The 55,639-nt window shown below is 66.2% G+C and carries 55 protein-coding genes, 1 tRNA gene and 1 pseudogene (2 of these 57 running past the window's edge); 52 read left to right on the forward strand and 5 right to left on the reverse strand.

What is annotated here, in order from left to right; all coding sequences use genetic code 11:
* The 4 genes from CBM2586_RS04870 to CBM2586_RS04885 all read left to right on the forward strand — a co-directional run.
* Window positions 1-361, forward strand: partial view of a phosphatidylserine decarboxylase gene (locus CBM2586_RS04870; RefSeq protein WP_115662612.1) — the 3' portion only. 290 nt of this gene lie to the left of the window's left edge; the window shows 361 of its 651 coding nt (coding positions 291-651); its start codon lies beyond the left edge, outside the window; its stop codon occupies window positions 359-361.
* Between the two features lie 25 nt (window positions 362-386).
* Window positions 387-1,265 (forward strand): CDP-diacylglycerol--serine O-phosphatidyltransferase, encoded by an 879-nt coding sequence (pssA, locus tag CBM2586_RS04875; protein WP_115662611.1) that lies wholly within the window; start codon window positions 387-389, stop codon window positions 1,263-1,265.
* A 117-nt stretch (window positions 1,266-1,382) separates the two neighbouring features.
* Entirely contained in the window at window positions 1,383-1,886 is a 504-nt protein-coding gene (gene lysM / locus CBM2586_RS04880) for a peptidoglycan-binding protein LysM (protein WP_115662610.1), read from the forward strand.
* Between the two features lie 327 nt (window positions 1,887-2,213).
* A complete protein-coding gene (locus CBM2586_RS04885) occupies window positions 2,214-3,755 on the forward strand; it encodes a 2-isopropylmalate synthase (protein ID WP_115686950.1) in 1,542 nt (513 codons plus the stop codon).
* A gap of 135 nt (window positions 3,756-3,890) precedes the next feature.
* On the opposite strand, the gene CBM2586_RS04890 is transcribed toward CBM2586_RS04885, so the two are convergent.
* Window positions 3,891-4,421 (reverse strand): hypothetical protein, encoded by a 531-nt coding sequence (locus CBM2586_RS04890; protein ID WP_115662608.1) that lies wholly within the window; start codon window positions 4,419-4,421, stop codon window positions 3,891-3,893.
* 207 nt (window positions 4,422-4,628) lie between these two features.
* Here CBM2586_RS04890 and CBM2586_RS04895 point away from each other — a divergent pair, with 207 nt between their 5' ends.
* The 32 genes and pseudogenes from CBM2586_RS04895 (at window position 4,629) to cyoD (ending at window position 36,538) form a co-directional block, all read left to right on the forward strand.
* Window positions 4,629-5,885 (forward strand): branched-chain amino acid ABC transporter substrate-binding protein, encoded by a 1,257-nt coding sequence (locus CBM2586_RS04895; RefSeq protein WP_115662607.1) that lies wholly within the window; start codon window positions 4,629-4,631, stop codon window positions 5,883-5,885.
* Between the two features lie 161 nt (window positions 5,886-6,046).
* Entirely contained in the window at window positions 6,047-6,316 is a 270-nt protein-coding gene (gene rpsO / locus CBM2586_RS04900) for a 30S ribosomal protein S15 (RefSeq protein WP_010809136.1), read from the forward strand.
* Between the two features lie 439 nt (window positions 6,317-6,755).
* Window positions 6,756-8,927, forward strand: coding sequence for a polyribonucleotide nucleotidyltransferase (gene pnp / locus CBM2586_RS04905; protein WP_115662606.1), 2,172 nt, complete (start codon window positions 6,756-6,758; stop codon window positions 8,925-8,927).
* A 146-nt stretch (window positions 8,928-9,073) separates the two neighbouring features.
* Window positions 9,074-10,078 (forward strand): NAD(P)H-quinone oxidoreductase, encoded by a 1,005-nt coding sequence (locus CBM2586_RS04910; protein WP_115686951.1) that lies wholly within the window; start codon window positions 9,074-9,076, stop codon window positions 10,076-10,078.
* 69 nt (window positions 10,079-10,147) lie between these two features.
* Entirely contained in the window at window positions 10,148-10,891 is a 744-nt protein-coding gene (gene tpiA, locus CBM2586_RS04915; protein ID WP_115662604.1) for a triose-phosphate isomerase, read from the forward strand.
* 51 nt (window positions 10,892-10,942) lie between these two features.
* The gene (gene secG, locus CBM2586_RS04920) at window positions 10,943-11,317 is read left to right on the forward strand and encodes a preprotein translocase subunit SecG (RefSeq protein WP_010809132.1); all 375 of its coding nucleotides are present in this window, start codon (window positions 10,943-10,945) and stop codon (window positions 11,315-11,317) included.
* Window positions 11,318-11,504: 187 nt separating this feature from the next.
* Window positions 11,505-11,589 (forward strand) — tRNA-Leu (locus tag CBM2586_RS04925).
* A gap of 166 nt (window positions 11,590-11,755) precedes the next feature.
* On the forward strand, window positions 11,756-12,115 hold the full coding sequence (locus CBM2586_RS04930; RefSeq protein WP_012352330.1) for an NADH-quinone oxidoreductase subunit A: 360 nt from the start codon (window positions 11,756-11,758) through the stop codon (window positions 12,113-12,115).
* Window positions 12,116-12,121: 6 nt separating this feature from the next.
* Window positions 12,122-12,604 carry a NuoB/complex I 20 kDa subunit family protein gene (locus CBM2586_RS04935; protein ID WP_008643342.1) on the forward strand — a complete coding sequence of 161 codons (483 nt, stop codon included), beginning with the start codon at window positions 12,122-12,124 and terminating at the stop codon, window positions 12,602-12,604.
* A 1-nt stretch (window position 12,605) separates the two neighbouring features.
* Window positions 12,606-13,205, forward strand: coding sequence for an NADH-quinone oxidoreductase subunit C (locus CBM2586_RS04940; protein WP_115662603.1), 600 nt, complete (start codon window positions 12,606-12,608; stop codon window positions 13,203-13,205).
* Between the two features lie 9 nt (window positions 13,206-13,214).
* Window positions 13,215-14,468: an NADH-quinone oxidoreductase subunit D gene (locus CBM2586_RS04945; protein WP_115662602.1), complete on the forward strand. Its 1,254-nt coding sequence runs from the start codon at window positions 13,215-13,217 to the stop codon at window positions 14,466-14,468.
* Window positions 14,469-14,652: 184 nt separating this feature from the next.
* Window positions 14,653-15,111, forward strand: a pseudogene (gene nuoE, locus CBM2586_RS31955) (NADH-quinone oxidoreductase subunit NuoE); the annotation flags it as partial.
* Between the two features lie 39 nt (window positions 15,112-15,150).
* Window positions 15,151-16,446 carry an NADH-quinone oxidoreductase subunit NuoF gene (gene nuoF, locus CBM2586_RS04950; RefSeq protein ID WP_012352334.1) on the forward strand — a complete coding sequence of 432 codons (1,296 nt, stop codon included), beginning with the start codon at window positions 15,151-15,153 and terminating at the stop codon, window positions 16,444-16,446.
* A 12-nt stretch (window positions 16,447-16,458) separates the two neighbouring features.
* Window positions 16,459-18,822, forward strand: coding sequence for an NADH-quinone oxidoreductase subunit NuoG (gene nuoG, locus CBM2586_RS04955; protein ID WP_115662601.1), 2,364 nt, complete (start codon window positions 16,459-16,461; stop codon window positions 18,820-18,822).
* 21 nt (window positions 18,823-18,843) lie between these two features.
* Window positions 18,844-19,908 carry an NADH-quinone oxidoreductase subunit NuoH gene (gene nuoH / locus CBM2586_RS04960; protein ID WP_115662600.1) on the forward strand — a complete coding sequence of 355 codons (1,065 nt, stop codon included), beginning with the start codon at window positions 18,844-18,846 and terminating at the stop codon, window positions 19,906-19,908.
* Window positions 19,909-19,972: 64 nt separating this feature from the next.
* On the forward strand, window positions 19,973-20,464 hold the full coding sequence (gene nuoI / locus CBM2586_RS04965) for an NADH-quinone oxidoreductase subunit NuoI (protein WP_010809124.1): 492 nt from the start codon (window positions 19,973-19,975) through the stop codon (window positions 20,462-20,464).
* A 199-nt stretch (window positions 20,465-20,663) separates the two neighbouring features.
* Window positions 20,664-21,308 (forward strand): NADH-quinone oxidoreductase subunit J, encoded by a 645-nt coding sequence (locus CBM2586_RS04970; protein ID WP_115662599.1) that lies wholly within the window; start codon window positions 20,664-20,666, stop codon window positions 21,306-21,308.
* Window positions 21,309-21,325: 17 nt separating this feature from the next.
* The gene (nuoK, locus tag CBM2586_RS04975) at window positions 21,326-21,631 is read left to right on the forward strand and encodes an NADH-quinone oxidoreductase subunit NuoK (protein WP_029044763.1); all 306 of its coding nucleotides are present in this window, start codon (window positions 21,326-21,328) and stop codon (window positions 21,629-21,631) included.
* A gap of 58 nt (window positions 21,632-21,689) precedes the next feature.
* Window positions 21,690-23,777, forward strand: coding sequence for an NADH-quinone oxidoreductase subunit L (nuoL, locus tag CBM2586_RS04980; RefSeq protein ID WP_115686953.1), 2,088 nt, complete (start codon window positions 21,690-21,692; stop codon window positions 23,775-23,777).
* Window positions 23,778-23,804: 27 nt separating this feature from the next.
* A complete protein-coding gene (locus tag CBM2586_RS04985; protein ID WP_115662597.1) occupies window positions 23,805-25,271 on the forward strand; it encodes an NADH-quinone oxidoreductase subunit M in 1,467 nt (488 codons plus the stop codon).
* 18 nt (window positions 25,272-25,289) lie between these two features.
* The gene (gene nuoN, locus CBM2586_RS04990) at window positions 25,290-26,765 is read left to right on the forward strand and encodes an NADH-quinone oxidoreductase subunit NuoN (protein ID WP_115662596.1); all 1,476 of its coding nucleotides are present in this window, start codon (window positions 25,290-25,292) and stop codon (window positions 26,763-26,765) included.
* Window positions 26,766-26,778: 13 nt separating this feature from the next.
* A complete protein-coding gene (locus tag CBM2586_RS04995) occupies window positions 26,779-27,087 on the forward strand; it encodes a DUF2818 family protein (protein WP_115686954.1) in 309 nt (102 codons plus the stop codon).
* 44 nt (window positions 27,088-27,131) lie between these two features.
* A complete protein-coding gene (locus CBM2586_RS05000) occupies window positions 27,132-27,785 on the forward strand; it encodes an NUDIX domain-containing protein (protein WP_172583268.1) in 654 nt (217 codons plus the stop codon).
* Between the two features lie 117 nt (window positions 27,786-27,902).
* Window positions 27,903-28,349 carry a DUF1178 family protein gene (locus tag CBM2586_RS05005; protein ID WP_115662594.1) on the forward strand — a complete coding sequence of 149 codons (447 nt, stop codon included), beginning with the start codon at window positions 27,903-27,905 and terminating at the stop codon, window positions 28,347-28,349.
* Between the two features lie 93 nt (window positions 28,350-28,442).
* Window positions 28,443-29,645 carry an acyl-CoA dehydrogenase family protein gene (locus CBM2586_RS05010; RefSeq protein ID WP_115686955.1) on the forward strand — a complete coding sequence of 401 codons (1,203 nt, stop codon included), beginning with the start codon at window positions 28,443-28,445 and terminating at the stop codon, window positions 29,643-29,645.
* A 13-nt stretch (window positions 29,646-29,658) separates the two neighbouring features.
* Window positions 29,659-30,777 (forward strand): acyl-CoA dehydrogenase family protein, encoded by a 1,119-nt coding sequence (locus tag CBM2586_RS05015; protein ID WP_115686956.1) that lies wholly within the window; start codon window positions 29,659-29,661, stop codon window positions 30,775-30,777.
* A gap of 240 nt (window positions 30,778-31,017) precedes the next feature.
* The gene (locus CBM2586_RS05020; protein ID WP_115662591.1) at window positions 31,018-31,461 is read left to right on the forward strand and encodes a MaoC family dehydratase; all 444 of its coding nucleotides are present in this window, start codon (window positions 31,018-31,020) and stop codon (window positions 31,459-31,461) included.
* 32 nt (window positions 31,462-31,493) lie between these two features.
* A complete protein-coding gene (locus CBM2586_RS05025) occupies window positions 31,494-31,970 on the forward strand; it encodes a MaoC family dehydratase (protein WP_115662590.1) in 477 nt (158 codons plus the stop codon).
* A gap of 599 nt (window positions 31,971-32,569) precedes the next feature.
* Window positions 32,570-33,532 carry a ubiquinol oxidase subunit II gene (gene cyoA, locus CBM2586_RS05030; protein ID WP_115686957.1) on the forward strand — a complete coding sequence of 321 codons (963 nt, stop codon included), beginning with the start codon at window positions 32,570-32,572 and terminating at the stop codon, window positions 33,530-33,532.
* A 14-nt stretch (window positions 33,533-33,546) separates the two neighbouring features.
* Complete coding sequence (gene cyoB, locus CBM2586_RS05035) at window positions 33,547-35,520, forward strand: cytochrome o ubiquinol oxidase subunit I (protein ID WP_115688646.1); 1,974 nt, start codon at window positions 33,547-33,549, stop codon at window positions 35,518-35,520.
* 5 nt (window positions 35,521-35,525) lie between these two features.
* The gene (gene cyoC, locus CBM2586_RS05040) at window positions 35,526-36,170 is read left to right on the forward strand and encodes a cytochrome o ubiquinol oxidase subunit III (protein ID WP_115686958.1); all 645 of its coding nucleotides are present in this window, start codon (window positions 35,526-35,528) and stop codon (window positions 36,168-36,170) included.
* Window positions 36,170-36,538 carry a cytochrome o ubiquinol oxidase subunit IV gene (cyoD, locus tag CBM2586_RS05045; RefSeq protein ID WP_115662588.1) on the forward strand — a complete coding sequence of 123 codons (369 nt, stop codon included), beginning with the start codon at window positions 36,170-36,172 and terminating at the stop codon, window positions 36,536-36,538. Before cyoC ends, cyoD begins: the two co-directional genes overlap by 1 nt.
* Window positions 36,539-36,605: 67 nt before the next feature.
* Here cyoD and CBM2586_RS05050 read toward each other — a convergent pair whose 3' ends face one another.
* A complete protein-coding gene (locus CBM2586_RS05050) occupies window positions 36,606-38,657 on the reverse strand; it encodes a gamma-glutamyltransferase family protein (protein ID WP_115662587.1) in 2,052 nt (683 codons plus the stop codon).
* Window positions 38,658-39,110: 453 nt separating this feature from the next.
* Between CBM2586_RS05050 and urtA the strand changes: the two genes are divergently transcribed.
* The 14 genes from urtA (at window position 39,111) to ureG (ending at window position 51,342) form a co-directional block, all read left to right on the forward strand.
* The gene (gene urtA / locus CBM2586_RS05055; RefSeq protein ID WP_115686959.1) at window positions 39,111-40,367 is read left to right on the forward strand and encodes an urea ABC transporter substrate-binding protein; all 1,257 of its coding nucleotides are present in this window, start codon (window positions 39,111-39,113) and stop codon (window positions 40,365-40,367) included.
* 97 nt (window positions 40,368-40,464) lie between these two features.
* The gene (gene urtB, locus CBM2586_RS05060) at window positions 40,465-42,117 is read left to right on the forward strand and encodes an urea ABC transporter permease subunit UrtB (protein WP_115686960.1); all 1,653 of its coding nucleotides are present in this window, start codon (window positions 40,465-40,467) and stop codon (window positions 42,115-42,117) included.
* Entirely contained in the window at window positions 42,117-43,316 is a 1,200-nt protein-coding gene (urtC, locus tag CBM2586_RS05065) for an urea ABC transporter permease subunit UrtC (RefSeq protein ID WP_115686961.1), read from the forward strand. Before urtB ends, urtC begins: the two co-directional genes overlap by 1 nt.
* Complete coding sequence (urtD, locus tag CBM2586_RS05070; RefSeq protein ID WP_115662583.1) at window positions 43,313-44,161, forward strand: urea ABC transporter ATP-binding protein UrtD; 849 nt, start codon at window positions 43,313-43,315, stop codon at window positions 44,159-44,161. Before urtC ends, urtD begins: the two co-directional genes overlap by 4 nt.
* A 2-nt stretch (window positions 44,162-44,163) precedes the next feature.
* Window positions 44,164-44,856, forward strand: a complete 693-nt coding sequence (urtE, locus tag CBM2586_RS05075) for an urea ABC transporter ATP-binding subunit UrtE (RefSeq protein WP_115662582.1) — start codon at window positions 44,164-44,166, stop codon at window positions 44,854-44,856.
* Window positions 44,857-44,882: 26 nt separating this feature from the next.
* A complete protein-coding gene (locus CBM2586_RS05080; RefSeq protein WP_115662581.1) occupies window positions 44,883-45,752 on the forward strand; it encodes an urease accessory protein UreD in 870 nt (289 codons plus the stop codon).
* A 39-nt stretch (window positions 45,753-45,791) separates the two neighbouring features.
* Entirely contained in the window at window positions 45,792-46,094 is a 303-nt protein-coding gene (gene ureA, locus CBM2586_RS05085; protein ID WP_115662580.1) for an urease subunit gamma, read from the forward strand.
* A 48-nt stretch (window positions 46,095-46,142) separates the two neighbouring features.
* Entirely contained in the window at window positions 46,143-46,754 is a 612-nt protein-coding gene (locus CBM2586_RS05090; RefSeq protein WP_115688648.1) for a HupE/UreJ family protein, read from the forward strand.
* Between the two features lie 11 nt (window positions 46,755-46,765).
* The gene (locus CBM2586_RS05095; RefSeq protein ID WP_062797820.1) at window positions 46,766-47,071 is read left to right on the forward strand and encodes an urease subunit beta; all 306 of its coding nucleotides are present in this window, start codon (window positions 46,766-46,768) and stop codon (window positions 47,069-47,071) included.
* Entirely contained in the window at window positions 47,071-48,786 is a 1,716-nt protein-coding gene (ureC, locus tag CBM2586_RS05100) for an urease subunit alpha (RefSeq protein WP_115662579.1), read from the forward strand. The genes CBM2586_RS05095 and ureC overlap by 1 nt, the downstream gene beginning before the upstream one ends.
* Before the next feature lie 15 nt (window positions 48,787-48,801).
* A complete protein-coding gene (gene ureE, locus CBM2586_RS05105) occupies window positions 48,802-49,392 on the forward strand; it encodes an urease accessory protein UreE (protein WP_115688650.1) in 591 nt (196 codons plus the stop codon).
* 266 nt (window positions 49,393-49,658) lie between these two features.
* The gene (locus CBM2586_RS05110; RefSeq protein WP_115662578.1) at window positions 49,659-50,009 is read left to right on the forward strand and encodes an endonuclease domain-containing protein; all 351 of its coding nucleotides are present in this window, start codon (window positions 49,659-49,661) and stop codon (window positions 50,007-50,009) included.
* The gene (locus tag CBM2586_RS05115) at window positions 50,006-50,698 is read left to right on the forward strand and encodes an urease accessory protein UreF (protein WP_115662577.1); all 693 of its coding nucleotides are present in this window, start codon (window positions 50,006-50,008) and stop codon (window positions 50,696-50,698) included. The genes CBM2586_RS05110 and CBM2586_RS05115 overlap by 4 nt, the downstream gene beginning before the upstream one ends.
* Before the next feature lie 14 nt (window positions 50,699-50,712).
* Window positions 50,713-51,342: an urease accessory protein UreG gene (ureG, locus tag CBM2586_RS05120; protein WP_115662576.1), complete on the forward strand. Its 630-nt coding sequence runs from the start codon at window positions 50,713-50,715 to the stop codon at window positions 51,340-51,342.
* On the opposite strand, the gene CBM2586_RS05125 is transcribed toward ureG, so the two are convergent.
* On the reverse strand, window positions 51,339-51,758 hold the full coding sequence (locus tag CBM2586_RS05125) for a helix-turn-helix domain-containing protein (protein ID WP_231942503.1): 420 nt from the start codon (window positions 51,756-51,758) through the stop codon (window positions 51,339-51,341). The genes ureG and CBM2586_RS05125 overlap by 4 nt on opposite strands.
* A 296-nt stretch (window positions 51,759-52,054) precedes the next feature.
* Between CBM2586_RS05125 and CBM2586_RS05130 the strand changes: the two genes are divergently transcribed.
* Entirely contained in the window at window positions 52,055-52,900 is an 846-nt protein-coding gene (locus CBM2586_RS05130; RefSeq protein WP_115686962.1) for a hypothetical protein, read from the forward strand.
* A 67-nt stretch (window positions 52,901-52,967) separates the two neighbouring features.
* On the opposite strand, the gene CBM2586_RS05135 is transcribed toward CBM2586_RS05130, so the two are convergent.
* Both CBM2586_RS05135 and CBM2586_RS05140 read right to left on the reverse strand, forming a co-directional pair.
* On the reverse strand, window positions 52,968-53,660 hold the full coding sequence (locus CBM2586_RS05135; protein WP_115662573.1) for a glutathione binding-like protein: 693 nt from the start codon (window positions 53,658-53,660) through the stop codon (window positions 52,968-52,970).
* Between the two features lie 156 nt (window positions 53,661-53,816).
* Window positions 53,817-55,079, reverse strand: coding sequence for an acyl-CoA dehydrogenase family protein (locus tag CBM2586_RS05140; RefSeq protein ID WP_115662572.1), 1,263 nt, complete (start codon window positions 55,077-55,079; stop codon window positions 53,817-53,819).
* Between the two features lie 176 nt (window positions 55,080-55,255).
* On the opposite strand from CBM2586_RS05140, the gene CBM2586_RS05145 reads away from it, so the two are divergent.
* On the forward strand, window positions 55,256-55,639 hold the start of the coding sequence (locus CBM2586_RS05145) for a LysR family transcriptional regulator (protein WP_012352371.1). The gene runs 555 nt beyond the window's last position; only the first 384 of its 939 coding nucleotides appear in the window; the start codon lies at window positions 55,256-55,258; the stop codon falls past the right edge of the window.

The following is a 55,639-nucleotide window of genomic DNA, read 5'->3' on the forward strand; positions in this document are numbered from 1 at the left end:
CGTGCACTCGAACCGCGTCTCGGTCGACGGCGCGGTGGAGAAGGTCGAGTACTTTCCCGGCAAGTTCGTCAACGCTGACCTGGACAAGGCCTCGACCGAGAACGAGCGCAACGCCGTGCTGATCCGGCGCGCGGCCGACGGCCAGATGGTGACGCTGGTGCAGGTGGCCGGCCTGGTGGCCCGCCGCATCCTGTGCTACACCAAGGTCGGCGACAACCTCTCGCGCGGCCAGCGCTACGGTTTTATCCGCTTCGGCTCGCGCGTGGACGTCTACCTGCCGCTCGATGCGCGCCCGCGCGTGACCATCGGCGAGAAGGTATCGGCCTCGTCGACCATCCTCGCCGAACTCGACGTGAAGTGAGCGGCGGCCTGACCGGAGGACTGTGATGGTTGCCTTCCATCGACGTAACAAGCGCGGCAGCAGCGGCAACGTGACTCATCTGCGGCCGTTCCGCCATAACCAGCTGCGCGACGCCGGCGGCTTCGACGACGATGCCGCCGACGACCACGACATCGTCTACCAGCGCCCGCGCCGGCGCGGCATCTACCTGCTGCCCAACGCATTCACCACCGCGGCGCTGTTCGCCGGATTCTTTGCCATCGTGCAGGCGATGAACATGCGCTTCGATGCGGCCGCCATCGCCATCTTCGCGGCCATGGTGCTCGATGGCATGGATGGGCGCGTGGCGCGCATCACCAATACGCAAAGCGCTTTCGGCGAGCAGTATGACTCGCTCTCGGACATGACCTCGTTCGGCGTTGCGCCGGCGCTGGTGATGTACGAATGGATCCTGCACGACCTGGGCAAGTGGGGCTGGATTGCCGCGTTCGTCTACTGCACTTGTGCGGCACTGCGGCTGGCGCGCTTCAATGCCAATATCGGCGTCATCGACAAGCGCTTCTTCCAGGGCCTGCCCAGCCCGGCCGCGGCGGCGCTGGTGGCTGGCTTCGTCTGGCTGGTGATCGACAACAAGCTGCCGGTCAAGGAGCTGTGGATGCCGTGGGTGGCGTTCGGCATCACGCTGTACGCCGGGCTGTCGATGGTCTCGAATGCGCCGTTCTACAGCGGCAAGGCGCTCGACGTGCGCTACCGCGTACCGTTCGGCATGATGGTGCTGGTCCTGGTGCTGTTCGTGGTGGTCTCGACCGATCCGCCGGTGGCGCTGTTCGGGCTGTTCGTGGCCTACGCGATTTCGGGCTATGTGCTGTGGGCCTGGCGGGCCATGCATGGCAAGCCGGCGATCGAGAAGAAGCCGCGGGAATAGATCGCAGAAGGGCGCCCAGGCGCCCTTCATGCATTGCGGGATTCACCATTGTTTTCTGCCGCGGTCAGCGAGGCGTGGCACTCTGCAGTGTTTTCCACCCACCGTCAGGAGGATGTCATGGGCATGTTCGACTTCATCAAGGAAGCGGGAGAAAAGCTGTTCGGCACCGGCGAGGCCAAGGCCGCGCAGGCAGCGGCCGCGGCGGATGCATCGGCGGAAAAGGTCGATGCCGCCAATCGCGCCGCGGGCGATGCGATCGAGGCGTATATCAGGAAGATGGGGCTGGACGCGACCGGGCTGATGGTGCAGGTCGACGGCTCGCAGGGTCTCGTCACCGTGTTCGGCGTGGCGCCCGACCAGGCCACGCGCGAGAAGATCATCCTGTGTGCCGGCAATGTCGAGGGCGTCGACAAGGTCGAGGACAAGATGTCGGTCAACGTCGAGTCCGCGGAATCGGGCTGGCACACCGTGGTCAAGGGCGACACGCTGTGGGCGATTGCGCAGGCCGCCTACGGCAACGGCGCCGAGTACAACAAGATCTTCGAAGCCAACCAGCCGATGCTGAGCCACCCGGACAAGATCTATCCGGGCCAGAAGCTGCGCATCCCGCCGAAGGGCTGACGCCACTGCGGGCGGCGCGTGCGGCAAAACCCTGTGTTGCGCGTGCACGCCAAGTCGGCTATAGTCGCAGCCATGATTTCGCGCCAAGTCCTAATCGCCCGCACCAACCTAGGTGGCCTACTAGGCCATCAGGTCGGGACGCGCGCGCGCTAAGGACGGACTTACCCCTTAGCGCGGAATCCGCAAGGAATTTTCCAACGCCCCGGCCTGCTCCATGCACGCCGGGGCGTTTTGCATTCCACAGCCGTGGAGCGCGGAACAGGCGGTAAAGCCCCGGACGCAGCATGCCGGGGACAGCACACGACAAGTAATCAGGAGCTCCACACCATGTCTGACAAACTCATCATTTTCGACACCACCTTGCGTGACGGCGAGCAATCGCCCGGCGCCTCGATGACGCGCGAGGAAAAGATCCGCATCGCGCGCCAGCTGGAGCGCCTGAAGGTCGATGTGATCGAGGCCGGTTTCGCGGCGAGCTCCAACGGCGACTTCGAGGCGATCCGCGCGATCGCGCAGGTGGTCAGGGACTCCACCATTTGCTCGCTGGCCCGCGCCAACGACAAGGACATTGCCCGCGCCGCCGAGGCGCTCAAGCCGGCCAACTCGTTCCGCATCCACACCTTCATCGCCACCTCGGCGCTGCACATGGAGAAGAAGCTGCGCATGACGCCGGACGAGGTCTACCAGCAGGCGCGCCTGGCGGTGCGCTTCGCGCGCCAGTTCACCGACGATATCGAGTTCTCGCCGGAAGACGGCAGCCGCTCGGACATGGATTTCCTGTGCCGCGTGCTCGAAGGCGTGATCGCCGAGGGCGCGACCACCATCAACCTGCCCGATACCGTCGGTTACGCCGTGCCGGAAGGCTATGCCGAACTGATCCGCTCGGTGCGCGAGCGCATTCCCAACTCGGACAAGGCGGTCTGGTCGGTGCACTGCCATAACGACCTCGGCATGGCCGTGGCCAACTCGCTGGCGGCGGTCAAGATGGCCGGTGCGCGCCAGATCGAGTGCACCATCAACGGCCTCGGCGAGCGCGCCGGCAACACCAGCCTGGAAGAGGTGGTGATGGCGGTGAAGACGCGCCGCGACTACTTCAACCTGGACCTGGGCATCGACACCACGCAGATCGTGCCGGCATCCAAGCTGGTGTCGCAGATCACCGGCTTCGCGGTGCAGCCGAACAAGGCCGTGGTTGGCGCCAACGCCTTCGCGCACGCCTCCGGCATCCACCAGGATGGCGTGCTCAAGGCGCGCGACACCTACGAGATCATGCGCGCCGAAGACGTGGGCTGGACCGCCAACAAGATCGTGCTGGGCAAGCTGTCGGGCCGCAATGCCTTCAAGCAGCGCCTGCAGGAACTGGGCATCGAGCTCGACAGCGAGAGCGAGGTCAACGCCGCCTTCACGCGCTTCAAGGAGCTGGCTGACCAGAAGGCCGAGATCTTCGACGAGGACATCGTCGCCATCGTTTCGAACGAGGCCCGGCACGACGCCAACGAACACTTCCGCTTCATCTCGCTGTCGCAGCGCTCCGAGACCGGCGAGCGCCCGCATGCGCGCGTGGTGTTCAGCATGGATGGCCAGGAGCAGAGCGGCGAGGGCGAGGGCAACGGCCCGGTCGACGCCACCCTGCATGCGATCGAGTCGCGCGTGGCCAGCGGCGCCGAGATGGTGCTGTATTCGGTCAATGCCATCACTGGCGGCACCGAGGCCCAGGGTGAAGTGACCGTGCGACTGTCCAAGGCCGGCCGCATCGTCAACGGCGTGGGCACCGACCCGGATATCGTCGCGGCCTCGGCCAAGGCCTACCTGGCCGCGCTGAACAAGCTGCTCGACAAGGCCGTGCAGAAGATCAACCCGCAGATCTGATCCAGGCCCCCTGCGCAGACGGCGGCAGGCCTACCCGGCCCTAACGTACGGACCAGGCCCGCCATTCCCGACCCGGGGATGGCGGGCTTTTTCATGGCACAGTTCGAGCACATCGTGGGCCTGCGCGCGAGCGCGTCAGAAAAAGCGGCGCTCGTCGGGGTCGTAGAGCGGATCGGGCGTGATCTGGGTCCGGCGCAGCACGCCGGCATCGTCGAAATAGAAGTGGAACAGCGACGGCCAGACGTCTTCGTGGAGGAAGCGGTAAGACCAGACCTCGTTGCGCATGCGCGGGTAGTAGCTGACCGGCAGCCGCGTCACGCCGAAGTGCTCGGCCACGTCGCGCCTGGTCCAGGTGTTGACCTGCGCCTTGTACAGCTCGGGCGTCGACAGCATGTTGCGGAACACGGTCAGGTTGCCGTTGCGGTCGAAGTCGGCGCCATAGGCATACTGGCCCATCGGCTGCTTCGAGTAGATCCAGCGCGTGGTGCCGTCGCGCAGCGGGAATACATCGGTAGGCGGCCCGAACATCGCCTGCACCGCGGCCTGCGGCTGGCCCACCAGCCGGGTCCCCTCCTGCACCGGCATCAGCGTGGCGCAGGCGGACAGCATGGCGACGCCCAGCACCAGCACGAGACGGCGCGCGCCCTTGGCGATGACGGATTTCATGGCTGGACCTCGCTCGATGGATGGGGTGTCGATATCGCAAGTGTAGTGCGGCGGCGGGCGGTGTGTGCATCCAACGCTGCTTTTTGTGCGGATCTGCCGATAACCCGGGCGGTTCTCCCTGGAATTGGTCATGCGGGCGCGCTTCGCGCCGGCATTTGCCCGCAACCGCATGCTGCCTTACCATCCAGCGCTTTCCAGGAGAGACGAATGACGGTTGCGGCGCGGTGGCGGGGATGGCTGGGCGGGTTGTTGCTGGCGGCAGCGGCGGGCGCCTCGGCGCAGGAGCCGATCCGGCTGGGCATGATCGATGGCCTGTCCGGCCCCTTCGCCAATGCCGGCGAGGCGGTGGCGCGCAACCTGCGCCTGGCGATCGAGCGCATCAACGCGCGCGGCGGCGTGAAGACCGCCGAAGGTGCGCGGCCGCTCGAGCTGGTCACCTTCGACAGCAAGGGCAATGTCGACGAAAGCCTGATCCAGCTGCGCGCGCTGACCGACAAGCGCATTCCCTTTGTGCTGCAGGGCAACAGCTCGGCGGTGGCGGGGGCGCTGGTGTCGGCGATCAACCGCCATAACGCGCGCCAGCCGGATGCGCGCGTGCTGTTCCTGAACTATTCGGCGGTCGATCCGAGCCTGACCAACGAGAACTGCAGCTTCTGGCATTTCCGTTTCGATGCCAGCGCCGACATGCGCATGCAGGCGCTGACCGAGGTTATCCGCCAGGACCAGGCGGTGCGCCGCGTCTACCTGATCGATCAGGACTACAGCTTCGGCCACCAGGTGGCGCGCTCGGCGCGCGAGATGCTGGCGGCGCGCCGCCCCGATATCCAGATCGTCGGCGACGAATTCCATCCGATCGGCAAGATCAAGGACTTCGCGCCCTATATCGCCAAGATCAAGGCCAGCGGGGCGGATGCGGTCATCACCGGCAACTGGGGCAACGACCTGACGCTGATGGTCAAGGCCGCGCGCGAGGGCGGGCTGCGGGCCAAGTTCTATACCTTCTACGGCAATGGCCTGGGCGCGCCGGCGGCGATGGGCGATGCCGGGGTCGGCCGCGTGCTGGCCGTGGCCGAGTGGCATCCCAATGTGGGCGGGGCGGCGTCCGATGCGTTCTACCAGGAATTCCGCGCGCGCTATCCGGAGCCCCGGGACGACTACGTCCACCTGCGCATGCAGATGATGGTCGAGATGCTGGCGCGCGCGATCACGCAGGCCGGTTCCACCGACGCGGTCAAGGTGGCGCGCGCGCTCGAGCACATGCGCTACGTCAACGACTTCCACGAAGCCACGGTGCGGGCCGACGACCACCAGGTGCTGCAGCCGCTGTACGTGTCGGTGATGGAGCGCCAGGGCGGCGCGGTGCGCTTCGACAACGAGGGCTCGGGCTATGGCTTCCGCACCGTGCGCAAGCTCAAGGCCGCGCAAACCACGCTGCCGACCACCTGCAGGATGGAGCGACCGTGAGCGGCGGCGCGCCGGGTACTCCCGCAACGGCTTTTCGGCTATAATCCGCCGCTGTCGTTACCAGGCCCCCGGTCCGGTCGCGGCAACAGCCAGTCAATTGCATGGCACGACGCATGCGGCGCATCCCGCGCTGTGGCGTTCGCAAGTGAAAGGAAATCATCATGGCAGTCGCCGATATCAACAAGTCCGAAGTCATCAAGCAGTTCGCGCGTGGCGCCAACGACACTGGCAGCCCCGAAGTGCAAGTGGCCTTGCTGACCACCCGCATCAACGAACTGACCCCGCACTTCAAGGCCAACATGAAGGACCACCACAGCCGCCGCGGCCTGCTGCGCATGGTGAGCCGCCGTCGCCGCCTGCTGGACTACCTCAAGTCCAACGATGCCGACCGTTACCGCGCCCTGATCGAAAAGCTGGGTCTGCGCAAGTAAGGTTGCGTCCGATGGCAGCGCGATTCCAGGGTTTGCACGGTTTCGCGTGAGGCCTCGATGCCTGCTTCAGCATTGCTGGGCAGGCATTTTGCATTTCTGGCGGCGCGAATCGCGTCGCCGGGGTGCAGGTTGTGAATGGAGTGATTTTCGCTTCACGCCGCCCCGCCATGTCGATGGCGCGGGCGCCGTTGCGGCAAGCCTCGCAACGGAGTAAGTTGTTCTTTTTATCCAACACCCGGGCTCGGGCAAGGAAACAGGGCTTTGTGTCATTCCAGCACGGCATCGGCCATGCCGGTGCCGCGCTGGAATGGCATAGCACTTCCCTGCGACCGCGACCGGCAACCCGGCAGTTTGCCTGCGGCTGAGAACGCAGGCGTCGCCGGCCGCGCGCGTGTCATTGCGTAGATCGCGCGGCCAGCACGCAAGTCAAGGAATGCACATGTCCATGTTCAACAAGGTCGTCAAGGAATTCCAGTGGGGCCAGCACAAGGTCCGCATGGAAACCGGCGAAATCGCCCGCCAGGCCGGCGGTGCCGTGCTGGTCGATGTGGAAGACACCGTGGTGCTGGCGACCGTGGTCGCCGCCAAGAACCCGAAGCCGGGCCAGGACTTCTTCCCGCTGACCGTCGACTACATCGAGAAGACCTACGCGGCCGGCAAGATCCCCGGCGGCTTCTTCAAGCGTGAAGGCCGTCCGTCGGAAAACGAGACCCTGACCTCGCGCCTGATCGACCGTCCGCTGCGTCCGCTGTTCCCGGAAGGCTTCTACAACGAAGTGCAGGTGGTGGTGCACGTGGTATCGCTGAATCCGGAAGTGCCGGCCGACATCCCCGCGCTGATCGGCGCGTCGGCCGCGCTGGCCGTGTCCGGTATCCCGTTCAGCGGCCCGGTGGGCGCCGCGCGCGTGGGCTACAAGGACGGCCAGTACCTGCTCAACCCGACCCGCTCGCAGATCGCCACCTCGGACCTGGACCTGGTGGTCGCCGGCACCGAGCGCGCCGTGCTGATGGTCGAATCGGAAGCCAACCAGCTGTCGGAAGACGTGATGCTGGGCGCCGTGGTCTACGGCCACGAGCAGATGCAGACCGCCATCAACGCCATCCATGAACTGGTGCGCGAAGGCGGCAAGCCGGAGTGGGACTGGGCCCCGGCCGCCAAGAACGAGCCGCTGATCGCCAAGGTCACCGAAGTCGCGCTGCCGCTGCTGCAGGAAGCCTACCAGCTGCGCCAGAAGTCGGCGCGCAGCCAGAAGCTGAAGGAAGTGTCGGCCAACGTCGCCGCCGCGCTGGCCGAGGCCGGCGTCGAGGCCGACAAGGTCGAGGTCGGCAATATCATGTTCGACCTGGAAGCCAAGATCGTGCGCGGCCAGATCCTGAACGGCGAGCCGCGCATCGACGGCCGCGACACCCGCACCGTGCGCCCGATCGAGATCCGTTCGTCGGTGCTGCCGCGCGCGCACGGCTCGGCGCTGTTCACCCGCGGCGAGACCCAGGCGCTGGTGGTGGCCACGCTGGGCACCAAGAGCGACGAGCAGATCATCGACGCGCTGGCCGGCGAGTACCGCGACCGCTTCATGCTCCACTACAACATGCCCCCGTTCGCCACCGGCGAGACCGGCCGCGTGGGCAGCCCCAAGCGCCGCGAAATCGGCCACGGCCGCCTGGCCAAGCGCGCACTGATCCCGGTGCTGCCGAAGGACGATGAATTCGCCTACACCATCCGCCTGGTTTCGGAAATCACCGAGTCCAACGGCTCGTCGTCGATGGCTTCGGTCTGCGGCGGCTGCCTGGCGCTGATGGACGCCGGCGTTCCGGTCAAGGCGCACGTGGCCGGCGTGGCCATGGGCCTGATCCTGGAAGGCAACAAGTTCGCCGTGCTGACCGACATCCTGGGCGATGAAGACCACCTGGGCGACATGGACTTCAAGGTGGCCGGCACCGACAGCGGCATCACCGCGCTGCAGATGGACATCAAGGTCCAGGGCATCACCAAGGAGATCATGCAGGTCGCGCTGGCGCAGGCCAAGGAAGGCCGCCTGCACATCCTGTCGAACATGCAGGAAGCGATGGGCCATGCCCGCACCGAGCTGTCGGCGCACGCGCCGCGCATGATCACCATGAAGATCCATCCGGACAAGATCCGCGAAGTGATCGGCAAGGGCGGCTCGACCATCCAGGCGCTGACCAAGGAAACCGGCACCACCATCGACATCCAGGAAGACGGCACCATCACCATCGCCTCGACCTCGACCGAAGGCATGGCCGAAGCCAAGCGCCGTATCGAGGGCATCACCGCGGAAGCCGAAGTGGGCAAGATCTACGCCGGTACCGTGCTGAAGCTGCTGGACTTTGGTGCCATCGTCAACATCCTGCCTGGCAAGGATGGCCTGCTGCACATCTCGGAAATCGTCAACGAGCGCGTCAAGGACATCAAGGACTGGCTGAAGGAAGGCCAGCAGGTCCGCGTCAAGCTGATCCAGGCCGACGAGAAGGGCCGCCTGCGCCTGTCGCTGAAGGCCGCGCTGGCGGAAGAGGGCGGCAGCATCAGCCCGATCAACGCCGGCGAGAGCGCCGCCCCGGCAGCACCCGCCGGTGGCTCGGAACAGCAGTAAAGCGGGGCAGTGACTGTCCCGATGGTGCCGCCGCAAGGCGGTGCCGCGGAAAAACGGCCGGGCGATGCCCGGCCGTTTTTTTGTTTACACTGCGGCAACCCATCGAGCCACGGCTCACACCGAGCAAAGACAAGGAGCAAAGAAGCATGCAAGCCATCGAGATCCGCGAATACGGCGCCCCCGAAGTCCTCCAGCTGACCGAGCGGCCCGATCCGGTGCCCGCCGCGGGCGAGGTGCTGATCCGCGTGGCGGCCGCCGGCGTGAATCGCCCGGACGTATTCCAGCGCACCGGCAACTATCCGGTGCCGCCGGGTGCGTCGGAGCTGCCTGGCCTGGAAGTGGCGGGCGTGGTGGTCGGCGGCGACCTGTCGCATGCCGACAACCGCTTCGGCCTCAAGGTGGGCGACCGCGTTTGCGCGCTGGTGCAGGGCGGCGGCTACGCACAACTGTGCACCGCGCCGCTGGCGCAGGTCCTGCCCGCGCCGCAAGGCCTGAGCGATATTGAAGCCGCCGCGCTGCCGGAAACCTTCTTCACGGTGTGGAGCAATGTGTTCGATCGCGGCTACCTGGGCCAGGGCCCGCGCGGCAAGGACGAAACCCTGCTGATCCAGGGTGGCTCCAGCGGCATCGGCACCACCGCGATCCAGATCGCCAAGGCGCTGGGCTTCAAGGTGTTCGTCACCGCCGGCACCGATGAAAAATGCAAGGCCTGCGAAGACCTCGGCGCCGATCGCGCCATCAACTACAAGACCCAGGACTTCGTTGCCGAGGTGGCCGCGCTGACCGGCGGCAAGGGCGTCGACGTGATCCTCGACATGGTCGCCGGCCCGTACCTGGCGCGCGAGCTGAAGTGCATCGCCGACGATGGCCGCATCGTCATCATCGCGCTGCTGGGTGGCGCCAAGGCCGAGATTCCGCTGGGCGACATCCTGCGCCGGCGCATCACCGTGACCGGCTCGACCCTGCGCCCGCGCCCGGCATCGTTCAAGGGCAAGATCGCCGCGGCGCTGCACGAACAGGTGTGGCCGCTGCTGTCTGGCGGCAAGATCAAGCCGGTGATCCACCAGGTGTTCCCGGCCGCGCAGGCCGCCGAGGCGCATCGGCTGATGGAGTCGAGCGAGCATATCGGCAAGATCATGCTGACCTGGTAAATCGGCGGGCGTAGCGCCTTGCCCCTGCCACACGCTACAATAGCGGGTTTGATTTGGGAGGGGCACCTCGTGAGACAAAAGCTCGTCATCGGCAATTGGAAGATGCACGGCAGCCTGGCTGCCAACGCGGCACTGCTGGAAGCCATCCAGGCTGGCGCTGGTGTGACCGGCGCGACGCTGGCGGTCTGCGCGCCGTTCCCCTATCTTGCACAATGCCAGGCGCTGCTGAATGGCTCAAAAGTGGCCTGGGGTGCGCAAGACGTGTCGGCGGAGGCGCGCGGCGCCTTCACCGGCGAAGTGGCGGCCTCCATGCTGGGCGAGTTCGGCTGCACCTATGTGCTGGTCGGCCACTCCGAGCGCCGCACCTACCATGGCGAGACCGACCAGGCGGTCGCGGCCAAGGCGCTGCGGGCGCTCGAGTTCGGTATCGTCCCGGTGGTTTGCGTAGGCGAGACCCTGGCCCAGCGCGAGGCGGGCGAGACCGAGGCCGTGGTCGGCCGGCAGCTGCAAGCGGTGCTGGAAGCGCTGACGGTGGAGCAACTGGGCCGCGTGGTGCTGGCCTATGAGCCGGTGTGGGCCATCGGCACCGGCAAGACCGCCACCAGCGCGCAGGCGCAGGCGGTGCACGCGTTCCTGCGCGGCCAGGTTGCCGCGCGCGATGCGGGCGTGGCCGGGCGCATGGCAATCTTGTACGGTGGCAGCGTCAAGCCGGACAATGCGGCCGAACTGTTTTCGATGACCGATATCGACGGGGGCCTGATTGGCGGCGCCTCGCTCAAGTCGGAGGATTTTCTCGCGATCGGCAACGCCTGAATGCCGGCCGTTCCGATCGACCGATCAGGCAAGTAAGCTTATTTAAATCAAATGGCAATCTTCAAGACTTTGTTGGTGGTGCTGCAGGTGTTGTCGGCGCTGGGCGTAATCGGCCTGGTGCTGATCCAGCATGGCAAGGGCGCCGATGTGGGCGCGGCCTTCGGCTCGGGCGCCTCCGGCAGCCTGTTCGGCGCCACCGGCTCGGCAAACTTCCTGTCGCGCACCACCGCCGTGCTGGCCACGCTGTTCTTTGTCTGCACGCTGGCGCTGACGCTGCTGGGCAACTACAAGCCCGCTGCGTCGCTGGGCGTGATGGGCGCGGCGCCGGCATCGGCGCCCGCCGTGGCCGGTGCTTCGGCACCCGCTGCAGCGCCGGCCGCCGCCGCGGACGCCTCGGCGCCGGCAGCCCCTGCGGTACCGAAATAATCCGATTGCCTTGCGGCGGATTCCTGAGTTTTTTTGCAGTTGTGCGTTGAACAAAGCAGGAAATTTGGGTTAGAATGCAAGGCTTGAAACGATTCCCCAGCGATGGGTTCCACGCAAAGACGAAAGCCTTTGTAACGGACCTGAAGGGCCTGAAAACCCGGCGCCAGGCAATATTGTTTCTCCCCCAGCCGACGTGGTGAAATTGGTAGACACGCTATCTTGAGGGGGTAGTGGCGAAAGCTGTGCGAGTTCGAGTCTCGCCGTCGGCACCAAACAACTTGATCGGAGTCCCTGGCCGGGCAATGCACCCGCGCGTGGGGCTCCGGCAGTCCGCAAGGCGGCGCGCCATGATTCACGTGGCTTAGCGCCTGGGGTGGGCAACAGGACGCCGCTTCAGCTGGTGCTGTTGACAACATTCCAGATAAGGCTGGCCGTACCTTGAATCTCGAAGCCTACTTCCCCGTTCTCATCTTCATCATCTTCGGTGTCGTGCTTGGCGTGGCACTGATGTCGATCGGTCGGATCCTCGGTCCGAACAAGCCCGATCCCGCGAAGCTGTCGCCGTACGAGTGCGGCTTCGAAGCGTTCGAGGACGCGCGCATGAAGTTCGACGTGCGCTACTACCTCATCGCCATCCTGTTTATCCTGTTCGATCTCGAAACCGCCTTCCTGTTTCCGTGGGGTGTTGCCCTGAAGGACATCGGCTGGCCGGGGTTCATCGCCATGGGCGTGTTTCTGCTGGAATTCATCGTGGGCTTCGTCTACATCTGGAAAAAGGGCGCGCTCGATTGGGAGTGATGTGAAATGGCAATCGAAGGCGTTCTCAACGAAGGCTTTGTCACGACTACCGCTGACAAGCTGATCAACTGGACCCGCACCGGGTCGCTGTGGCCGATGACTTTCGGCCTGGCCTGCTGTGCCGTGGAAATGATGCATGCCGGCGCCGCGCGCTACGACATGGACCGCTTCGGCGTGATTTTCCGCCCGTCGCCGCGCCAGTCGGACGTGATGATCGTGGCCGGCACGCTGTGCAACAAGATGGCCCCCGCGCTGCGCAAGGTCTACGACCAGATGGCGGAACCGCGCTGGGTGATCTCGATGGGCTCGTGCGCCAACGGTGGCGGCTACTACCACTATTCGTATTCGGTGGTGCGCGGCTGCGACCGCATCGTGCCGGTGGATATCTACGTGCCGGGCTGCCCGCCGACGGCCGAGGCGCTGATCTACGGCGTGATCCAGCTGCAGAACAAGATCAAGCGTACCAACACCATCGCGCGCAAGGGCTGAAATGGCGAAGCTCGATACCCTGAAGGCCGCGCTCGAGAAAGCTCTCGGCAAGCGCGTGCAGAAACTGGTCGAGGCGACCGGTGAACTGACGCTGATCGTCAAGGCCGACGACTACCTCGAAGTGGCGCAGATCCTGCGCGACGATCCGTCGCTGCGCTTCGAGCAGCTGATCGACCTGTGCGGCGTCGACTATTCCGAGTATGCCGAGGGCGCCTGGGACGGCCTGCGCTTTGCCGCGGTGTCGCAGCTGCTGTCGGTCACGCACAACTGGCGCCTGCGCCTGCGCGCGTTCGCCAGCGACGATGACTTTCCGGTGCTGCCGTCGCTGATCAACGTGTGGAACTCGGTCAACTGGTTCGAGCGCGAAGCCTTCGATTTCTACGGCATCGTGTTCGACGGCCATCCGGACCTGCGCCGCATCCTGACCGACTACGGTTTCGTCGGCCATCCGTTCCGCAAGGACTTCCCGGTTTCCGGCTTTGTCGAGATGCGCTACGACCCCGATCAGAAGCGGGTCATCTACCAGCCGGTCACGATCGAGCCGCGCGAAATCACGCCGCGCGTGATCCGCGAGGACAAGTACGGCGGCGTGGAGTACTGAGAACGCGTCATGGCAGATATCAAGAATTACACCCTGAACTTCGGCCCGCAGCATCCGGCCGCGCACGGCGTGCTGCGCCTGGTGCTGGAGCTGGACGGCGAAGTCATCCAGCGCGCCGATCCGCATATCGGCCTGCTGCACCGTGCCACCGAGAAGCTGGCCGAGCAGAAGACCTGGATCCAGAGCGTGCCGTACATGGACCGCCTCGACTACGTGTCGATGATGGTCAACGAGCACGCCTACGTGATGGCGATCGAGCGGCTGCTGGGCCTCGAGGTGCCGGTGCGCGCGCAGTACATCCGCGTGATGTTCGACGAGATCACCCGCCTGCTGAACCACCTGATGTGGATCGGCTCGCACGCGCTCGACGTGGGCGCGATGGCGGTGTTCCTGTACGCCTTCCGCGAACGCGAGGACATGTTCGACATGTACGAGGCGGTGTCGGGCGCGCGCATGCACGCGGCCTACTACCGTCCGGGCGGCGTGTACCGCGACCTGCCTGACACGATGCCGCAATATCGTGCCTCGAAGATCCACAACGAGCGTGCCATCAAGGCCATGAACGAAGCGCGTTCGGGCTCGCTGCTGGACTTCATCGAGGACTTCACCAACCGCTTCCCGAAGTACGTCGACGAGTACGAGACCCTGCTGACCGACAACCGGATCTGGAAGCAGCGCCTGGTGGACATCGGCGTGGTCAGCCCGGAACGCGCGCTGCAGATGGGCTTTACCGGCCCGATGCTGCGCGGCTCCGGCATTGCCTGGGACCTGCGCAAGAAGCAGCCGTACGAGGTGTACGACAAGCTGGACTTCGACGTGCCGGTGGGCGTGGGCGGCGACTGCTACGCGCGCTACCTGGTGCGCGTGGAAGAGATGCGCCAGTCCAACCGCATCATCAAGCAGTGCGTGGAATGGCTGCGCCGCAACCCGGGCCCGGTGATCACCGAGAACCACAAGGTGGCGCCACCCTCGCGCGTGGACATGAAGTCCAACATGGAAGAACTGATCCACCACTTCAAGCTCTTCACCGAAGGCATGCACGTGCCCGAAGGCGAGGCGTACGCGGCGGTGGAACACCCCAAGGGCGAGTTCGGCATCTACGCGATCTCGGACGGCGCGAACAAGCCGTACCGCCTGAAGATCCGTGCGCCTGGCTTCCCGCACCTGGCCGCGCTGGACGAAATGGCCAAGGGACACATGATTGCTGACGCGGTAACGATCATCGGCACGCAAGACATCGTCTTCGGCGAGATCGACCGCTAATCACGGACCGCCGGCCCGGACGACGATCCGGGCGCTTTCCGAGGGGCTCCGCCGAGCGGAGCGGCCCGGAAGACCCGCGGCGGACCGGCACGGCCTCAGGCCCGCCGGCGGAACGGCAGCGACGGCTGCAAACCTGCGGAGAGACGCCCGGTGGCGCTGTCTCCGGCGTTTTACTGCAATGACCATGCTATCAGCAGAAGCTCTCAAGGAAATCGATCGCGCGATCGCGAAGTATCCGGCCGACCAGAAGCAGTCGGCCGTGATGGCGGCGCTTGCCGTGGCGCAGGGCGAGGTGGGCTGGGTTTCCCCCGAAGTCATGCAGTTCGTCGCCAACTACCTCGAGATGCCACCCGTGTGGGTGGAAGAGGTGGCGACCTTCTACAACATGTACGACACCAAGCCGGTGGGCAAGTACAAGCTCACCGTCTGCACCAACCTGCCGTGCGCCCTGTCGGGCGGCGAGCGGGCTGGCGATTACCTGAAGCGCAAGCTCGGCATCGACTACAACGAAACCACCGCGGACGGTTGCTTCACGCTGAAGGAAGGCGAGTGCATGGGCGCCTGCGGCGACGCCCCGGTGATGATCGTCAACAACACCCGCATGTGCAGCTGGATGAGCGACGACAAGCTCGACGCCCTGGTCGAAGAGCTCAAGGCCGAGGCTGCCAAGGGGGCAAGTAACATGACCTGTCTGCACGACCGCCATATCCAGCCGCTGATCCTGGCCGGCCTGGACGGCAACAACTGGCACCTGGAAGACTACGTCAAGCGCGGCGGCTACCAGCAACTGAAGCGCATCCTGACCGAGAAGATCCCGCCCGAGCAGGTGATCGCCGACGTCAAGGCCTCGGGCCTGCGCGGCCGTGGCGGTGCGGGCTTCCCGACCGGCCTGAAGTGGAGCTTCATGCCGCGCACCTTCCCGGGTCAGAAATACCTGGTCTGCAACACCGATGAAGGCGAGCCCGGCACGTTCAAGGACCGCGACATCATCCGCTACAACCCGCATGCGCTGATCGAGGGCATGGCCATCGGCGCGTATGCGATGGGCATCACCGTGGGCTACAACTACATCCACGGCGAGATCTGGAACGAATACAAGATCTTCGAGGAAGCACTCGAAGAGGCGCGCGCCGCCGGATTCCTGGGCGACAACATCCTGGGCTCGGGCTTCAGCTTCCAGTTGCACGCCCACCACGGCTACGGCGCCTATATCTGCGGCGAGGAAACCGCGCTGCTCGAATCGCTGGAAGGCAAGAAGGGCCAGCCGCGCTTCAAGCCGCCGTTCCCCGCCAGCTTCGGCCTGTACGGCAAGCCGACCACCATCAACAACACCGAGACCTTCGCCGCGGTGCCGTTCCTGCTGGCCGTCGGCCCCGAGAACTACCTGAAGATGGGCAAGCCGAACAACGGCGGCACCAAGATCTTCTCGATCTCGGGCGACGTCGAGCGCCCCGGCAACTACGAGATCCCGCTGGGCACGCCGTTCGCCAAGCTGCTGGAACTGGCTGGCGGCATGCGCGGCGGCAAGCGCATCAAGGCGGTGATCCCCGGTGGTTCGTCCGCGCCGGTGGTGCCGGGCGACCTGATGATGGCGTCCGACATGGACTACGACTCGATCGCCAAGGCCGGCTCGATGCTGGGCTCGGGCGCGGTGATCGTGATGGACGAGACGCGCTGCATGGTCCGCTCGCTGCTGCGCCTGTCGTACTTCTATTTTGAGGAATCGTGCGGCCAGTGCACGCCGTGCCGCGAAGGCACCGGCTGGCTGTATCGCATGGTCAATCGCATCGAACACGGAGAAGGGCGCCAGGAAGACCTGGACCTGCTCAACAACGTCGCGGAAAACATCATGGGCCGCACCATCTGCGCGCTCGGCGATGCCGCGGCGATGCCGGTCCGCGGCATGCTCAAGCACTACTGGAAAGAGTTCGAATATCACGTCGAACACAAGCAGTGCATGGTTCCGGCCTACATCTAAGCGTGGCAGAACATGGTTGAACTAGAGATCGACGGCAAGAAGGTTGAGGTTGCTGAGGGCAGCCTGGTGATGGAAGCGGCCCGCAAGCTGGGCACCTACATCCCGCACTTCTGCTACCACCGCAAACTGTCCATCGCGGCCAACTGCCGCATGTGCCTGGTCGAGGTCGAGAAGGCCCCGAAGGCGCTGCCTGCCTGCGCCACGCCGGTGACCCCCGGCATGAAGGTCTTCACCAACTCGGAGAAGGCGGTCAAGGCGCAGAAGTCGGTGATGGAATTCCTGCTGATCAACCACCCGCTGGATTGCCCGATCTGCGATCAGGGCGGCGAGTGCCAGCTGCAGGACCTGGCCGTGGGCTACGGTGCCTCGGAGTCGCGCTACAAGGAAGAGAAGCGCGTGGTGTTCCACAAGAACGTGGGCCCGCTGATCTCCATGGAGGAGATGACCCGCTGCATCCACTGCACCCGCTGCGTGCGCTTCGGCCAGGAAGTGGCCGGCGTGATGGAGCTGGGCATGCTCAACCGCGGCGAGCATTCCGAGATCACCACCTTCGTCGGCAAGACCGTCGACTCGGAACTGTCGGGCAACATGATCGACCTGTGCCCGGTCGGCGCGCTGACCAGCAAGCCGTTCCGCTACTCGGCCCGCACCTGGGAACTGGCGCGCCGCAAGTCGGTGTCGCCGCACGACGGCCTGGGCGCCAACCTGGTGGTGCAGACCAAGAACCAGCGCGTAATGCGCGTGCTGCCGCTGGAAAACGAAGACATCAACGAGTGCTGGATCTCCGACAAGGACCGCTTCTCGTATGAAGGCCTGAACAGCGCCGACCGCCTGACCCGCCCGCTGCTGAAGCAGGGCGGCGAATGGATGGAAACCGACTGGCAGACCGCGCTCGAATACGTCGCCAATGGCCTCGCCGGGATCAAGCGCGAGCACGGCGCCGACCAGATCGCCGCGCTGGCCAGCCCGCACAGCACGCTGGAAGAACTGTTCCTGCTGGGCAAGCTGATGCGCGGCCTGGGCAGCGACAACGTCGACTTCCGCCTGCGCCAGACCGATTTCTCGGCCGCGCTGAAGGGCGCGCCGTGGCTGGGCATGCCGGTGGCCGACGTGACCAACCTGCAGCGCGCGCTGGTGATCGGCTCGTCGCTGCGCAAGGATCATCCGCTGCTGGCCTCGCGTCTGCGCCAGGCGACCAAGAAGGGCGCCCGCGTGACCGTGCTGGGTGCCGGCGGTGAAGACCTGCTGATGCCCGCGACCCGCATCGACGTGGCCCCGTCGGGCTGGACCGCCGCGCTGGCCGGCGTGGCCCGTGCCGTCGCCGCCGCCAAGGGCGTGGCGGCTCCGGCCGGCACCGAAGGCTTCGACGGTGGCGATGCCGCTGCCAAGGCCGCCGAGGCACTGCTGTCGGGCGAGCGCCGCGCCGTGTTCCTCGGCAACGAGGCCGTGCGTCATCCGCAGTTCGCGGGGCTGCACGCGCTGGCGCAGTGGATCGCGACCGAAACCGGCGCCACGCTGGGCTTCCTGACCGAAGCGGCCAATACCGTCGGCGGCCATATCGCCGGCGCGCTGCCGAAGCAGGGCGGCGCCAATGCGCAGGCCATGCTGGCGACGCCGCGCAAGGCCTACATCCTGCTGAACACCGAACCCGAGTTCGACGCCGCCGACCCGCGCCAGGCGCTGGCCGCCCTGGCCCAGGCCGGCACGGTGGTGGTGCTGTCGCCGTTCCGCTCGGAAGCGGCGATGCAGTACGCCGACGTGATCCTGCCGGTGACGCCGTTCACCGAGACCGCGGGCACCTTCGTCAACTGCGAGGGCAAGCCGCAGAGCTTCAACGGCGTGGTGCGCGCGCTGGGCGAATCGCGTCCGGGCTGGAAGGTGCTGCGCGTGCTGGGCAACCTGCTGGACGTGGCCGGCTTCGACTACGACACCGCCGAGGCGGTGCGCGCCGAAGTGCTGTCGGCCCCGGTCGAAGCGCAGCTGGACAACGCCACCGACGCAGCGATCCGCGTCTCCGCCGCTGTCGCCAATGGCATCGAGCGCATCGCCGACGTGCCGATCTACCATGCCGACCCGATCGTGCGCCGCGCCGAATCGCTGCAGCTGAGCGCCGCCGCGCGCCGCGCCATGCAGATCGCGCTGCCGGCCGACCTGTTCGCCAGCCTGGGGATCCAGTCGGGCGATCCGGTGCGGGTCACGCAAGGGCAGGGCAGCGTGGTGCTGCCGGCCGTGCTCGAGGCGACGCTGCCGGCCAACACCGTGCGCGTGCCGGCGGCAACGCCGGCGGCGATGAGCCTGGGCGCGATGTTCGGCACCGTCACCGTAGAGAAGGCCATTGACCTGGCGCCGGCCACCGGCACCGTGGCCACGGCGTAAGAACAAGAGCGAGAACAAGACATGATTGACTGGATTACCTCGCAAGGGCAGGGCGTACTGGGCGCGTACTGGACGCCGCTGTGGATCCTGATCCGCGCCGTGATCATCGTGGTGCCGCTGCTGCTGTGCGTGGCGTACCTGATCCTGTGGGAGCGCAAGCTGATCGGCTGGATGCACGTCCGTATCGGCCCGAACCGCGTCGGTCCGCTGGGCCTGCTGCAGCCGATCGCCGACGTGCTGAAGCTGCTGCTCAAGGAAGTCATGATGCCCACGCAGGTCAGCCGGGGCATGTACCTGATCGCCCCGCTGATGGTGCTGATGCCGGCCGTGGCGGTCTGGGCCGTGATTCCGTTCCAGGCCGAGGTGGTGATGGCCGACGTCAGCGCCGGCCTGCTTTACGTGATGGCGATCAGCTCGGTCGGCGTCTACGGCGTGATCCTGGCCGGCTGGGCCTCCAACTCCAAGTACGCCTTCATCGGCGCGATGCGCGCCGCGGCGCAGATGGTGTCGTATGAAATCGCCATGGGCTTTGCCCTGGTGACGGTGCTGATGGTTGCCGGCAGCCTGAACCTGTCGGCCATCGTCAACGGCCAGAACACCGGCTACTTCGCCGACATGGGCATCAACATCCTGTCGTGGAACTGGCTGCCGCTGCTGCCGATGTTCGGCGTGTACTTCATCTCGGGCGTGGCCGAAACCAACCGCCACCCGTTCGACGTGGTCGAAGGCGAATCGGAAATCGTGGCCGGCCACATGATCGAATACTCGGGCATGGGCTTCGCGCTGTTCTTCCTGGCCGAGTACATCAACATGATCATCATCTCGACGATGACCGCGCTGATGTTCCTGGGCGGCTGGGCGCCTCCGTTCGAGAGCGTGGTGACCAATGCGATCCCCGGCTTCTTCTGGCTGCTGATCAAGGTATTCCTGCTGCTGTCGGTGTTTATCTGGATTCGTGCCTCGTTCCCGCGCTACCGCTATGACCAGATCATGCGCCTGGGCTGGAAGGTGTTCATTCCCCTGACCGTGGCCTGGCTGATCATCGTGGCGATCTGGATCAAGTCGCCGTGGAACATCTGGCACTGAACGGCCAAACGACGGTGCGCCTGCCCGGCAGGGCGCGCACCGTGTGGAAATACTAGGAAGCATCATGCTGCTCGCCATCAAGGACTTCTTCAACAGCCTGCTCCTGAAGGAACTCTTCAAGGGCATGGCCCTGACCGGCCGCTATCTCTTCGCGCGCAAGATCACGGTCCAGTTCCCGGAAGAGAAGACGCCGATCTCGCCGCGCTTCCGCGGGCTGCACGCGCTGCGCCGCTACCCCAACGGGGAAGAGCGCTGCATCGCCTGCAAGCTGTGCGAGGCGGTGTGCCCGGCGCTGGCCATCACGATCGAGTCCGACGCGCGCGCCGACGGCACGCGCCGCACCACGCGCTATGACATCGACCTGACCAAGTGCATCTTCTGCGGCTTCTGCGAAGAGGCCTGCCCGGTCGACGCCATCGTCGAGACGCAGATCCTGGAATACCACGGCGAAAAGCGCGGCGACCTGTACTTCACCAAGGACATGCTGCTGGCCGTGGGCGACCGCTACGAGCCGCAGATCGCCGCGGCCAAGGCGGCCGATGCGAAGTACCGCTAAGCCGGATGCCGGCCGGAAGTTTCGGCCACAGACGTAACGCCGGTTGGCGGCTGCCGCAAGCAGCAGACCTGGCAGCCGCCGCCACCGAATTGAAATGCGGTCCCTGCAATGCAAGGGGCCAATGCAAGGATGCCGCAGGAGCGGGCCACCCGAGGGGATGGCTTGTGCCGGACGGCCCAGAGAGGATCCGATAGGGACCATGGAACTCACGACCACCATCTTCTACGTCTTTGCGCTGGTGCTGGTGCTCTCCGCACTGAAAGTCATCACCGCGAAGAACCCCGTGCACTCCGCACTGTTCCTCGTGCTGTCGTTCTTCACGGCCGCGGCGATCTGGATGCTGCTGCAGGCGGAATTCCTCGCCATCCTGCTGGTGCTGGTCTATGTCGGCGCAGTGATGGTGCTGTTCCTGTTCGTGGTGATGATGATCGATATCGACATCGAGCACCTGCGCCGCGACTTCTGGACCTACGTGCCGATGGCATCGATCGTCGGTGCGCTGATCATCGCCGAGATGGCGATCGTGCTGGTGCGCAACTTCGTCGGCACCACCACGCCGGTGGCGCCGAGCGGCTCGCAGGAGCCGGGCTACTCGAACACCGCCGCGCTCGGCAAGCTGATCTACACGGACTACATCTACGCCTTCGAAGTGGCGGGCATCATCCTGCTGGTGGCGATCATCGCCGCCGTGGCGCTGACCCTGCGCCGCCGCAAGGACGTCAAGGCCCAGGACGTGTCGGCACAGCTGCGCACCCGCCGCGACGAGCGCGTGCGCCTGGTGCCGATGGCCGCCGAAGGCCAGACCCAGCAGACGGAAGCCGCGGCTGCCGCCAATAAGAACTAAAGCCCGGAGAAATCGCTGTGCTCTCTCTCGCTCATTTCCTCGTGCTCGGTGCGATCCTGTTTGCGATCAGCATCGTCGGCATCTTCCTGAACCGCAAGAACGTGATCGTGCTGCTGATGGCGATCGAACTGATGCTGCTTGCGGTGAACATCAACTTCGTTGCCTTCTCGCATTACCTGGGCGACCTGGCTGGTCAGGTTTTCGTTTTCTTCATCCTTACGGTGGCCGCCGCCGAGTCGGCAATCGGTCTGGCAATCCTGGTGGTGCTGTTCCGCAACCTGGATACGATCAACGTGGACGACATGGACACCCTGAAGTACTGATCCGTGGCGCACTACGTAGATACCCAAGACTCACCGACCGCACACCACTAAGCGTCCTATGGCAACCACGCTCAACCCTAACCTGCTGCTTGCGATCCCGCTGGCGCCGCTAGTCGGCTCAGCGATCGCCGGCCTGTTCGGTACCAAGTTCTTTGGCCTGTTTTCCTCGGAGTCGCGCGGCGGCCGGATCGTGGCCCACAGCTCGACCATCCTCGGCGTGGCCATTGCCTGCGTGCTGTCGGTGATGGTGCTGCTCGACGTGATCAACGGCGCGGGCTACAACGGCACCGTCTACGAGTGGATGGCCATCGGCAGCCTGAAGATGGAGGTCGGCTTCCTGGTCGACTCGCTGACCGCGATGATGATGGTGGTGGTGACCTTCGTCTCGCTGATGGTGCACATCTACACCGTCGGCTACATGGACGGCGACCCCGGCTACAACCGCTTCTTCGCCTACATCTCGCTGTTCACCTTCTCGATGCTGATGCTGGTGATGAGCAACAACTTCCTGCAGCTGTTCTTCGGCTGGGAAGCGGTGGGCCTGGTGTCGTACCTGCTGATCGGCTTCTGGTACACCCGCCCGACGGCGATCTTCGCCAACATGAAGGCGTTCCTGGTCAACCGCGTCGGCGACTTCGGCTTTATCCTGGGCATCGGCCTGCTGCTGGCCTACGCCGGCAGCATGAACTACACCGAAGTATTCGCCGCGCGCGACCAGCTGGCTACCGTGGTTTTCCCGGGCACCGACTGGATGATGATCACCGTGGCCTGCATCTGCCTGTTCGTCGGCGCGATGGGCAAGTCGGCGCAGTTCCCGCTGCACGTGTGGCTGCCTGACTCGATGGAAGGCCCGACCCCGATCTCCGCGCTGATCCACGCCGCAACCATGGTGACCGCGGGCATCTTCATGGTCGCGCGCATGTCGCCGCTGTTCGAGCTGTCGGACACCGCGCTGTCGTTCGTGCTGGTGATCGGTGCCATCACGGCGCTGTTCATGGGTTTCCTGGGTATCATCCAGAACGACATCAAGCGCGTGGTCGCGTACTCGACGCTGTCGCAGCTGGGCTACATGACCGTGGCGCTGGGCGCCTCGGCCTACTCGGTGGCGGTGTTCCACCTGATGACGCACGCCTTCTTCAAGGCGCTGCTGTTCCTGGGCGCGGGCTCGGTCATCATCGGCATGCACCACGACCAGGACATCCGCAACATGGGCGGCCTGCGCAAGCACATGCCGATCACCTGGATCACCTCGCTGGTGGGTTCGCTGGCGCTGATCGGCACGCCGTTCTTCGCCGGCTTCTACTCCAAGGACTCGATCATCGAGGCCGTGGCCGAGTCGCATATCGCCGGTTCGGGCTTTGCCTACTTCGCCGTGCTGGCGGGCGTGTTCGTCACCGCGTTCTACTCGTTCCGCATGTACTTCCTGGTGTTCCATGGCAAGTCGCGCTGGGGCCAGAACCATGCGCACCAGCACCATGAGGGCGACCACGCGGACGAGGAAGTCTCGCACGACCATCACCACGGCCTGGCCGCCGGCGAGACGCCGCACGAGTCGCCGTGGGTGGTGACGCTGCCGCTGGTGCTGCTGGCGATCCCGTCGGTGGTGATCGGTGCGATCGCGATCGAGCCGATGCTGTTCGGCAATTTCTTCAAGATGGGCATCGCCTTCAAGGACGTGATCTTCGTCGGTGAGAACCACCACGCCATGGCCGAGCTGAAGGAAGCCTTCCACGGCTGGGTGCCGATGGCGATCCACTCGCTGACCACGCCGGTGCTGTGGCTGGCCATCGCCGGGGTGGTGCTGTCGTGGTTCTTCTACATGAAGCGCCCGGATATCCCCGAAGCCATCGCCAATCGCTTCTCGGGCCTGTACAAGCTGCTCGACAACAAGTACTACATGGACGCCATCAACCAGGCCGTGTTCGCCCGCGGCGCACGCCTGCTCGGTACCGGCCTGTGGAAGGGCGGCGACCAGAGCCTGATCGACGGCCTGTTCGTCAACGGCGCGGCGCGCGTGGTGGCATCGTTTGCTTCGGCCAGCCGCTACCTGCAGTCGGGCTACATCTACCACTACGCGTTCGCGATGATCGTCGGCATGCTGGTGCTGCTGACGCTGACGATCACGGGCGTGATCGGCACCAAGTGATAGGCACCAAGTAAGGAAAACATAGAAATGGTTCTGTCTTTCTCAATCTGGCTGCCTGTCTTCTTCGGCCTGCTGATCCTGGCCTTCGGCTCGGACCGCAGCCCCGGCTTCGTGCGCTGGATGTCGCTGTTCGGCTCGATCGCCAGCTTCGTCGTCACGCTGCCGCTGGTATTTAGCTTCGACCGCGCCACCGCGGCGATGCAGTTCGTCGAGAAGGCGAACTGGATCGAGCGCTTCAACATCCACTACCTGCTGGGCGTCGACGGCCTGTCGATGTGGTTCGTGGTGCTGACCGCCTTCATCACCGTGATCGTGGTGATCTCGGCCTGGGAAGTGATCACGGAGCGCGTGGCCGAGTACATGGCCTCGTTCCTGATCCTGTCCGGCCTGATGGTGGGTGTGTTCTGCGCGCTCGACGGCATGCTGTTCTACGTGTTCTTCGAAGCCACGCTGATCCCGATGTACATCATCATCGGTGTCTGGGGCGGTCCGAACCGTGTCTACGCGGCCTTCAAGTTCTTCCTGTACACGCTGCTGGGCTCGCTGCTGACGCTGGTCGCGCTGCTGTACCTGTACAACAAGACCGGCACCTTCGACATCCTGCAATGGCACCAGGCCAAGCTGTCGATGAACGAGCAGATCGCGCTGTTCCTGGCCTTCTTCGTCGCGTTCGCGGTCAAGGTGCCGATGTGGCCGGTGCATACCTGGCTGCCCGACGCCCACGTCGAAGCGCCGACCGGCGGCTCGGTGGTGCTGGCTGCGATCATGCTGAAGCTGGGCGCCTACGGCTTCCTGCGCTTCTCGCTGCCGATCGCGCCCGACGCCAGCCACTACCTGGCCCCGTTCATCATCACCATCTCGCTGATCGCGGTGATCTACATCGGCCTGGTGGCGCTGGTGCAGGCCGACATGAAAAAGCTGGTGGCGTATTCGTCGATCGCCCACATGGGCTTCGTCACGCTGGGCTTCTTCATCTTCAGCGATATCGGTGTAGAAGGCGGCATCGTACAGATGATCTCGCACGGCTTTATCTCGGGCGCGATGTTCCTGTGCATCGGCGTGCTGTACGACCGCGTGCACTCACGCCAGATCGCCGACTACGGCGGCGTGGTCAACACCATGCCCAAGTTCGCCGCGCTGTCGGTGTTCTTCGCCATGGCCAACTGCGGCCTGCCGGCCACCTCCGGTTTCGTCGGCGAATTCATGGTGATCCTGGGCGCGGTCAAGTTCAACTTCTGGATCGGCCTGCTGGCCGCCACCGCGCTGATCCTTGGCGCCGCCTACTCGCTGTGGATGGTCAAGCGCGTGATCTTCGGCGACGTCGTGCACCAGCATGTGCGCGAACTGGCCGACCTGAACAAGCGTGAGTTCATCATGCTCGGCCTGCTGGCCCTCATGACGCTGTACATGGGCCTGCACCCGAAGCCCTTTACCGACGTGATGCACCCGTCCGTGGTCAACCTGCTGCAGCACGCGGCGCAGTCGAAGCTGTAATCGGGGAGAGATATCAACATGCAACCGTCCTCGACACTCGCCCCCGTGGCGCCGATCATCTTCCTGGCGATCGCCATCGCCGCGGTCAACTGGATCGACCTTGCCCGGGGCAAGGGCAAGCAGAGCGTGGCCTACCCGCTGTCGCTGCTGACCACGCTGGTGCTGACCGCCTGGTTCGGCATGAACGCCGCCACCGGCGAGACCCACTACGCGTTCGCCAACCTGGTCGTGATCGACCCGATGGCCAACGTGCTGTCGGCGTTCTGCGCCGCCGGCCTGTTCGTCACGCTGGTCTATACGCGCCGCTACCTGGCCGAGCGCGACATGTTTGCCGGCGAGTTCTACATGCTGGCGCTGTTCACGCTGGGCGGCCAGATCGTGATGATCACCGGCAACAACTTCCTGACCCTGTACCTGGGCCTGGAACTGCTGTCGCTGTCGTCGTACGCGCTGGTGGCGCTGCGCCGCGAGTCGCGCGTGACCTCCGAATCGGCGATGAAGTACTTCGTGCTGGGCGCGCTGGCTTCGGGCTTCCTGCTGTACGGCATCTCGATGATGTACGGCGCCACCGGTTCGCTGAACCTGGGCGAGGTGTTCCGCGCGGTCGAGTCCGGCCGCATCAACACCACCATGCTGGCCTTCGGCGTGGTCTTCATCGTCGCCGGCCTGTCGTTCAAGCTGGGCGCAGCGCCGTTCCACATGTGGATTCCGGACATCTACCAGGGCTCGCCGACCGCGGTGACGTTGCTGATCGCCGGCGGCCCGAAGGTGGCGGCGTTCGCGCTGTTTATCCGCGTGCTGGTGGAAGGCCTGCTGCCGCTGGCCAGCGACTGGCAGATGATGCTGGTGGTGCTGTCGATCGTGTCGCTGGCGATCGGCAACCTGACCGCGATCGTGCAGAGCAACCTGAAGCGGATGCTGGCGTACTCGACGATCTCGCACATGGGCTTCGTGCTGCTCGGCCTGCTCTCGGGCGTGGTCGCCAACAAGGCCGACGGCGCCGCCGACGCCTACAGCTCGGCGATGTTCTACTCGGTGACCTACCTGCTGACCACGCTGGGCACCTTCGGCATCATCCTGCTGCGTACCAGCAAGGGCTTCGAGGCCGAGACCCTGGAAGACCTGAAGGGCATGTCGCGCCGCAACCCGTGGTTTGCCTTCCTGATGCTGGTGATGATGTTCTCGCTGGCGGGCATCCCGCCGACCGTGGGCTTCTATGCCAAGCTGGCGGTGCTCGACGCGGTGGTCAAGGCCGGCATGACCTGGCTGGCAGTGGTGGCGGTGCTGTTCTCGCTGATCGGAGCGTTCTACTACCTGCGCATCGTCAAGCTGATGTACTTCGACGCGCCCGCCGGCGAAGAACAGCTGGAAGCCACCTTCGGCCTGCGTTCGATGCTGAGCGTGAATGGCGCCGCGGTGATCCTGCTGGGCCTGTTCCCGGCCGCGCTGATGAACCTGTGCTACCAGGCCATCCGCTCGACCCTGGGTTCCTGATCCGCCACGCAAGATGAGCGCCTCCGCAAGCGGCTGGTTTGTCATCCTGCTGGCACTGGTCTGTGCGAACCTGCCGTTCGTCAACCAGCGCCTGTTCGTGGTGATCCCGCTGCGGCAGGCGCGCAAGCCGCTGTGGCTGCGCCTGCTCGAACTGATCGTCTGGTTCGGAGTGGCCGGCGCAGCCGGCTTCGCGGTGGAAGCCAACCTGGGCGGCACTGTTGCGCAGGGCTGGCAGTTCTACGCCATCACCGCCTGCATGATGCTGGTGTTTGCCTTCCCCGGCTTCACCTGGCAATACCTCGTCAAACACCGCACGGCCTGAAGCCGGTCTTGTCGGCGCCGGGCCCTGCCTGATCCGGAGCGTCCATGACCGACAAGACCCCACGCGGTACCCAACTTCCCGCCGCATCCGCCGGCCTGTCCGAGAACGACGACGCACTGAAGGAAGTGTGCGTGGCGTCGGCCACGGTCCATCGCGGCAAGTTCCTTACCCTCAAGCAGGACATCGTCAGACTGCCCGACGGCAAGCAGACCGGGCGCGAGTACGTGGTCCATCCCGGCGCGGTCATGATGATCCCGCTGTTCGACGACGGCACCGTGCTGATGGAGCGCCAGTTCCGCTACCCGGTGGGCGAGGTGATGCTGGAGTTCCCCGCGGGCAAGCTCGATCCCGAAGAGGGCGCGCAGCGCTGCGGCGAGCGCGAGCTGCTCGAGGAAACCGGCTACCGCGCCACGCGCTGGGACTACCTGACGCGCATCCATCCCGTCATTTCGTATTCGACCGAATTCATCGACATCCTGCTGGCACGCGACCTGACGCATGGCGAGGCGCAGCTCGACGACGGCGAGTTCCTGGAAACATTTATCGCGCCGGCCGGGCAGGTACTAGACTGGGTGCGCAGCGGCCGCATCACCGATGTGAAGACGATCATCGGCGCGTTCTGGCTGGAAAAAGTGATTTCCGGTGCCTGGCAACCGGGTGAGCAGCCGATGCCGGAGTACGGGGCGGCACACCGGTGAACGGTGCCGCGCCGGCGCTGCCAGGCTGTTCCGAACGGTCGTTCTAAAAAATTTAGCACGACCGTTCACAAAATTTGGATTCGCGGATAATATAGCTTTTGACGGGCTGGAAAGATCATGAAGGTGCTCGACCTGCGCTGCGCGCATGACCATCGTTTCGAGGGCTGGTTTGCCTCGGAGGAAGAGGCGCACTCGCAAATCTCGCGTGACCTGGTCCAATGCCCGGTCTGTGGCGACCACGCCGTGACCCGGCTGCCCAGCGCGCCGCGCCTGAACCTGTCGGGTGCGACGGCGCGCGAGGGCAAGGCCAGGCCGGCGCCGCCGTCCGCCGCACCGGTGACACTGCAAGCGCTCTATATGAAGGCAGTGAAACAGGTGCTGGCGCAGACCGAGGACGTTGGCGACCGCTTTGCCGAGGAGGCAAGGCGCATGCACTACGACGAGGCGCCGGAACGCGGCATCCGCGGTTCGGCCTCGCCGGAGGAAGTGCAGGCGCTGGCCGAGGAGGGCATCGAGACCTTTCCGCTCGTGGTGCCGGATGCGCTGAAGCAGACGGCTCACTGAATTGCGTCCTGTGCCCGTTGCTGTCGGCGCATGACGCGCAGGCAGAACAAACCGCCGGCGGCCCGCGCCATGCCGGCACCACTGGAGACGGGCATGGATCTCAACTATTCGGCGTCCGACGATGCCTTCCGCGAGGAAGTGCGTAGCTGGCTCGAAGCCAACTTGCCGGCGGACATCCGCAGCAAGATTCTCAACCACCGCCGTCCGAACCGCGACGACCTCGTGCGCTGGCACAAGATCCTTGCCGGCAAGGGTTGGTCCGCGCCGCACTGGCCCGTCCAATACGGCGGCACCGGCTGGAACGCCACCCAGCGCCATATCTGGGACGAAGAGAATGCCCGCGTCGGCGCGCCCGGCGTGCTGCCGTTCGGCGTGGCGATGGTCGCGCCGGTGATCATGAAGTACGGCAACGAGCAACAGAAGTCGTACCACCTGCCGCGCATCCTCGACTGCACCGACTGGTGGTGCCAGGGCTACTCCGAGCCGGGTTCGGGTTCGGACCTGGCTTCGGTCAAGACCCGCGCCGAACTGACCCCGGACGGCAAGCACTACATCGTCAACGGCCAGAAGACCTGGACCACGCTCGGCCAGCACGCCGACATGATCTTCTGCCTGGTCCGCACCGATCCCGAGGCCAAAAAGCAGGAGGGCATCTCGTTCCTGCTGATCGACATGAAGACCCCGGGCATCACCGTGCGCCCGATCATCATGCTCGACGAAGAGCACGAGGTGAACGAAGTCTTCTTCGACAACGTCAAGGTGCCGGTCGAGAACCGCGTCGGCGAAGAGAACAAGGGCTGGACCTACGCCAAGTACCTGCTCGGCCATGAGCGCACCGGCATTGCCCGCGTCGGCAATTCCAAGCGCGAGCTGGGCTTCCTCAAGCGCGTGGCGCGCCAGCAGCAGAAGAACGGCAAGCCGCTGCTGGAAGATCCGGTGTTCGGCGCCAAGGTGGCCGCGCTCGAAATCGAGCTGATGGCGCTGGAGATCACCGTGCTGCGCGTGGTGTCGAGCGAAGCGGCGGGCAAGGGCCCCGGCCCCGAGGCCTCGATGCTCAAGATCAAGGGCACCGAGATCCAGCAACTGCTGACCGAGCTGATGGTGGAGGCCGTCGGCCCGTACGCGCAGCCGTTCGACACCGCTTACCTCGAGTGCGAGACCGAGCACGCCGTGACCGGCTACGACGACGCCGCGCCGCTGGCCGCGTACTACTTCAACTATCGCAAGACCTCCATCTATGGCGGGTCCAACGAAATTCAGAAGAACATCATCAGCCAGATGATTCTGGGGCTGTGAGGAGACACGCATCATGAACTTCAATCTCAGCGACGAACAGAAGCAGCTGGCCGACGCCGTCCGCCGTTTCATCGACAAGGACTACGGTTTCGAGGACCGCAAGAAGAACTACGAAAGCGCCGCCGGCTACGGCGAAACGGCATGGAGCGCGCTGGCCGAGCTTGGCCTGACCGCGCTGCCGGTGCCGGAAGCGCAGGGCGGTTTCGCGGGCAAGGCGCTCGACATGATGGTGGTGCAGCAGGAACTGGGACGCGGCCTGATCGTGGAGCCGTACCTGGCCACGGTGGTGGGTGCCTACGCTTTGGGCCTGGCCGGCGGCCAGGACGCACTGCTGGAGCAGGTGGCCGGCGGCGAACTGAAGCTGGCCGTGGCATTCAACGAGCCGCAGGCGCGTTACGAGCTGAACCACGTGCGCGTCACCGCCCGCGACGGCAAGCTCAACGGCCGCAAGACCGTGGTGGTGCATGGCGGCCAGGCCGACCGGCTGATCGTGTCGGCGCGCAGCAGCGGCGCCGAGGCCGACCAGGACGGCATCTCGCTGTTCCTGGTCGATGCCAAGGGCGCGGGCGTCAGCATCAAGGACTACCGCACCATCGACAACCTGCGCGCCGCCGATATCAGCTTCCAGGATGCGCCCGCGCAATTGCTGGGCGAAGCCGGCAAGGGCTTCGCGCTGGTCGAGCAGGTGGCGGACTACGCCGCGGTGCTGCTGTGCGCCGAGGCCGTGGGCGTGATGGACACGCTCAACGCCGCGACGCTGGAATACGCCAAGACGCGCCAGCAGTTCGGCGTGCCGATCGCGCGTTTCCAGGCGCTGCAGCACCGCATGGTCGAGATGTTCATCCATGCCGAGCAGTCGCGCTCGATCACGCTGCTGGCCGCGGCTCGCTTCGAGGAAGCCACGCCGGAACAGCGCCGCCGCTACGTCTCCGCCGCCAAGGCCCGCGTGGGCCAGGCCGCGCGCACGGTGGGACAGGAAGCGGTGCAGATCCACGGCGGCATGGGCGTGACCAACGAACTGCCGGCCGCGCACATGTTCAAGCGGCTCACGATGATCAACACCACCTTCGGCGACGTCGATCATCACCTGGGCCGCTTCGCCGCCCAGCCGGGGTTCCAGGAAGCTGCCTGACGCTGACTTATGCATACCGCTGGTCGACTCCCCTCTCCCGCTTGCGGGAGACGGGAGCCCTCACCAGCGGTGATGGCTTGCGTCCAGCGTAGAACCGCGCCATAGGCCATCGGCCTTGGCGCGGTTTTTTCTTTGCGAGATGTTAGGGGCGGGTTCGGCAAATACGGACATCCGGTCCTGGCAGGCATGCGATCATCCTCAACACAAGGCCATGGCCAACCACAACGGAGTAGACAACCGATGCTGTATTTCGAGGATTTTGAAGCCGGCAGCCGCCGTGAACTGGGCTCCTACCTCGTCACCGAGGAAGAGATCCTGAGCTTCGCGCGCCAGTACGATCCGCAGCCATTCCATATTGACAAGGAAGCCGCCACCAGCAGCATCTACGGCGGGCTGATTTCGAGCGGGTGGATGACATGCTCGATCATGATGCGCCTGCTGGTGCTGAGCACCACCGGCAAGTCGGCCAGCATGGGCTCGCCCGGCGTCGACGAGATCCGCTGGCTCAAGCCGGTCTATGCCGGCGACACGCTAACCGTCGTGCTGAACGTGCTCGACAGCCGGCCGTCGCAGTCCAAGCCGGACCGTGGCGTGGTCCATACCCAGTGGGAGGCCACCAACCAGCGCGGCGAGCTGGTGTGCACCGTCAAGGGCATGGGAATGTATGGCCGCCGGCCCGCGTAAGAACACTTAACCGTCACGAGGAGACGATCGACATGCGTACCATCGCAACGCTGGAAGAACTGGAAGGGCTGCAGGGCCAGGAAGTCGCGGTCAGCGACTGGATCGAGGTGACCCAGCAGCAGGTCAACCAGTTTGCCGAGGCCACCGGCGACCACCAGTGGATCCACATCGACGTGGAGCGTGCGAAAAAGGAATCGCCCTATGGCGGCCCCATCGCGCACGGCTTCCTGACGCTGTCGTTGCTGCCCAGGTTCATGCACAACGCGCTCAGCATGCCGTCCAAGATCGGCGTCAACTACGGCCTCAACCGGGTGCGCTTCACCGCACCGGTGCCGGTTGGCAGCAAGCTGCGCGCGCGCATCAAGCTGCTCAAGGTCGAGCGCCTGGATCCGCTGCCGAAGTCGCCCGAACTGATCGGCGCGCAGTCCACCTGGGAGGTCACGGTGGAGCGCGAGGGCAGCGAGCGGCCGGTGTGCATTGCCGAGTCGATCACCCGCCGTTACGGCTGATTTGCGGCGCCGCATGCGGCACTGCGACAATATGCCACAGCGCCGTGTCGCACCCCCGAAAGCCGCGCCACGCGCGGCTTTCTGCATATTTTGCTGCGTTTTTGTGCTATTGACGTGGATCAAAGGCGGCGCAGTGCACCATGATGCAGATTGTCCGTTTAAATGAACAGTGTGTTCCGTAGCGTTGGGTTTACCCCTAATGTTGCGTTGCGGTACAGTCGCGCCCACGATGTTTTACGTGTTGCGCCCCCCGGCCGAAAACCGCGCCTGCCCTGACGGCAGGTCCGTCGGGAGGCGCAAAAGCCTCGTATTCCAACGCTACCCGGCCGCTGTACTGAGCCGGGACCGTTCGCGGTTTCGGCCAGGTGCCGCAGCGCCGGCAAGGTCCCACAGGGCCTGCAGCGCGCGCAGTCAGTCCTTCCGTGTTCATGGCGTTGCAAGGCCGCATGGTCCCCGGGCGCAGGATCCGCCCTCAGACCGCAACGCCAGCTAAGGACACGTCCTTCCGGTTTTCCCTCAGCCCCACGCCTCTTGCGCAAGCATCAGGCGGTTTAGCCGCGCTTTTGCCCGAAGCGCGGTGTAACCAAACCAGTCGTGACATGAAGAAACCCATACTGCCGCGGTGGACGCGGTTCCTGCCTTGCCTTGGCCTGCTCCTGCTCGCCGGCTGCAACATGACGCTGCTCGACCCGAAAGGGCAGGTCGGCGTCGACATCAAAGGCATCATCCTGATCGCCACCTGGCTGATGCTGCTGGTGGTGGTGCCAGTGATCGTGCTGACGCTGGTGTTCGCCTGGAAGTACCGCGCCAGCAATACCTCGGCACGCTATGAACCCGACTGGTCGCATTCGACCGCGATCGAAGTGGTGGTGTGGCTGATCCCCTGCCTGATCATCATCGCGCTGGGCATCATCACCTGGAAGTCCTCGCACGACCTCGACCCGTACAAGCCGCTGGAATCCAGCAAGAAGCCGGTCACGGTCGAGGTGGTGGCGCTGAACTGGAAGTGGCTGTTCATCTATCCGGAACTGAAGATCGCCACCGTCAACCAGATCGCCTTCCCGGTCGACACCCCCGTGAACTTCAAGATCACCTCGGATTCGATCATGAATTCGTTCTTCATCCCGCAACTGGGCAGCCAGGTGTACGCCATGGCCGGGATGGAAACCAAGCTGCACCTGATCGCCAACGAAGCCGGCAGCTATGACGGCGTGTCCGCCAACTACAGCGGCGGCGGCTTCTCGGGCATGAAGTTCAAGGCCATCGCCATGTCGAACTACGAGTTCGACCAGTGGGTGGCCAAGGTTCGCGCCTCGTCGACCGAACTGGGCGTCGAAGGCTACCAGACGCTGGCACAACCCAGCGAGAAGGAGCCGGTCGCGTACTACGGCAAGGTGGAAGAGCAGCTGTTCCGCCACATCCTGCACAAGTACATGGGCCACGGCGGCGCCGCACTGGCCGCCGACGGATTCAGGGGCGGCCCGATCTGCACGTCGCGCAACACCCTCGGTGAAGAGCAGCTGTCCTTGACCACGCCGGCCGCGCTGCCGGCAGGCGCGTAATCCTGGGAGCAATGATGTTTGGCAAGTTGAGTTTGTCGGCGATTCCGTTTCATGAGCCGATCATCATGGTCGTGCTGGCCGGTGTCGCCCTGGGCGGTGCCGCGCTGCTGGGCGCGATCACCTATTTCAAGAAGTGGGGCTATCTCTGGAACGAGTGGTTCACCTCCGTCGATCACAAGAAGATCGGCGTGATGTACTGCCTGGTGGCGCTGATCATGCTGCTGCGCGGCTTTGCCGACGCGGTCATGATGCGCACCCAGCTGGCGCTCGCCACCAATGGCGCGACCGGCGTGCTGCCGCCCGAGCACTACGACCAGATCTTCACCGCCCACGGCGTGATCATGATCTTCTTCGTGGCCATGCCGCTGATGACCGGCCTGATGAACCTGGTCGTGCCGCTGCAGATCGGCGCGCGCGACGTGGCCTTCCCGTTCCTGAACACGCTGTCGTTCTGGCTGTTCGTAGCGGGCGCCATGCTGGTCAACATCTCGCTGGGCGTCGGTGAATTCGCCAAGACCGGCTGGCTGGCCTACCCGCCGCTGTCGGGCCTGGACTACAGCCCGGGCGTAGGGGTGGACTACTACCTCTGGAGCTTGCAGATCTCGGGCCTGGGTACCTTGCTGACCGGCGTGAACTTCCTGGTGACGATCCTGCGCATGCGCGCGCCTGGCATGACGCTGATGCGCATGCCGGTGTTCACCTGGACCGCGCTGTGCACCAACGTGCTGATCGTCGCCGCCTTCCCGGTGCTGACCGTGACCCTGGCGCTGCTGGGCCTGGACCGCTACCTCGGCATGCATTTCTTCACCAACGACGGTGGCGGCAACGCCATGATGTACGTGAACCTGATCTGGATCTGGGGCCACCCCGAGGTGTACATCCTGATCCTGCCGGCGTTCGGCATCTTCTCTGAAGTCATCGCCACGTTCTCGGGCAAGAAGCTGTTCGGCTACAAGGGCATGGTGTACGCGACCGCCGCGATCATGGTGCTGTCGTTCATCGTGTGGCTGCACCACTTCTTCACGATGGGCTCGGGCGCCAACGTCAACGCGTTCTTCGGCATCACCACCATGATCATCTCCATCCCGACCGGGGTGAAGATCTTCAACTGGCTGTTCACCATGTACCGCGGCCGCGTGCAGATGACCTCGCCGGTGCTGTGGACGCTGGGCTTCATGATCACCTTCGTGATCGGCGGCATGACCGGCGTGCTGATGGCGGTGCCGGCGGCCGACTTCGTGCTGCACAACAGCCTGTTCCTGATCGCCCACTTCCACAACGTGATCATCGGCGGCGTGCTGTTCGGCTACCTGGCCGGCATCACCTACTGGTGGCCTAAGGCGTTCGGCTTCAAGCTGAACGAGCGCCTGGGCAAGTGCGCCTTCTGGTGCTGGCTGGTGGGCTTCTACTTCGCCTTCATGCCGCTGTACGTGCTGGGCCTGATGGGCATGACCCGCCGCCTGAACCACACCGACAACCCGGCCTGGACGCCGTGGCTGTACCTGGCCGTGGTGGGTGTGGTGTTCGTGGCGCTGGGCATCTTCTTCCAGGTGCTGCAGATCGTGGTGTCGATCCGCGACCGCAAGAAACTGGCCGACGTGACCGGCGACCCGTGGGGCGGCCGCACGCTGGAGTGGGCTACCTCGTCGCCGCCGCCGTTCTACAACTTCGCGCACACCCCGGTGGTGCGTGACCTGGACGCGTTCGCCGACATGAAGGCCCGCGGCGAGACCCTGCCGACCGATGGCTTCGAGAAGATCCACATGCCCAAGAACACGGGCGCGGGCTTCATCATCGGCGCCTTCAGCCTGGTGTTCGGCTTTGCCCTGACCTGGCACATCTGGTGGCTGGCCATCGTTGGCCTGGTGGGCATGGTGTGGGCGTTCATCCACCGCAGCAACGACGACCACATCGACTACTACGTGCCGGCCACCGAGGTCGAGCAGATCGAAACGCGCCATCTGCAGCGCATTGCTTCGCAAGCCTGAGAACCATGTCGACTCAAGTCCTAGACCGCATCCCCGCGCAGGCAGGCGCCCCGGCTCACGCCGGCGCGCACGGCCATGACCATGCGCACCACGATACCAGTGCCAACACGGTGTATGGCTTCTGGATCTACCTGATGAGCGACTGCATCATCTTCGCCGGACTGTTCGCGGCCTTCGCCGTGCTGCGCGGCGAACTGGCAGGCGGCCCGTCGGCGAGGGAGCTGTTCGAGCTCAACTACGTGCTGGTGGAGACCTTCATCCTGCTGTTCTCCTCGATCACGTACGGCATGGCGATGATCTCGCTGCAGAACCGCAGCCTCAAGCACGTGCAGACCTGGCTGGGCATCACCTTCCTGCTGGGCCTGGCGTTCATGGCGATGGAAATCAACGAGTTCCACCACCTGATCGCCGAAGGCGCCGGCCCGGGCCGCAGCGCGTTCCTGTCGTCGTTCTTCACGCTGGTCGGCACCCACGGCCTGCACGTCGCCAGCGGCATGCTGTGGATGATCGTGCTGATGTGGCAGCTGGGCAAGAAGGGCATCACCCCGACGCTGAGCAAGCGCCTGATGTGCCTGTCGCTGTTCTGGCACTTCCTGGACGTGGTCTGGATCGGCGTGTTTACCGTGGTCTACCTGATGGGACATCTGTGATGGCACAACACAACGCACCGGCGGCGCACGGCGCCCACGACTCGCACGCGCACGACAGCCACGCTGGCGGCCATGCCAGCTTCAAGGGCTACGCGATCGGCTTTATCCTGGCCGTGATCCTGACGGTGATCCCGTTCAAGATCGTGATGGACGGCACCATGGACAAGGGCACCATGCTCTGGATCATCCTGGGCATGGCCGTGGTCCAGATGATCGTGCACCTGAAGTACTTCCTGCACCTGGATTCGTCGTCCGAGCAGCGCAGCAACGTGATCGCGCTGCTGTTCACGGCGCTGATCCTGGTGATCGTGGTGGCGGGTTCGCTGTGGATCATGCACAACCTGAACGCCAACATGATGGTGATGTAAGGACTGGCGTCCGCGCATCCGGAAAAGGGGCCCCGCGGGGCCCCTTTTTCTTTGCCGCGGCTTGCCGTCAGGGCTTGAAGGTATCGCCCAGCACCACGCCTTCGCGGCGCGGGTCGGCGCCGCCCACCAGCACCGCCGAGCCGCCGATGGTGGTGCGGATGATCGCGCTCAGGCCGCTCGACTGCGCCGCCACATTGACGGTGTGGCCCAGGTTGCGCAGGCCCCTGACCAGCGGGTCGTTGTCGCCCGGCAGGCCGCCGGCCGGCGTGCTGGTGTCGACGTTGGGATGCTCGCCGCCGACGATCATGGCCGAGCCGGCGCCGTTGGAGCCGCCGAAGTCGATCATCGACACCGCCTGCTGCGCATCCATGCCCCAGTCCAGCGAAGCCACCAGGGTCTTGGCCACGTACTGGATGATGGTGGCGCCGCCCGGCGAGCCGGTGGTCATGTAGAAGTCGCCGCGCGAGCCGTCGCCGTTGCGCCTGAACACCAGCGTCGGCGCCATCGAGCTGCGCGGGCGCTTGCCGGGCTGCAGCCGGTTGGCCACGAGCACGCCGCCCGGCGCCGGGTCGGCATTGAAGTCGGTCAGTTCGTTGTTGAGCAGGAAGCCGTTGGTCATGTGATACGAGCCCAGGCCCGACTCGATGGTGGTCGTCATCGCCACCACGTTGCCGTACTTGTCATGCAGCGACAGGTGCGTGGTGCCGCGCTCCTCCACCATCGAGGGCGCCAGCGGCACGTCGCCGAGGTTGCCCGCCGCCACCGGCGTCACCATCGAGCCGATGGTGCTGATCAGGCTGGCACGCTGGCTCAGGTAGGGCTTGTTCAGCATGGTGTCCCAGGTGCCGCCGGGCAACGGAATGAAGTCGGTGTCGGCCACGTACTTGTTGCGGTCGGCATAGGCCAGGTGGCCCGCCTCGCCCATCAGGTGGACGCCCAGCACGCTGGGCCGGCCGCCGTTCTGGTCGACCAGCGTGGGCTTTTGCGCCGCCATGTCGAAGTTCTCGACGATGCCCAGGATCTGCGCCACCGCGATGCCGCCCGACGACGGCGGCGGCATGCCGCACACCTCGAACTGCCGGTAGGTGGTGCATACCGGCGTGCGCTTCTTGGCCTGGTAGTTGGCCAGGTCGTCCAGCGTGGTCACGCCCGGCGTGGTGTTGCCGTCGTAGGTGGTCTGGATCTTGGCGACGATGGCCTGCGCGATCGGGCCGTTCTTGTAGAAGGCGTCGGCGCCGTCCGCGGCGACGGCAGTAAACACCGCCGCCAGCGCCGGATTGCGCAGCATGGTGTTGACCGCGCGCGGGGTGCCGTCGGGATTCAGGAAGTAGGCGGCCATCTCCGGATCGCGCTTGATATTGGCCACGGTGGCGCTGTCCGAAATCGCGGCAGCCATGCGCGGCGGAATCGCGAAGCCATCGGTGGCCAGCTTGATTGCCGGCGCGAACAGTTCCTTCCATGCGGTCTTGCCATAGTCGCGATGGGCCAGCTCGAGCACGCGCAGCGTGCCGGGCGTGCCGATGGAGCGGCCGCTGCGAATCGCGGTGGGCAGCGGCGTGGTCGGGTCGGCCGCCGACTTCCAGCGCAGGTAGTTTTCATCGGCGGCGGCGGGCGCGGTTTCGCGGCCGTCGTAGGCGCTGACCTGCCGGCTCGCCGCGTCGTAATGGAGGATGAAGGTGCCGCCGCCGATGCCGGACGATTGCGGCTCGACCAGGTTCAGCACCATCTGCGCCGCCACCGCGGCGTCGATGGCGGTGCCGCCGGCCTTCAGCACGTCGCACGCCGCCTTGGTCGAGACCGGGTTGTTGGTGACCGCCATATAGGTCTTGCTGTAGACCGTGACCTTGGGCGCATAGCCGGTCGCCTGCTCCGGCGCGTTGGGGTCGCCCGGCAGCACCACGGCCTGGCCGCCGGTGCTGCCGTCCAGCTCGCAGCCGGCGGTAGGCGTGACCGTCGGCGGGGGCGGAGGCGGGGAATCGTCACCGCCGCCGCAGGCGCCCAGGGTCAGCGCCAGCGCCGCCAGCGCCAGCTTGCCGCGGCGCGGGTGCCAGTGGGGGATGGCGCGCCGGCGCGGCTGCGGCTCGGCGGGAGATGCTTGGGGGTCGGCAGCGTACGGCATGGTTTCTCCTTCCTTTTGTGTGGATCCGGGAAATGCCAGGGGCGGGTCGCCAGGGGTGACAGCGGCCATCTTTCACCCTAGTGCCGCGGCGCGCCGGCCTTAATCATTGAATGTACGGATTTACATGCATTCGAATCCGGGTTTAAGCGCTTGCTTAATCGGCGCCGGCCTGTGCGCCCGCACCTTCGCGCTTGCCAATCGCGCCACGGTGGCGCAAGCCGGTTCCGGCAATGTGCGCCATGCACCGGGATCGGACGCGCTGGCCGGCACGCACCGTCGCAGTGCGCCGTTGCGCTGCACGGCGATGGTGCGGACGTGCCCGGACGGCGCTGTCCGGCCCCGCGCGCCGCCTGTGGCCGCGGCGCGCGCGCGAAACCGCCGTGGCACGCTAGTTGCAGATGCATCACCCCGGGGAGCGTAGTCCCTGACCAACACCATAAACGGGAGCTGCAAATGCAACGACGTGACATGCTGAAGCTGTCGGCGCTAGCCGCCGCGGCGATGATCGGTACCAGCCCGCTGGCGCTGGCGCAGTCCAAGGAGCCGATCAAGGTCGGCATCCTGCATTCGCTGTCCGGCACCATGGCGATCTCGGAAACGTCGCTGAAGGACGTGGCCCTGATGACCATCGACGAGATCAACAAGAGCGGCGGCGTGCTCGGGCGCAAGCTCGAGCCGGTGGTGGTGGACCCGGCCTCCAACTGGCCGCTGTTTGCCGAGAAGGCACGCCAGCTGGTCAGCAAGGACAAGGTCGCGGTGACCTTCGGCTGCTGGACCTCGGTGTCGCGCAAGTCGGTGCTGCCGGTCTACGAAGAGCTCAACTCGCTGCTGTTCTACCCGGTGCAGTATGAAGGCGAGGAGATGTCGAAGAACGTCTTCTACACCGGCGCGGCGCCCAACCAGCAGGCCATCCCGGCGGTGGAGTACCTGATGAGCAAGGAGGGCGGCGGCGCCAGGCGCTTCTTCCTGCTCGGCACCGACTATGTCTACCCGCGCACCACCAACAAGATCCTGCGCGCCTTCCTGAAGAGCAAGGGCGTGGCCGACAAGGACATCGAAGAGGTCTACACCCCGTTCGGCCACAGCGACTACCAGACCATCGTCGCCAATATCAAGAAGTTCTCGCAGGGCGGCAAGACCGCGGTGATCTCGACCATCAACGGCGATTCCAACGTGCCGTTCTACAAGGAGCTGGGCAACGCCGGGCTCAAGGCCAAGGACGTGCCGGTGGTGGCGTTCTCGGTCGGCGAAGAAGAGCTGCGCGGCATCGACACCAAGCCGCTGGTGGGCCACCTGGCCGCGTGGAACTACTTCATGTCGGTCAAGAACCCCGAGAACGACGCCTTCCGCAAGCAGTGGGCGGCCTGGGTCAAGGCCAACAACCTGCCCGGCGGCGGCAAGCGCGTGACCAACGACCCGATGGAAGCCACCTACGTCGGCATCCACATGTGGGCGCAGGCGGTGAAGAAGGCCGGCAGCACGGATACCAACAAGGTGCGCGCGGCCATGTATGGCCAGACCTTCAAGGCGCCGGCCGGCTTCACGCTGACCATGGGCGAGAACCACCACCTGTACAAGCCGGTGATGATCGGCGAGGTCAAGGCCGACGGCCAGTTCTCGGTGGTGTGGAAGACGCCGAAGGCGGTGCGCGCGCAGCCGTGGAGCCCGTTCATCGCGGGCAATGAAGGGAAGCCGGACAAGGTGATGTAAGCCTCGTTTGCCTGCCACCACGCGGCGCCCCTCTCCCGCTGGCGGGAGAGGGGAGCAAACCGTTAGCTCGCTTCATTGCTGCCAATCGCAAGCTCCTATGCGCTATCCACTATCCGTTCGAGCCATGCCCTGGCTGCGCGCCCTGCTGGCAGCGCTGCTGCTGGCCTCAGCGCCCTGGGCCACGGCACTGACGCAGGCCGACCTGAAGCCGCTGGCCGGGGACGACTTCGACGCCAGGACCGCCGCGCTGTCTGCTTTGGCCAAGGCCGCGCCCGCCGAAGCGGGCCCGATCCTGAAGGCGCTGCAGGATGACGCCCTGCAATACGCAGCGTCGGTCGGCATGGTGCGCCAGGACGGCGACAAGGTGGTCGATGCCATCACCGGCAAGCCGGTCACGGTCAAGCCGGACGAACTCGAATCCCTGACCCTGAACAACAGCCTGCGCGCGCTGGTCGACAGCGCCGCCAGCAGCCTGCTGCTGCAGTCGCCCGACATCGCGGTGCGTGCGCAGGCCATCGGCACCTTGCGCGACCAGCCGGAAAGCGCGTCGCTGGCGGCGGTGGAGGCCGCGCGCAAGACCGAGGCGGATGCCGGCCTGCGCGCCAGCCTGGACGTGATCTGGGCCAACCTGGTGCTGGCGGAGCCCGCGGATGCCGCGGATGCCGCCGCGCGCGAGGCGCGGCTCGACGCCATCCGCATCCTGGCACGGGACAGCAACCCGCAGAGCCGCCAGAAACTGGCGCCGCTGGTCGAGCGCGACAGCGCCGGCCGCTACCGTGAGCCCGATGGCAGCGTGCGCCTGGCCGCGCAGCAGGCGCTGGACACGCTGCAGGGCGAGCAGCGCCGCGCCGAAGTGATCGGCAACCTGTTCGCCGGGCTGAGCCTGGGCAGCGTGCTGCTGCTGGCCGCGCTGGGCCTGGCCATCACCTATGGCCTGATCGGCGTGATCAACATGGCGCACGGCGAATTCCTGATGATCGGCGCCTATGCCACCTACGTGGTGCAGTCGCTGTTCCGCGCCCATGCGCCGGGCGCGCTCGACTGGTACCTGCCGGCGGCGCTGCCGGCATCGTTCCTGGCGGCCGCGGTGGTGGGCTTCGTGCTGGAGCGGCTGGTGCTGCGCCACCTGTACGGCCGCCCGCTGGAAACGCTGCTGGCCACCTTCGGCGTGAGCCTGCTGCTGATGCAGGCGGTGCGCACGCTGTTCGGCGCGCAGAACGTGGAAGTGGCCAATCCCGCCTGGATGAGCGGCGGCTTCGAATGGCTGCCCGGGCTGGTGATCCCGTACAACCGCGTGGTCATCATCCTGTTCGCGCTGGCGGTGGTGGCGGTGGCGTGGGTGGTGCTCAACCGCACGCGGCTGGGCCTGTTCGTGCGCGCCACCACGCAGAACCGCACCATGGCGGCGTGCGTGGGCGTGCGCACCTGGCAGGTCGACAGCTACGCCTTTGCCTTTGGTGCCGGCATCGCCGGGCTCGGCGGCTGCGCGCTGTCGCAGATCGGCAATGTCGGTCCCGACCTGGGCCAGGCCTACATCATCGATTCGTTCATGGTGGTGGTGCTGGGCGGAGTCGGGCAGCTGGCCGGCACCATCGTCGGCGCGTTCGGGCTGGGCATCCTCAACAAGTTCATCGAGCCCTTCTATGGCGCGGTGCTGGCCAAGATCCTGGTCCTGGTGCTGATCGTGCTGTTTATCCAGAAGCGGCCGCAGGGACTGTTCGCGCTCAAGGGGCGCAGCGCGGAGGCATGATGCAGCGATTCCAACCAAACACTTCCGCGGCACCGTTCCGGCTGGCCGTGCCCGAACGCCAGGCGCTGTTCTCGCCGCGCGGCTGGATCGCGCTGGTGGCGCTGACGGTGATCGCCGGCATCGGCGTGCCGGTGTGTGCGCTGCTGCTGCCGGAGGGCCATCCGCTGCACCTGTCGGCGTATGCGCTGACGCTGGTCGGCAAGATCATGTGCTTCGCGCTGGCGGCGATCGCGCTCGACCTGGTGTGGGGCTACTGCGGCATCCTCAGCCTCGGCCATGGCCTGTTCTTCGCGCTCGGCGGCTATGCCATGGGCATGTACCTGATGCGTTCGATCGGACGCGAAGGCGTGTACCAGAGCGAGCTGCCCGACTTCATGGTGTTCCTCGACTGGAAGGAGCTGCCTTGGTTCTGGCACGGCACCGAACACCTCGGCTATGCGCTGCTGCTGGTGGTGCTGGTGCCGGGCGTGCTGGCGTGGCTGTTCGGCTTCTTCGCCTTCCGCTCGCGCATCAAGGGCGTGTACCTGTCGATCATCACGCAGGCGATGACGTATGCGGCGATGCTGCTGTTCTTCCGCAACGAGACCGGCTTCGGCGGCAACAACGGCTTCACCGACTTCAAGCGCATCGCCGGCTTTGCCATCGCCGCGCCGCAGACCCGCACGGCGCTGTTCGTGCTGACCTTCCTGGCGCTGCTGGCCGGCTTTATTGCCTGCCGCTACATCGTCACCTCCAAGCTCGGCCGCGTGGTCACGGCGGTGCGCGATGCCGAGATGCGCGTGATGTTCTCGGGCTACAGCCCGCTCGGCTACAAGCTGTTCGTGTGGACCTTCTCGGCGGTGCTGTGCGGCATCGCCGGCGCGCTGTACGTGCCGCAGGTCGGCATCATCAACCCGGGCGAGATGTCGCCCGGCAACTCGATCGAAATGGCGGTGTGGGTCGCCGTGGGCGGGCGCGGCACGCTGGTCGGGCCGGTGATCGGTGCGTTCCTGGTCAATGGCGCCAAGACGCTGTTCACCGCGCACTTCGCCGAATACTGGCTGTTCCTGCTGGGCGCGATGTTCGTGCTGGTGACGCTGTACCTGCCCGATGGCGTGACCGGCCTGTGGCAGCGCTGGCGCGAGCGCCGCGCGCACCCGGCCGCGCAGGAGGCGGTCGCCACGCCGGCGGTTGCCGGCCGCAGCGGAGGTGAAGCGTGAGCGCCGCACTGGAACACGGCCAGGCCGAGAGCGGCGATGCCACCGGCCTTGGCCGCATCGTCGAGCCGGGCACCATCGACGTTTCGCACGGCCCGATCCTCTACCTGGAGGACCTCACCGTGCAGTTCGACGGCTTCCGCGCGCTCAACCGGCTGAACCTGTCGATCGACCACGGCGAGCTGCGCTGCGTGATCGGCCCCAACGGCGCCGGCAAGACCACCATGATGGATGTGATCACCGGCAAGACCGGGCCGCGCAACGCCAGCGTCAGCGGGCGCGTGTTCCTCGGCCAGACCATCGACCTGATGCGGATGACCGAGCCGCGCATCGCCCAGGTCGGCATCGGCCGCAAGTTCCAGAAGCCCACCGTGTTCGAGCAGCACGCGGTGTGGGAGAACCTGGAGCTGGCGATGCAGGCCGACAAGCGCTGGTGGTCGTCGCTGCGCGCGCGCCTGACCGCGACGGGGCAGCGCCGCATCGAGGAGACGCTGGCGCTGACCGGCCTCGAGGCCGAGGCCTACCGGCCCGCCGGGTTGCTGTCGCACGGGCAGAAGCAGCGCCTCGAGATCGGCATGCTGCTGATGCAGCAGCCGCAGCTGTTGCTGCTCGACGAGCCGGTTGCCGGCATGACCGATGAAGAGACCATGCAGCTCGCCAGCCTGCTCAACGGCCTGCGCGGCAGCTGCTCGATGATGGTGGTCGAGCACGACATGGAGTTTGTCGCCGCGCTGGCGGGAGATGCCGGCAAGGTCACGGTGCTGGCCGAGGGCAGCGTGCTGGCCGAAGGCACGCTCGACAGCGTCAAGCGCGACGAGCGCGTGATCGAATCCTACCTGGGGAGATAGGCATGCTGCAGGTCCATGGACTGAACCAGTACTACGGCGGCAGCCATATCCTGCGCAACGTCAGCTTCGAGGTGCCGGCGGGCAGGCTGACCACGCTGCTCGGCCGCAACGGCGTCGGCAAGAGCACGCTGCTGAAATGCCTGATGGGCGTGGTGCCGACGCGCAGCGGCAGCATCCACTGGGACGGCGAGCCGCTGGAGAAGAGGGCGCCGTACGAGCGCGTCGCGGCCGGGCTGGCCTATGTGCCGCAGGGGCGCGAGATCTTTCCGCGGCTGACGGTCGAGGAGAACCTGCTGATCGGCGCCGCCAGCCGCGCGCGGCCGGCGGGCGTGCCGGAGCGCATCTACCAGCTGTTCCCGGTGCTGCGCACCATGCGCCTGCGCCGCGGCGGCGACCTGTCCGGCGGCCAGCAGCAGCAACTGGCGATCGGCCGCGCGCTGATGAGCGAGCCGCAACTGCTGATCCTCGACGAGCCGACCGAAGGCATCCAGCCCTCGATCATCCAGGACATCGGCCGCGCGTTGCGGCTGCTGGTCGACGAATTCGGCATGACCGTGCTGCTGGTCGAGCAGTACTACGAATTTGCGCGGCACATCGCCGATTACTACGTGGTGATGAGCCGCGGCGAAGTGGTGGCGCGCGGCGCCGGCGCCAGCATGGAGCAGGACGGCGTGCGCGAGCTGATCGCCGTGTAGGGCGCGCGCAAGTCCATTCGCCCGCCATGCGCCATCCCGATTTTCCTTCGTCCCTCGCCATGCCGGCGGCCTGGCAGGCCACGCTGCAGCTGCGCTTTGCGCCGCGCGCCGAGCGCACCGTGCTGACCGAGCGCCGCCATCGGGGCCCGCTGCTGGTACAGAAGGCGCTGTACCCGGAAGGTGGCATCTGCCACGCGGTGATCCTGCACCCGCCGGCCGGCGTCGCAGGTGGCGACAGACTGGAGATCGACGTGGCGGTGGAGGCCGGCGCGCATGCGGTGCTGGCCACGCCGGGCGCCACCAAGTGGTACAAGTCGCTCGGCCGCGACGCGGCCCAGCGGGTGCGGCTGGCGGTGGGCGAGGGCGCGCGACTCGACTGGCTGCCGCAGGAGAACATCGTCTTCGACGAGGCGCGCGCGCGGATTTCCACCGTGCTCGACGTCGCCCCGGGCGGCAGCGCGATCGGCTGGGATGCCGTGGTGCTTGGCCGCCAGGCATCGGGCGAACAGTGGGCGCGCGGTGCGCTGTGGCTGGATACGCGCATCGGCGCCGGCGAGCGCGCGCTGTGGATCGAACAAGCGCATCTCGAGGCGGCATCGCCGCTGCGCCATGCAGTGCCAGGCCTGGACGGGTTGAACGTGCTGGGCACGCTGTGGGCCGTTGGCGCAGGCGCCACGCAAGGCCTTGCCGAAACGCTCGCCGAGCGGTTGCCTTATACGCCGGCGCTGCGCGCCGGCGTGACCTGCCTCGCCGCCAACGGCCAGTCGATGCTGCTGCTGCGTGTGCTGGGCCGGCACATGGAGGCGGTGCGCCAGGTCATGACCGACAGCTGGCAGGCGCTGCGCGTGCCGCTCCACGGCGTCGCGGCGCGGCCGCTGCGGCTGTGGGCGACCTAGCCCGCCACGACGCAATCGAACACCAGACAGGAACGAGAGATGGAACTGACACCGCGCGAGAAAGACAAGCTGCTGATCTTCACCGCCGCGCTGCTGGCCGAGCGGCGCAAGGCCCGCGGTCTGAAGCTGAACTATCCGGAAGCGGTGGCGCTGATCACCGCCGCCATCATGGAGGGCGCGCGCGACGGCCACACCGTGGCCGAGCTGATGCACGCCGGCACCACCGTGCTGCAGCGCGACGAGGTGATGGAGGGCGTGGCCGAGATGATCCCCGAGATCCAGGTCGAGGCCACTTTCCCGGACGGCACCAAGCTGGTCACCGTCCACCATCCCATTGTCTGAAACGCATTGCTAACCGAAGCCGGCAACCCGGCCAAACCGATGACCGCGATGACCCGTACCGCTTGCCTGCGCCTTGCCCTGGGCGCTTCCCTGACCGCTGCCGCCGGCGCCGCGCTGGCGCATCCCGGCCACGATGCCGCCACCGTCGGTGCCAGCCTGTGGGCCGGCCTGGCGCATCCGTTCACCGGCGCCGACCACTTGCTGGCGATGGCGGCGGTGGGGGTATGGAGCGCACTGGTGGCGCGCTCCGCCGCCGATACGCTGCGCCTGCCGCTGGCCTTCGTGGGCCTGATGCTGGCGGGCGCCGCGCTCGGCCTCTCCGGCATGGCGCTGCCTGCGGTGGAGCCGATGATCGCCGCTTCGCTGCTGGTGATCGGCTTGCTGCTGGCGCTGCGCGCCAGGCTGCCGGCGTGGGCCGGCACGCTGCTGGTGGGCGGCTTTGCCGTGTTCCATGGCTATGCGCATGGGGCGGAACTGCCCGCCAGTGCCGGCGCGCTGCCGGCGGTGCTGGCCTATGTGGGCGGGTTTGCCGCGGCCACCATGGCGCTGCACCTGCTGGGCATCGGCGCCGGCACGCTGCTGCGCCGCCGCGCCGGCTGGCTCGCGCGCGCGGCCGGCGCGGGCGTGGCGCTGTACGGCGCCGGCCTGCTGGTGGCCTGAGGAGCACCGCCATGATCCCCGGTGAACTGATGCCCGCCGACGGCGAGATCGCACTCAATGTCGGCCGCGCCACCGTCAGCGTGACGGTGGCCAATACCGGCGACCGGCCGATCCAGGTCGGCTCGCACTTCCACTTCTACGAAACCAACGCGGCCCTGGCGTTCGAGCGCGAGGCCGCGCGCGGCTTCCGCCTGAACATCGCCGCGGGCACCGCGGTGCGGTTCGAGCCCGGGCAGACCCGCACCGTGGAGCTGGTGGCGCTGGCGGGCGACCGCATCGTCTACGGCTTCAACGGCAAGATCATGGGAGCGCTGTGATGGCATCGATCTCCAGGCAGGCCTATGCCGAGATGTTCGGCCCCACCACCGGCGACCGCCTGCGGCTGGCCGATACCGGGCTGATCATCGAGGTCGAGCAGGATTTCACCGTCTACGGCGAGGAAGTGAAGTTCGGCGGCGGCAAGGTGATCCGCGACGGCATGGGGCAGAGCCAGCGCATGGCGCAGGACTGCGTCGACACCGTGATCACCAACGCGCTGATCGTCGACCACTGGGGCGTCGTCAAGGCCGATATCGGCCTCAAGCACGGGCGCATCGCGGCGATCGGCAAGGCTGGCAATCCCGACATCCAGCCCGGCGTCACCATCGTGGTCGGCCCCGGCACCGAGGTGATCGCGGCCGAGGGCATGATCGTCACCGCCGGCGGCATCGACAGCCATATCCACTTCATCTGCCCGCAGCAGATCGACGAGGCGCTGATGAGCGGGGTCACCACCATGATCGGCGGCGGCACCGGGCCCGCCACCGGCACCTTCGCCACCACCGTGACGCCGGGGCCGTGGTACATGGAGCGCATGCTGCAGGCCGCCGACGCCTACCCGATGAATATCGGCCTGCTGGGCAAGGGCAACGCCAGCCAGCCGGGGCCAATCCTGGAACAGGTGCAAGCCGGCGCCATCGGCCTCAAGCTGCATGAAGACTGGGGCACCACGCCGGCGGCGATCGACACCTGCCTGTCGGTGGCCGACGCGACCGACACCCAGGTGGCGATCCACACCGATACGCTCAACGAGGCCGGCTTCGTCGAGGCCACCATCGCCGCGTTCAAGGGCCGCACCATCCATACCTACCACACCGAAGGCGCCGGCGGCGGCCATGCGCCGGACATCATCAAGGTGTGCGGCGAGGCCAACGTGCTGCCGTCGTCGACCAACCCGACACGCCCGTACACCGTCAACACGCTCGACGAGCATCTGGACATGCTGATGGTGTGCCACCACCTCGATCCGTCGATCGCCGAGGACATCGCCTTCGCCGAAAGCCGCATCCGCCGCGAGACCATCGCCGCCGAGGACATCCTGCACGACCTCGGCGCGTTCTCGATGATCTCGAGCGATTCGCAGGCGATGGGGCGCGTCGGCGAAGTCATCATCCGAACCTGGCAGACCGCGCACAAGATGGCGGCGCAGCGCGGCAAGCTGCCGGGCGATCCGCACGATGCGCGCGGCGGGCACGACAACTTCCGCGTACGGCGCTATGTCGCCAAGTACACCATCAACCCGGCGCTGACCCATGGCATCGCACATGAAGTGGGCTCGGTCGAAGTCGGCAAGTGGGCCGACCTGGTGCTGTGGCGGCCCGCGTTCTTCGGCGTCAAGCCCAGCCTGATCCTGAAGGGCGGCATGATCGCCGCGGCGGCGATGGGCGACCCCAATGCATCGATCCCGACGCCGCAGCCGGTGCACTACCGGCCCATGTTCGCCGCGGCCGGAGGCGCCTTGCATCGTTCGTCGCTGACCTTCGTCTCACAGGCGGCGCTGGCGGCCGGCATCGGCGACCGCTACGGGCTCGCCAAGACGCTTTGCGCGGTGCGCGGGACCCGCACCGTCAGCAAGCGCGACATGATCCACAACGACTGGCAACCGCATGTTACGGTCGATCCCGAGACCTATCAGGTGGTCGCCGACGGCCAGCTGCTGACCTGCGAGCCCGCCACCGAGCTGCCGATGGCGCAGCGCTATTTCCTGTTTTGATGGGGCGGAATGGCCATGCTGAAGATCGATAAACGCCTGACCGCGCCGCACGGCATCGCCAGCGTGCTGGTGCGCCGCGCACTCAAGCTGGTGCTGCCGTTCGCCGACCGCAGCAAGAGCCGCCTGCGCGCGGTTCTCGACAACGGCACCGATGCCGCGCTGTTCCTGCCGCGCGGCACGGTCCTGCGCGGCGGCGACCTGCTGGTGGCCGAGGACGGCAGTTTCATCGAAGTCCAGGCCGCCGCCGAGGCCGTGCTGGAAGTGCGAGCACAAGACTCGCACGCGCTGATGCGCGCGGCCTACCACCTCGGCAACCGCCACACGCCGGTCGAGATCGGGCGCGACTACCTGCGGCTGGAGTATGACGCGGTGCTGGCCGACATGCTGCGGCGGCTGGGCGTGCAGGCGCAACGCGCCGAGCTGCCGTTCGAGCCGGAGGCGGGCGCTTACGGCGGCGGGCACAAGCATGGGCACGACGCGACGTTCGCGGAGGACTATGCGGCGGCGCAGGCGGTGTTTCATGAGCATCACGGGCACTCGCACTCGCACTCGCATGGTCATGATGGCGAGCATGTCCATGGGGAGCATTGTGGGCATCGGCAGTGATGTGTATGGTCGGTGTGGAGGGGAAGGGCGCGAACGATGGCTAGAGGTAACGATTTCAACTCATCCAGACTGACGTCTACCGCCAGCGGGCAAACTGCTGGCCGGGACCTTGTAGACGCTCCCGGCCCTCACCCCAGCCCTCTCCCGCTCGCGGGAGAGGGAGCCAACAGTCGGCAAGTATCAGGCGCTGTAGTGGTCCAGTCCGGCGCTGCGGGTTTGCTCCCCTCTCCCGCTTGCGGGAGAGGGGCAGGGGTGAGGGCGAGCGTATGCCGAAGCCGGCGTTCGCTCGTTTGCTGCGTGCGCACCAGACCAACGCTGAGCAGCGTCTTTGGTATCAACTACGCGACCGCCGCTTCATGGGGTTGAAATTCAAGCGGCAACACCAGATAGGACCGTTCATCGTCGATTTCGTTTGTATCGACGCCAAGCTTGTGATCGAAGCAGACGGAGGCCAGCATGGCGATGCCCGGGACGCGGCTCGCGATGCCTGGTTCCGGCAGCAAGGTTTCCATGTGTTGCGCTTCTGGAATTCCGAGGTGCTGGCGCAGACGGAAGCGGTATTGGAAACAATCCGTCAGTTTGTGCTGGAGCGGGCCTTTCCTCGGGGCGAACCATGACCAACCTCCACCAACTCATCTCCCTGCTGCACCTGGCCTCGCCGTCGCTGCCCATCGGCGGCTTCAGCTATTCGCAAGGCCTCGAGGCCGCGATCGAATGCGGCAGCGTGCATGACGCGCCAACTGCCGAGCGCTGGATCCGCGACAACCTGCGGCACGTCCAGGCGCAATGCGAGGCGCCGCTGTGGCTGCTGCTGCATCACCACTGGCAGGCCGGCGACATGGCGGCAGTGCGAACCTGGAACGACTGGTTCCACGCCACCCGCGAGAGCTCGGAGTTGCGGCTGGAGACCGAGCAGATGGGCTGGTCGCTGGCGCGGCTGGTCGCGCAGATGGAGTGGGGCACGCCGGCGCTGCGCGACACGCTGGCCACGCTGTCGCCGGTGTGCCTGCCGACCGCGTTCACCGCCGCCTGCGTGGCGCTGGAGATCGGTGCGCGCGATGGCCTGGCGGCCTATTGTTTCAACTGGGCGGAGAACCAGGTGGCCGCGGCGATCAAGGCGGTGCCGCTGGGCCAGGTGGCGGGGCAGCACATGCTGCGCCGCCTGCATGGCGCCGTGCTCGACACCGTCGACGAAGCCGGCCGCCGCGCCGAGTCCACGCCGCCGCAACTGTCGACCTTTTCCCCGATGCTGGGCCTGCTGTGCGCACGCCACGAAACGCAGTACTCCCGGCTGTTCCGATCCTGAACCGATACCGCACCATGATCCACGCCCGTACCAAGAAAAACCCTCCGCTGCGCGTCGGCGTCGGCGGACCCGTCGGCTCCGGCAAGACCACGCTGCTGGAAATGCTGTGCAAGGCGATGCGCGACCGCTATGACCTGGTCGCGATCACCAACGATATCTACACCAAGGAAGACCAGCGCCTGCTGACCATCTCCGGCGCATTGCCGGCCGAGCGCATCCTGGGCGTGGAAACGGGCGGCTGCCCGCACACCGCGATCCGCGAGGACGCATCGATCAACCTCGAGGCGGTCGAGCGCATGCTGGCGCGCTTCCCGGATGCCGACGTGGTCTTCATCGAGTCCGGCGGCGACAACCTGGCCGCGACCTTCAGCCCAGAACTTTCTGATCTGACGATCTACGTGATCGACGTCGCCGGGGGCGAGAAGATTCCTAGGAAGGGCGGGCCGGGCATCACCAAGTCGGACCTGCTGGTGATCAACAAGACCGACCTCGCGCCGTATGTGGGGGCATCGCTGCCGGTGATGGAAAGCGATGCGCGCAAGATGCGCGGCAGCCGGCCGTTCGTGATGGGCAGCGTCAAGTCGGGCGAGGGCCTGGACGAGGTGATCCGCTTCATCGAGCGGCAGGGCATGCTCGGGCTCTAGCCGTCCTGGCTGGCATCGGCATCGGGTGCCGGCCTGGCGCCGGGGCTGCCGTGGCCGAGCGCCGGGCGGAAGCTGCCCTTGCCCGCCAGCGCCCGCGCCACCGCGGCCACGAGGTTGAGCTCGGGCTCGCTCAGCTCCGCCATATGGTGCACCGTGGCCTCGATCGCCGCGCGCTGGCGGTTGCCGAACGGCGCGCGCGATTGCTCCACCTGCAGTTGGCTGGCGTCGTGCCGGCTGAAGTCAAGCATCTCGGCGGTGGGCACGGCGAGGGTCTCGGCCAGCCGGCAGATGTTGGCCAGCGCGAGGTTGCGCTTGCCGCTTTCGATGCCGCTCAGGTAGGAGCGCGAGAGCCCGCTTTCGAGCGAAAGCGTCTCCTGGGACCAGCCTCGCTGCTTGCGCAGCCAGGCAAGATGCAATCCGAAAAGTCTGAGATTTCGAGAGGTCATGGGGTCAACAAAAGTTCGGAGTGGTCTGAGGCTAAGGGTTTGACCCTGAGGCCACGACAACTTATCCTCATCCTCACTATCGGTGTCCGATCCGCAAATTGAGGGGCGCGCCAGGCACTGGCGCGGCACGATGGCATCAACCGGGCGGCCTGCATCGCAGCGCCGCGCCAGACGGGTTATTGCGCAACGCCGCGCGTCACGCTGGCACGCGTGCGCCGGCTGCGCGGACAGGCGCAGTGCGCCTGTCGCCCTGCAGGGGGATTGCCATGCAGATCTTCACGCTGTTCGAGGCGCGCATGCGCGCCATCGATGCCGACCGCTGTGCGCCGTCGGATTTCCTTCCCGGATTCCAGCCTCGCCTGCTTGCCGCCGCTGCCGGCCTCGGCTGCACCTGCGACTACATCTTCCTCTGCGCCGGCGAGCGCCAGCCCGAATTTTCAGCGGATTGCCATGAATGGTGGGGCTGCCTGCGCGGTGGCCTGCGGCTGTATTCGCCCGGCCGCGGCAGCTTGCTGGTGGGCGGGGGTGAACTGTTCGCGCCCGCGCCCGGGGTGCCGATGCAGGTGCAGGCGGTGGCCGACACCATCCTGGTGCGCACGGTGCCGCAAGGCCCGGCCGAGGCCTCGTGCCCCGTGGCCATGCCCGCGGGCGCGTGGCAGTGCGCGCTGGGCGCCCTGGCTCCCGTCGGTGCCGGGGCCGATGCCGATGGCATGGCCGGCCCGCATGTGCTGGCGGGCCTGCCGGATGCGGATGGCTGGCAGGCGCAGCAGGGCATGCGCCCGGCGTTTGTCCAGCTGGATGGCTCGGTGGATGACTGGGGCCGGCACCTGGAGGCGCGCGGCTTGCTCTGGGCGCTGTGTTACCGGGGGGCGATTGCCCTGCACTGGCATGGCGCGCTGGTGCGCAGCGGCGGTGACATGGCCTTCCTGCAGCCCGGCGCACTCTACGCGCCGGACGCGCATGAGTCATGCCGGCTCGACGTGCTGGTGCCGGGCACCGGCCTGCTGTGCTGCTTCGGCGGGGGCGATGCCACCCAGGATGGCGAGGCCGCGCGCGGCGGCCGGCGTGCCGATGGCCACGCCGTGGCGCGCGCCGCGCTGGCGCTGGCCTGATGGCCTGATGGCCGCCGCGGACCGGCGCCATGCGCACGCCGCGCAGCCGCCGGCCGCCGCGCGGCCTTCAGTGGCGCTTGTACTGCGTGGCGCCGAACAGCACTTCGCGCGCCTTGTCGTCCTGCAGCGCCTTGCGCGCGCTGGCCAGCACCTCCACGCCGCGCTTGACCGCAGGGCGCTCGGCGATCTGGTTGAACCAGCGCTTCAGGTGCGGGTAGTCGTCCAGCGTCACGCCCTGGTTCTGCCAGCTGCGCAGCCACGGGAAGGTGGCGATGTCGGCGATGGTGTACTGCTCGCCGGCCAGCCATTCGTGCTTCGACAGCTGCGTGTCGATCACGCCGTACAGGCGCCTGGCTTCATTGGTGTAGCGGTTCACCGCGTACTCGATCTGCTCGGGCGCGTAGATGCGGAAGTGGTGCGCCTGGCCCAGCATCGGGCCCACGCCGCCCATCTGGAACATCAGCCACTGCAGCGTCTCGTACTTGCCGCGCACGTCGTCGGGCAGGAACTTGCCGGTCTTGCCGGCCAGGTAGAGCAGGATCGCGCCCGATTCGAACAGCGAGATCGGCTTGCCGTCGGGTCCGTCCGGGTCCACGATGGCGGGAATCTTGTTGTTGGGGCTGATCTTCAGGAAGTCCTCGCCGAACTGGTCGCCGGCGCCGATGTTGATCGGGTGGACCCTGTACTCCAGTCCGCACTCCTCCAGCATGATGTGGACCTTGTGCCCATTGGGCGTGGCCCAGGTGTAGACGTCGATCATTGCAGGGATCTCCTGGCTGCATTCATGGGAATGGCCACATCGACCACCGACGTGGCGAACCGCGCGATTTAAGCACAGAAGAAAAAAACGCGCAGGCAGGCTGCGCGTTTTCCACAATGCCGGCAGGGGCGGGGCCCCGCCGGCGTTCCCGGGCGCTCAGAAACCGCGCGCCACCGGCATTTTGATGGTGTCGGGGTTGACGTTCATGTGCTTGGCCAGCTCCAGCTTGGCGATGGCATTGCGGTGCACCTCGTCCGGACCGTCGGCCAGGCGCAGCGTGCGCTGGTGCGCCCACCAGCTGGCCAGGGGGAAGTCGCTGGAAACGCCGGCGGCGCCGTGGACCTGGATGGCCCAGTCGATCACCTTCAGCGCCACGTTGGGGGCCACCACCTTGATCATGGCGATCTCGGCCTTGGCCACCTTGTTGCCGACCGTGTCCATCATGTACGCGGCCTTGAGCGTCAGCAGGCGCGCCATCTCGATCTCGCAACGGGCTTCGGCGATGCGCTCCTGCGTCACGCCCTGGGCCGACACCGGCTTGCCGAACGCGACCCGCGACAGCGCGCGCTTGCACAGCAGTTCCAGCGCGCGCTCGGCCACGCCGATGCTGCGCATGCAGTGGTGGATGCGGCCCGGGCCGAGGCGGCCCTGCGCGATCTCGAAGCCGCGGCCTTCGCCCAGCAGGATGTTCGAGACCGGCACGCGCACGTTCTTCAGCTCGATCTCCATATGGCCGTGCGGCGCGTCGTCGTAGCCGAACACCGGCAGGAAGCGCTTGATGGTGATGCCCGGGGTATCGGCCGGCACCACCACCATCGACTGCTGCTCATGGCGGCCGGCCTCGGGATCGGTCTTGCCCATCACGATATAGACCTTGCAGCGCGGGTCGCCGGCGCCCGACGACCACCACTTGGTGCCGTTGATCACGTAGTGGTCGCCATCGCGCTCGATGCGGCATTCGATATTGGTCGCGTCCGACGAGGCCACCGCGGGTTCGGTCATCAGGAAGGCCGAGCGGATCTCGCCGGCCAGCAGCGGTTCCAGCCACTGGTCCTTCAGTTCTTCCGAGGCGTAGCGCTCCAGCGTTTCCATGTTGCCGGTGTCCGGGGCCGCGCAGTTGAACACCTCGGCCGACCAGGGCACCCGGCCCATGATCTCGCACAGGGTGGCGTATTCCAGGTTCGACAGGCCCTGCGGGGCGCGCGGCGAGCGCGGCAGGAACAGGTTCCAGAGGCCGGCTTCGCGCGCCAGCGGCTTCAGTTCCTCGATCACCTTGGTCGGGATCCAGGCGTTGCCGGCGCGACGGTTGGCGTCGATCTCCTCGGCGAAGCGCTTTTCGTTCGGATAGATGTGCTGATCGAAGAAGGCCAGCAGCTTGGCCTGCATCTCCTTGACCTTCGGGCTGTAATCGAAATCCATGTGGTCTCCTCGCTACGGGAACGGTGGGCGCCGGCCGCCGCCGGCGCCGGTTGGCTGGGTCTTCGGGCGGTACCTCGCCGATGCAATGCACTCTATCTGAAAGCCAATAATTAGAAAAATGAATTTTCTGGATTTGCCAGTATCAATTCGCTGCATTCCGTGCCAGAATCACCAGCATGCAGCTCTCCCGCATCGATCTCAACCTCTTCGTCGTGTTTGACGCCATCTACAGCGAAGGCAGCATCACCGCGGCCGCGCGCCAGCTCAACCTGACGCAGCCGGCGGTCAGCCACGCGCTGGGGCGGCTGCGCACGCTGTTCGACGATCCGCTGTTCGAGCGGCGCGGGCAGGGCATGGCGCCCACGCCGCTGGCCCGTTCGCTGGCGGCCGAGGTGCGCAGCGCACTCCAGTCGTTCGCGCGCACCCTGCAGGACACGCCGCACTTCGATCCCACCAACACCGTGCGCCGCTTCACCATCGGCATGCGCGACGCGCTCGAGTCGACGCTGCTGCCGCCGCTGATGAGTCGCGTCACCGCGATGGCGCCGCAGGTGGAGATC

It is taken from the genome of Cupriavidus taiwanensis, assembly GCF_900250115.1.
GTDB lineage: Bacteria > Pseudomonadota > Gammaproteobacteria > Burkholderiales > Burkholderiaceae > Cupriavidus > Cupriavidus taiwanensis_B.

Excerpts from the sequence above, each read along its gene's own strand:
- CBM2586_RS05130 (WP_115686962.1), top strand. The coding sequence starts at position 52,055 with ATGCAGATCTTCACGCTGTTCGAGGCGCGCATGCGCGCCATCGATGCC.
- CBM2586_RS04995 (WP_115686954.1), top strand. The coding sequence starts at position 26,779 with ATGAGCGCCTCCGCAAGCGGCTGGTTTGTCATCCTGCTGGCACTGGTC.
- CBM2586_RS04985 (WP_115662597.1), top strand. The coding sequence starts at position 23,805 with ATGGTTCTGTCTTTCTCAATCTGGCTGCCTGTCTTCTTCGGCCTGCTG.
- nuoF (WP_012352334.1), top strand. The coding sequence starts at position 15,151 with ATGACCTGTCTGCACGACCGCCATATCCAGCCGCTGATCCTGGCCGGC.
- CBM2586_RS04935 (WP_008643342.1), top strand. The coding sequence starts at position 12,122 with ATGGCAATCGAAGGCGTTCTCAACGAAGGCTTTGTCACGACTACCGCT.
- CBM2586_RS04895 (WP_115662607.1), top strand. The coding sequence starts at position 4,629 with ATGACGGTTGCGGCGCGGTGGCGGGGATGGCTGGGCGGGTTGTTGCTG.
- cyoA (WP_115686957.1), top strand. The coding sequence starts at position 32,570 with ATGAAGAAACCCATACTGCCGCGGTGGACGCGGTTCCTGCCTTGCCTT.
- CBM2586_RS04945 (WP_115662602.1), top strand. The coding sequence starts at position 13,215 with ATGGCAGATATCAAGAATTACACCCTGAACTTCGGCCCGCAGCATCCG.
- ureE (WP_115688650.1), top strand. The coding sequence starts at position 48,802 with ATGCTGAAGATCGATAAACGCCTGACCGCGCCGCACGGCATCGCCAGC.
- lysM (WP_115662610.1), top strand. The coding sequence starts at position 1,383 with ATGGGCATGTTCGACTTCATCAAGGAAGCGGGAGAAAAGCTGTTCGGC.
- CBM2586_RS05110 (WP_115662578.1), top strand. The coding sequence starts at position 49,659 with ATGCCGAAGCCGGCGTTCGCTCGTTTGCTGCGTGCGCACCAGACCAAC.
- CBM2586_RS05140 (WP_115662572.1), bottom strand. The coding sequence starts at position 55,079 with ATGGATTTCGATTACAGCCCGAAGGTCAAGGAGATGCAGGCCAAGCTG.
- CBM2586_RS05080 (WP_115662581.1), top strand. The coding sequence starts at position 44,883 with ATGCGCCATCCCGATTTTCCTTCGTCCCTCGCCATGCCGGCGGCCTGG.
- CBM2586_RS05005 (WP_115662594.1), top strand. The coding sequence starts at position 27,903 with ATGAAGGTGCTCGACCTGCGCTGCGCGCATGACCATCGTTTCGAGGGC.
- CBM2586_RS04970 (WP_115662599.1), top strand. The coding sequence starts at position 20,664 with ATGGAACTCACGACCACCATCTTCTACGTCTTTGCGCTGGTGCTGGTG.
- CBM2586_RS04910 (WP_115686951.1), top strand. The coding sequence starts at position 9,074 with ATGCAAGCCATCGAGATCCGCGAATACGGCGCCCCCGAAGTCCTCCAG.
- pnp (WP_115662606.1), top strand. The coding sequence starts at position 6,756 with ATGTCCATGTTCAACAAGGTCGTCAAGGAATTCCAGTGGGGCCAGCAC.
- ureA (WP_115662580.1), top strand. The coding sequence starts at position 45,792 with ATGGAACTGACACCGCGCGAGAAAGACAAGCTGCTGATCTTCACCGCC.
- nuoG (WP_115662601.1), top strand. The coding sequence starts at position 16,459 with ATGGTTGAACTAGAGATCGACGGCAAGAAGGTTGAGGTTGCTGAGGGC.
- urtA (WP_115686959.1), top strand. The coding sequence starts at position 39,111 with ATGCAACGACGTGACATGCTGAAGCTGTCGGCGCTAGCCGCCGCGGCG.
- CBM2586_RS04885 (WP_115686950.1), top strand. The coding sequence starts at position 2,214 with ATGTCTGACAAACTCATCATTTTCGACACCACCTTGCGTGACGGCGAG.
- cyoC (WP_115686958.1), top strand. The coding sequence starts at position 35,526 with ATGTCGACTCAAGTCCTAGACCGCATCCCCGCGCAGGCAGGCGCCCCG.
- nuoH (WP_115662600.1), top strand. The coding sequence starts at position 18,844 with ATGATTGACTGGATTACCTCGCAAGGGCAGGGCGTACTGGGCGCGTAC.
- nuoI (WP_010809124.1), top strand. The coding sequence starts at position 19,973 with ATGCTGCTCGCCATCAAGGACTTCTTCAACAGCCTGCTCCTGAAGGAA.
- secG (WP_010809132.1), top strand. The coding sequence starts at position 10,943 with ATGGCAATCTTCAAGACTTTGTTGGTGGTGCTGCAGGTGTTGTCGGCG.
- cyoB (WP_115688646.1), top strand. The coding sequence starts at position 33,547 with ATGTTTGGCAAGTTGAGTTTGTCGGCGATTCCGTTTCATGAGCCGATC.
- CBM2586_RS05000 (WP_172583268.1), top strand. The coding sequence starts at position 27,132 with ATGACCGACAAGACCCCACGCGGTACCCAACTTCCCGCCGCATCCGCC.
- CBM2586_RS05090 (WP_115688648.1), top strand. The coding sequence starts at position 46,143 with ATGACCCGTACCGCTTGCCTGCGCCTTGCCCTGGGCGCTTCCCTGACC.
- nuoL (WP_115686953.1), top strand. The coding sequence starts at position 21,690 with ATGGCAACCACGCTCAACCCTAACCTGCTGCTTGCGATCCCGCTGGCG.
- CBM2586_RS05135 (WP_115662573.1), bottom strand. The coding sequence starts at position 53,660 with ATGATCGACGTCTACACCTGGGCCACGCCCAATGGGCACAAGGTCCAC.
- nuoN (WP_115662596.1), top strand. The coding sequence starts at position 25,290 with ATGCAACCGTCCTCGACACTCGCCCCCGTGGCGCCGATCATCTTCCTG.
- CBM2586_RS05020 (WP_115662591.1), top strand. The coding sequence starts at position 31,018 with ATGCTGTATTTCGAGGATTTTGAAGCCGGCAGCCGCCGTGAACTGGGC.
- pssA (WP_115662611.1), top strand. The coding sequence starts at position 387 with ATGGTTGCCTTCCATCGACGTAACAAGCGCGGCAGCAGCGGCAACGTG.
- CBM2586_RS04940 (WP_115662603.1), top strand. The coding sequence starts at position 12,606 with ATGGCGAAGCTCGATACCCTGAAGGCCGCGCTCGAGAAAGCTCTCGGC.
- cyoD (WP_115662588.1), top strand. The coding sequence starts at position 36,170 with ATGGCACAACACAACGCACCGGCGGCGCACGGCGCCCACGACTCGCAC.
- CBM2586_RS05010 (WP_115686955.1), top strand. The coding sequence starts at position 28,443 with ATGGATCTCAACTATTCGGCGTCCGACGATGCCTTCCGCGAGGAAGTG.
- CBM2586_RS05095 (WP_062797820.1), top strand. The coding sequence starts at position 46,766 with ATGATCCCCGGTGAACTGATGCCCGCCGACGGCGAGATCGCACTCAAT.
- urtC (WP_115686961.1), top strand. The coding sequence starts at position 42,117 with ATGCAGCGATTCCAACCAAACACTTCCGCGGCACCGTTCCGGCTGGCC.
- urtE (WP_115662582.1), top strand. The coding sequence starts at position 44,164 with ATGCTGCAGGTCCATGGACTGAACCAGTACTACGGCGGCAGCCATATC.
- CBM2586_RS05025 (WP_115662590.1), top strand. The coding sequence starts at position 31,494 with ATGCGTACCATCGCAACGCTGGAAGAACTGGAAGGGCTGCAGGGCCAG.
- ureC (WP_115662579.1), top strand. The coding sequence starts at position 47,071 with ATGGCATCGATCTCCAGGCAGGCCTATGCCGAGATGTTCGGCCCCACC.
- CBM2586_RS05015 (WP_115686956.1), top strand. The coding sequence starts at position 29,659 with ATGAACTTCAATCTCAGCGACGAACAGAAGCAGCTGGCCGACGCCGTC.
- rpsO (WP_010809136.1), top strand. The coding sequence starts at position 6,047 with ATGGCAGTCGCCGATATCAACAAGTCCGAAGTCATCAAGCAGTTCGCG.
- urtB (WP_115686960.1), top strand. The coding sequence starts at position 40,465 with ATGCGCTATCCACTATCCGTTCGAGCCATGCCCTGGCTGCGCGCCCTG.
- ureG (WP_115662576.1), top strand. The coding sequence starts at position 50,713 with ATGATCCACGCCCGTACCAAGAAAAACCCTCCGCTGCGCGTCGGCGTC.
- CBM2586_RS05115 (WP_115662577.1), top strand. The coding sequence starts at position 50,006 with ATGACCAACCTCCACCAACTCATCTCCCTGCTGCACCTGGCCTCGCCG.
- CBM2586_RS04890 (WP_115662608.1), bottom strand. The coding sequence starts at position 4,421 with ATGAAATCCGTCATCGCCAAGGGCGCGCGCCGTCTCGTGCTGGTGCTG.
- CBM2586_RS05050 (WP_115662587.1), bottom strand. The coding sequence starts at position 38,657 with ATGCCGTACGCTGCCGACCCCCAAGCATCTCCCGCCGAGCCGCAGCCG.